Below are 57,671 nucleotides of genomic sequence, written 5' to 3'. Positions count from 1 at the left end.
CCCGTCGGGCTCATCTACCAGAGCACCTCCGTCATCCTGCGGGAGATTGCCACCCAGGGACTGGCGGACGTCCGGACGCGGCTGCAATTGGGCCTCTGCGCCGACCTGAGCGACGAACAGGAGCGCAAGATCAAGCGGCGCGCGAAAGAGTGGCTCGACAATCTCTTCTCCTCCAGGGAGGGCATCACCACCGTGGTGCTGATCAACGGACGCATGGAGGGCTACAACCCCCAGCACAACCTGGACGCCGACCGGCTCAAGGACATCGCAACGGCGGTCTCGCAGGTTCCCGGCGCCTACTTCCTGGTGATGGGGAACCGGTTCAAGCTGCAGTCCGGCGACGCGCCGAAGTGGCTCACGGAGGCGCACCCCCGGAAGCTGGAGGCGCCAAGCAACACCCAATCGCCCGTGGAGGACCTCTTCGACGTCGCGGGCATCGGAAGTCAGCTCGACCGGTGGCGGGGCACGGCCGCGTTCTGGCGCGAGGTCGCCAACTCCGCCTACGGCCGCGAGAAGCGGGTGAAGTTCGTGGGCGGCCGGAGCGGCTCCACGGACATCGCCGCGTTCATGGGCGTGGACGTGCTCTCGTGGGACCACTTCCTTCCGGACGACATCGAGTACCTCCGGATGCGCGTCACCGCTCCGGACCTGATGCGTGTCTGCCACCTGCCGGATGGCAAGAAGCCGAAGACAGCGGAGTTCTTCGTCTCGCAGGACGTGGCCCTGCTGGGGCCCGCGGTCTGCGAGATGCTGAAGGCCGCGCCCAACGCCCCCTACGTCACGCCGCCGATCCTGGTCATGGGCAGCAAGAACCAGAAGAAGCTGCAGCAGAAGGCCCAGGTGAAGAAGAAGCTGGAGAGCAAGGATGAGGCGCCCAGCGACTCCGCCCCCGGGGTCGTCGTCGACGTCTTCAATGTCTGGCGCTCGCTCTTCCTCGTTCCGGAATGGATTCCCCGGGGCGGCCAGCTCGAGGTGGCGCAGACCTACGCCGTGGATGGCCGCTCCTTCCCCACGATTTAGGCAGCGCGAGGGAGGGCTCCTGACGCATCCTCCCGCGCGCATGGTTTCCCTGCCCCTTCCCTCCTCCGCGCCTCCATCCCCGCATCCCGCCCGCGGCCAGGTGCGGGAATGAAGCGCGGCCCGGCGGAAGTCCTCGCGCTGCTGGGATGGGCGCTGTCGCTGGCGCTCGCCCTCGTCCTGCTGCGGCCGGGGATGGAGAGCGGCCCGTCGTACAGCTCCGACACCGCCATCCCGCTGCTGATGGCGCGCGCGGCCCGGGTGGACCTGTTCCACGCGTACTACCTGGGACAGGACCGCTTCGGAGCGTGGCCCTTCCTGCTCGCGCGGCTCGTGGGGGGCCGGAACTGGTCCCCCGGCGGGCTCCAGACGGCGCTGATCATCGTGAGCTGGAGCGCGGCGTTCCCGCTGGCCCGGCTGGTTCGCGCTTCGGGCGCGGCGGCGGGGATGCTCGTGGCGGTGCCCCTGGCGCTGGCGGGACCGGCGGAGGTGCGCACGCACGTGCTGGACGGCGCCCAACCCTATGGCTGGCAGTTCGCGATGCTCGCGTGGACCTGGCTGGGGTTGCGGCGGCTATTGGAAGCACGCTCGCGCCCGTCCCGGTGGGGCTGGGGCGTGGCGGCGGCGGTGACCGCGGCGCTGGCCTGCTGGGTGTCCACGTCGAGCCTGCCCGTGCTGGCGGTGATCTGGGGCGTGGAGCTGCCGCGTGCCTGGCTCCGGGGCCTGGAGGGCTGGCGTCCGTGGGTGATGGCGGCGGTGCCCATCACGGTGGGCGGCGTCTTCGAGCGGCAGCTGCGGCGGCTGTACCACCGCTTCGCGAACCGGACCTACGGCCAGGAGTACCGCACGTCGGTGGGGCTGGACCGGGGCCATCTCTGGGACAACGCGGGCCGGGTGCTGGGCTCGCTGTGGTCGGGGCCGCTGCCGCTGGGCGGGCTGCTGCTCGTGGGATTCTTGCTCGCGGGGCGGTGGCTCGTGCGCCATGCGCGGCGGGGACGGGCCGCGTGGGCGGAGCTGCCGGATCCGGCCTGGATGGCGATCGCGTGCGGAATCTCGGCCCTGGGGCAGCTGGCGCTGCTGGTCACCGTGGCCCACGTGCGCAACAACGACTTCGCGGCGCGCTACTTCGCGCTGGCCCACCTGCTGCTCCTCGTGGGCCTGGGCGCGCTGCTGCTGCACCAGCTGGCGGCGTGGCTGCCGCCCCGGGTGTCGCGAATCGCGGGTGCGCTGGGAGTGGCGGCGGCCGGGGTGGCCCTGGTGTGGGCGTGGACGCATCCGTCGCGCCCGAGGGAGGACCACGCGCGGGCGCTCGAAGCCGCGCGGACGCTGGCCCGGGTGGCCCCGGGCACCCTGCTGATGGGCGGCTATTGGGATGTCTTCCATCTGGCGGCGCTCCAGCCGCTGGAGACCCAGGCGATGCCCCTGCCCGACCCGCGCCACTACCAGCGCTCGCCCTTCAACCTGGTGGAGGTGGGGCGCGCGCGAGCACTCGTCTGGGTGCGCTCGGACGGCGACCGGGAGCCGGAGGAGCCCCAGCAGCGCGAGCTGCACGCCGTCCGGTTCCTCCGTGAGACCGAGCCGCTTGCACGCGTCCCGGGCTACACGTTCTGGCGCTACGTCCGGGCGCCCGCGGCGCGGTAGCATCGTGGGGCGTGGGTGGAGCACCTGCGCAAGCGCATGAAGACCGCGCGCAAGGCCGCCGTGAAGAAGGCCGCCGCGAAGAAGCCCGCCAGGGGCAAGCAGGCGTCCCGCGCACGAACATGACGGCTGGTACGGACCCGTGACATTCAGGCCGGGGAATCGCTTCGGGTGTGCGGCACCGGACGCCGCATCCCGTATGCTCCGCGCCCCATGTCCCCGAACCTGAACGCCCGATGCGCGCTCGCCGCGGCCTCGCTCCTGCTGGGCTCTCCGGCCCTGGCGCAGGCACCGCAGGACGGCGCGCCGCCCGCGGAAGCGGCCCCGTCCGCCCAGGCCCAGCCCGTCATCACGAAGCCTCCGGAGCTGCTCCAGCAGGTGGAGGCCGCCTACCCTCCGGAAGCACTCGCGGAGGGCGTCACCGCCTCCGTGCGCCTCATCATCACCATTGGCGCGGACGGCGCCGTGACGGACGTGCTGCCCACCGAGCCCGCGGGCCATGGCTTCGACGAGGCGGCCATCGCGGCGGTGCGCCAGTTCCGCTTCTCTCCCGCGGAGGTGGACGGCGTGCCCGCGCCCGTCCAGGTGGAGTACGTCTACCACTTCACCCTCAACGCCCCGCAGCCGGAGGCCCCCGGGCCGGAGCAGCAGGCTCCGGCCGCTCGCAAGGCCACGCTCAAGGGACAGCTCATCTCCCGTGGCAGCCGCTCCCGCGTGGCCGGCGCCACCGTGCGCTGCGGTGACGACCCGGAGGCCCCCGAGGCCCTCTCCGACGAGGAGGGCCGCTTCAGCCTGGAGGTGTCCCCGGGCGAGTGCGCGGTGCGCGTGGTCGCGTCCGGCTACCAGCTCTACCAGACGAAGGAGCTGCTGCAGGAGGACGAGACGACGGAGGTGAACTTCTACCTGGCCCCCAAGGGCGGCGCGCTGGAGACCGTCGTGCGCTCCGAGCGGCCGAAGAAGGAGGTCGTGCGCCGCACCATCACGCGCCAGGAGGCGCAGCGGACGCCGGGCACCTTCGGCGACCCCATCCGCGTCATCCAGACCCTGCCGGGCGTGGCGCGCGCGCCGTTCATCTCCGGCCAGCTGATCGTCCGCGGCTCCAACCCCGGCCAGACGGCGACGATGATGGACGGGGTCGGCATCCCCCTCCTCTTCCACCTGCTCGGCGGCCCCTCGGTGGTCAACGCCGAGTTCATCGACCAGCTGGACTTCTTCCCCGGCGGCTACGCCAGCCAGTACGGCCGCGCGGTGGGCGGCATCGTGGAGGTGGGCACGCGCAAGGGCGCCGCCGACACGCTGCATGGCTCCGTGAAGGTGGACCTGCTGGACGCGGGCTTCTTCCTGGAGGCGCCGGTGACGGACGGCGTCAGCGTGGCCGCCGCCGCGCGGCGCTCGTACATCGACACGCTGCTGCCCGCGGTGCTCCCCAAGAACGAGGGCAGCACGCTGTCCGTGGTGCCCAAGTACTGGGACTACCAGCTGCGCGTGGACTTCGGCGCGAAGCGGGGCGCGAACACGGAGGAGGAGGCCCGGGCCCGGGCGGGCGGCGCGCGCAGCACCGGCTACGTGATGGCCTTCGGCAGTGATGATCAGCTGCGCCTGGTGTCCTCCGGCCCGGAGACGGAGCGGGACCTGACGGTGGACACGCACACCCTCTTCCACCGCATCAAGGGTGACTGGACGTACAGCAAGGGCAACTTCACCTCCGTCTTCACGCCGTACGTGGGCTACGACGGCACCAGCTTCAAGTTCGGCAGCGCGAAGCAGGACGGCTCCAGCTACACGGTGGGCGCGCGCGAGGTTCTGGGCCTGGAGCTGTCCCCCACCTTCAGCGTGCGCACGGGCCTGGACCTCGTCTTCGAGCACCAGACCTTCGACGTGGAGTTCCCCGCCCCGGAGAACTTCGAGTACGTGGCCTTCCCCGGCGCGGAGTCCGTGGGCGAGCTGCTGGTGGAGCACATCGGCCTGGGGTCCTTCGACGGCGCGCTCTTCGTGGAGGCGGAGCTGAAGGCGGGCAAGTTCGTCTTCACCCCCGGCCTGCGCGCCAACTACCAGCGCGCGGGCGACGCGCGGAACGTGGCGTTGGATCCCCGGCTGTGGGTGGCCTTCAACGCCACCGAGCGCACCCAGCTCAAGGGCTCGCTCGGCCTCTACAGCCAGCCGGGTGAGACGTTCCGCTTCATCCCCCTGCCGTACGGCAACCCGGAGCTCTCCTACCAGCGCGCGTTCCAGAGCAGCCTCGGCGTGGAGCACCGGCTGACGGACGTGTTCAACGTCGACGTGACGGGCTTCTTCAACCGCCGCTTCAGCAACATCGTGGCGCCCGGACAGCTCTTGTCCCTGCCGGGCGGAGGCGTGTTCCAGGTGCCGTACTCCAACGACGGCATCGGCCGCGCCCTGGGCCTGGAGGTGATGGTGAAGAAGCAGCGCGCGTCCGCGACGGACAAGTGGTCCGGCTGGCTGTCGTACACCTTCAGCCAGTCCCTGGACGGCCGCGCGGGTCCCCTCCCCGAAGGCAGGGGAGGCTTCGGGGGCTTCGGTCCCACCGGCGATGACACGGCGTATGGCCTGAGCCCCTTCGACCAGACGCACATCCTCACGCTGGTGAGCAGCTACGTGCTGGGCAACGGCTGGGAGCTGGGCGGGCGCTTCCGCTACACCACCGGCCGCCCCACGACGCCGCTCAACCACACGTATGACCTGTACCAGGTGGACCGCAACCGCTTCAGCGGCGTGTACGGGCCCTATGCGTCCGCGCGCATGAGCGGCTTCCACCAGCTGGATGTGCGGGTGGACAAGAGCTGGCAGTTCCAGAGCTGGACGCTGGGGCTCTACCTGGACGTGCAGAACATCTACAACGCGGAGAACACCGAGTTCACGTTCAACGACTACCGGCAGCGCCGCGAGTACGAGGTGCCCGGCATTCCCATCCTCCCCGTGGTGGGCGTGAAAGGAAGCTTCTGACATGAAAGCCCTGCTCAACACCGGCATCCTGCTCATGTGGGGGCTGGCGGCCATCGCCTGCGTCGACCCCGAGGACAAGCCGTCGAACGTGCACGACCTGCGGGTGCTCGGCGTCTCCACGGAGCAGCCGGAGCTCATCGCCTCCACCTGCGAGCAGACCCCGGAGGCCTTCGACGAGCTCGCGGAGGAGGTCACGTACCGCGCGCTCCTGGTGGACCCCGCGGGCGAGGGACGCCCCATCCAGTACACGCTGTGGGCGTGCGCGGATCAGGCAGACAGCACGTGCGCGACCGAGGCGGACCGCGTGCTGCTCGCGGAGGGCACCACGACCGCGGGCGAGCTGACGTTCCCCATCCGCCCCGGCGCGGCGCGGGTCGCGGGGGACAAGCTCCTGCTGGAGCGCGTGCTGGAGGAGGACGCCTACAAGGGGCTGGGAGGCATCCGCATGCCGCTGGTGCTGCGCGTGACGGCGGGCGACGAGGAGGTCTACGCGCAGAAGCTGATGGTCTTCTGGTGCCCGGTGGTGGAGGGCATGACAGCCAACGTGCAGCCGGTGATTCCGGGCCTGCGGGTGGATGACGTGCCCTGGCCGGAGGAGGTGCCCCTGGAGCTGAGCGGCCCCGGCCCCTTCGTGGTGACGTCCGAGGACGTGTCGGACCGCGAGGAGAGCTACGTGGTGCCCGGCCTGCGGCTGGACGCCGTGCACCTCAAGGAGGCGTGGGAGATCGCCTGGTACACCACGCTGGGGAAGTTCAACCTGTCGGAGACGGGCGGCGCGGACTTCGGTGGCCAGCAGGGACGCCACCGCGTGGAGTGGGAGCCGGCGGAGGGCGCGGCGGCCCAGGACGTGACGTTCTATGCCGTGGTGCGGGACGGACGCGGCGGCAGCTCCTGGGTGATGCGCCAGGCGCGCTGGAGCCCCTGAATGTGACGCCGTGGACCGGCACCGCGCAGTCGTGTCGGTCCACGGGTCAGTGTGCGCACCCTGCCCCCGCTTCCACCTTGGCCCCGGGTTTCCGAAAACCACACAAGGGGGCGGCGGATGAAACGGTTGAAAGGGGTGTTGGGGATCCTCTCGCTGGTCGCGGGGCTTGGCTGCTCCAGCACCTACGACCCGTACTATTACGACTACGTCTATTACGACCCGTACTACGGGGCCTATGACGCGGCCTGGAGCTATGCCTGGGTCGACCCTGTCTACGGCTATTGGTATTACAGCCTCCCGGTGCGGGCGAAGGGGCTCCCCGCGGACCCGAACGCGGCGGCCGCGCAGCTCGCGGCGAGCGCCGGCACCACCTTCACCCCCGCGGGTTGCGCCACCGCGACCGCGACGGGCGCGACGGTGAACTACACCTTCGACAACTGCTCGGCGCCGGTGTCGCTCCAGGACATCTCCGGCAACGTGCAGGTGGTGCTGTCAGACAACCAGGGGCAGCTGGCCGCGTCCGCCACCTCCAACGGCCTCACCATCAACGGCGAGCCCTACAACCTGTCGCTCCAGGTCGCTGGCACCCCGCCCAATGGCAACCAGCGCGTGGTGACCATCACCTCCAACAGCTACTCGCCCAACCGGCTCGACTCGCGCACGACCCAGAGCACGGTCAAATGGGAGGCGGGCACCGGGTGCATCACCGTGGACGGCCAGTCGACGTCCACGCGGGGCAACCTCAGCGCGACGTCGACGGTGTCCGGCTACCAGCGCTGTGATCAGCAGTGCCCCACGGCGGGCACGGTGACCGTGCAGACCAGCGAGGGGACGTTCACGTCGACGTTCAACGGCAGCAACAACCTTCAGGTCAACGCGCCGAACGGCGACACCCAGTCGTATTCCATCGACTGCTGAGGGCCGGGCATGGCGCCAGGCCGGGCTCACTTCGTGCCTGGCGCCTGTGCCTGGTCCCGCTCGTACGCATCGATCTGGGACACCAGGCCCTTCGCGGCCTTGCAGGCGGGGTCTGCATCGCCGAGCGCGCAGGCGCGGCCCAGCACCTCACGCGCCTTCTTCAGGTCGCGCGGCACGCTCTTGCCCTGGACGAGTTCGAGGCCGTGCATGGCGCAGCCCCAGGGATCTCCCCGCGCGCACGTCCGCTCGTAGGTGAGCGCGACACACTTCAGACGCCAGGCGGCGCCTTCCTTCTCGACCTGGAGGCCCGCGGCCCGGTTCGTACAGCCCGACATGTCGCCCAGCGCGCAGGAGCGATAGAAGAGCGGCTCCGCCCAGTCGCGGGTCTGCTTGTCGTCCTGGAGGACGAGGGCAAGGCTGTAGCAGGCGGTGACGTCCGAGCCGAAGCACGCTTCCGCGCACCAGGAGAGGCGCTTGTCACAGTAGGTGGTGAAGTCCTTCTTCTCCGCCGGGCGATCCGGGACGACGTCCGCCGGGCACCCCTCCCGCTCCACGACGCTCACGCGCGAGCGCACGATGTCGAGCGCCTGCGCGCGATCCTCTTCCGGCGTCAACGGACGGCGGCAGGCCACGCCCCCCAGCAGCAGCAATGCGAACGGCACGACTCGGAACATGGCGCTCCCGTGTGAATCCCCAGGGAGGATAGCGCGGACTGGCCCGGGCCTTGCTCAAGGGGCCTGCCCGAGGGCTCCATCGACGGCGCTCCGGGTCCATGCCCTTCCCGGAAGCCGCGGCTTCCGTGGCCATTCCGCCACGGTGCGCGGCTGGCCCGCCACACGCCACCATGTCCCGACCGCCTCCTGCCTCCGTCCCCAGCCGCCATGGCCTGCTGCCCGCCATCCTGTGCAGCTTCCTCGCGGTGGACCTGCTGGCCCTCCGGCTCGACTGGAGCGAGCGCGCCAGCTTCGCCTTCCTGGCGTGGAACCTGTTCCTGGCGTGGGCGCCCTACACGCTGGCCCTGCTCGCGCGGGCGCTGATGGTGCGGGGCCTGGACCGGCCGTGGCTCCTGGCGCCGCTGGCATTGGGGTGGCTGGCGCTGTTCCCCAACGCGCCCTACCTCCTCACCGACTTCATCCACCTGCGTCAGCGGCCCGTGGTCCCGCTCTGGTTCGACGCGGTCCTGCTGGCCCTCTTCGCCGCCACCGGGTGGATGCTGGGCCTGCTGTCGCTGGCGGTCTGGAAGCGGTGGCTGGAGGAGCGCTGGGGCGCCAGGGCCGCGTGGGCCTTCGTCGGCATCACCTCCGTCCTGTGTGGCTATGGCATCTACCTGGGCCGCGTGGAGCGCTGGAACAGCTGGGACGTGCTCGCGGAGCCGCAGCGCCTCTTCGCCGCCATGGCCTCGCACGTGCGCAATCCCTTCGCGCACCCCGCCCTCCCAGCCGTCACCCTCCTCTTCGCCCTGCTGCTGCCGCTGTCCTACGCCGGCTTCGAGGCGCTCCTGACCCGCCTGTGCCGGCGCCGCGCGCGCCTGGGGTGAATCAGCGCTTCAGCAGCATGGGGATCCACGCGAGGAAGAGCTTCGTCATGAACCGGACCGACAGGAAGCTCGGATGGTTCGGGACATCGTTGGGGAGCTCCACGCCCGCGGGTTTGTAGCGGGTGCAGGTGCGCAGCTCCAACGGTGGCACCTCGCCGGTGAACCGGTTGCCGTAGACCGAGTACCAGTGCGGCCCCGAGCCCATGTCCATGTACATCCCCGAGTTGCAGCACGTCGCGACGAGCCGCTTCGTCGGGGAAGCGTCCTTGAGCGTGAAGCCCGACAGGAGCGACTCTCCCCGGGAGACGCGGAGGCGATCCTTCCGGTAGAGGATGAAGTCCGTGCCGCCCAGCGGGCCGCGAGGCGACGGCGCGTTCGGAAGGGCTTCGATCCGGCGGCCCCCCTCCTGGCAGTCGTCGCAGAAGCACTCGACGTGGATGATGGGCGGTCCCCGCCCTTCGAGTTCCACCTGTCCACACGCACAGGTGGCGGTCCGGATGACGTCGTTCTTCTCGGGCATCCGCCTCGTCTATTACGGCGGCGGCGCGACCACGAGCGCTTTCACCGGCTACCGGAACCACTGGAGCCCGGCGACGGCGTCACCGCCGTGCTCGTAGTACTCGACGACGACGGAGTGCTCACCGGAGCGCATCCAGCGTGCCTGCACGTAGCTGGTGGAGGATTGGTCCCTCCAGCCATTGATGACGCGGCTGCCATCCACGAAGACGCGGATGCCGTCGTCCGCCTGGGCCATGAAGAAGTACAGGCCCGTCGCGAAGGAGAAGCGCCCCGTCCAGCGCACGGAGAAGTCATCCGGCCCCACGCCCTCCACGGGGCTGCCTGCCCACCAGTAATTCATGAGCGGAGCCCCCTCGCAGCGCACCCGCACCGGGGAGCCCGCCAGCTCCCGGTTGGTGAAGTACTCCGCCCGGTACTGGCCCGGCGGGCACTCCGTGGGCGCGACAGGCTCGAAGAAGGCCGTGAGGCCCACGTCCTCCGTGCCCACCTGGAAGGTGTGCTCCGCGGGCCCGCCGTCGGACCAGCCGACGAAGCCGTACGCGCCTTGAGGGGATGGCGCGATGACCGTGTGCGTGGAGCCCGCGATCACGGAGCGCACCCGAGGCGCTGGGCCGGCCGTGCCGTCGAACACCACCTCCATCCCGGGCGGTGACGTCTGCACCGTCACCTGCACCTTCCGGGGAAGCAGCGTCACCGTCCGGCTGCCCGTCAGCCCCGCCGAGTCCGTCGCGGTCAGCGTCAATTCGAAGCGCACGTCATCGCCGTGGTCAGGGATGGTGAGCGTGCCGCCAGGTCCCTGGCTTTCGCCGTACGGATGCGAATGGCACGCGCCCGGGGTGCAGTGCACCAGCGTGACGGTCCACGCCAGGCGGTTGTCCGGGATGGCTCCGTCCTCCGCGTCGCTCGCCGAGCCCGCGTACGTCACCACGTCCCCCACCTTGAAGCGAAAGGACTCCGGCGGCGCGAGCAGGGTCACCACGGGCGACAGGTTCCCCACGGAGATGCGCACGGAGGCCGTGTGGCTGCCGCCATGTCCGTCGCTGACGGTCAGCCGGGCCACGTAGAGGCCGGCCATCTCGTAGGTGTGCTCCGGGTTCGCCACGCCCGACATGGAGACGCCGTCCCCGAAGTCCCACAGGTACTGGAGCGCGTCGCCGTCCGCGTCGCGGGAGCCGGCGCTGGAGAAGAACACCTGCAAGGGAGGTACACCCTCGCGCGGCGTGGCCGAGGCCACCGCGACCGGCGGCGTGTTGTTGGCCGGGTAGCGGATGCGGCGCAGCTCTCCGGCGAGGATGTCCACGACGTGGAGCTGCGAGTCCGGCCCGCTGCTCAGGTCCACGACGCCGCCCGCCTCCGTGGCGAAGGCCGCCACGCTGCCCGGAACGAGCTGGTCGTGCTCATCCACCCGCAGGGCCCGGATCCACTGCTGGGCGTAGTCCGCGAAGAAATACGCGCCCCGCCACTGCTCCGGGAACGCCGGGTCCAGGATGAAGGCGCCGCCCGTGGACGTCTGTCCTTCGGCGTGCGTCCAGGAATACAGCGGCGGCCGCACCGCGCCCGGCCCCCGCGCGTACAGCGCCTGGCACACGGCCTTGGGCTCATAGCCGCGCTGGCGGCCCGGGCCCTCGTAGCAGGGCCAGCCGAAGTTCGAGCCCGGCGTCGCGACGTTGATCTCCTCGTGCTCGTTCCAGCCGACGTCCCCCACGTAGGGCGTGGCGGTGCCGGGCCGCAGGTTGAAGCGGTAGGGATTGCGCAAGCCCAGCGCCCACACCTTCGAGCGGTTGGCCTGGCCATCCCCATTCCAGAACGGGTTCGACGGCACGCCCGCGCCGGTGCGCGTCACGCGCAGCAGCTTGCCCGCCAGCGAGTCCAGGTCCTGCGCCCGCAGCGCGTCGTCATCCACGCCGTCGAAGCGGGCCCCGTCTCCCAGCGACACGAAGAGCGTGCCGTCCGGCGCGAAGCGGACGTTGCCCACGGAGTGGGAGGCGCTGTCCGAGGGGATGCAGTCCGAGCCGGGAGGCAGGTCCTTGCAGGAGCTGGCCACCGCGGTGCCCACCAGCACGAGTTCGCTGGACGGCGACGCCGTGTCCCCCACCGCCGTGTACCGCGCCAGGCGCGACGTCTTGGGGCCGTCGCCGTCCGTGGCATCGGTGTCGTAGGTGTAGAGCAGGTAGACGTAGCCGTTCCGCGCGAAGTCCGGGTCCACCGCGAGCCCCAGCAGGCCCCGGTCGTGGTGGTTGTTCACCCGCGCGCTGACGTCGAGGAAGGGCGCGGACTGCAGCACGCCGTCCTTCACCAGCCGCACCACGCCCGACTTCTCCGCGACGAGGATGCGCCCATCCGGCAGGTGCGCGAACGTGGTGGGGTAATGCAGGCCGCCCACCACCAGCTCCGAGGAGAAGCCTCCCGGCAGGGCCCGCGCGACGGGCTCCGGGGCCCGGGCCGCCGCCGCCAGCAGCCCCCAGCTCAACCCGAGGCAAAGACAGACAGCGAACGGAACCGGCCAGCGGCGCGGCAAGGACATGAAGCCCCCAGAGGGTGCGAAGCGAGTGGCGCAAGCTGGTGCCTCCACCCGCTCCGGCTACCCGTCCCGGGGCTCCGGGCCGCTGTCACCTCCGCGTCATCGACGCGACGTGTGCCCCCACCGCAGCGTCAGTCCGGCGTAGCCGGCCGGCTGACGGCGGCCGTCCCTGACGTCGAACGGGAGCTCCAGGCCGCCCTCCGCCCGAAGCTCCAGGGAGGGAGAGAGCCGGTACGCGACGCCCAGCGAACCGCCCGGCGCGAACATCAGGTGCGCGCCGTTGAACCTGCCCTGGAAGACGGTGAGCGGGCCCGCGAAGGTCCCCATCAGGGACGCGCCCCCGGTCAGCGTCCACCGTGGGTTGAGCCGGTAGTCCACCAGCGTCTGGGCGCCCAGCCGGAAGTTGAAGGGCTCCGTGGTGTTGTTGGTGATGGGCACGTACCCGACGCCCGCGCTGGGAGCGACCGACACGGTCCAGGGCGAGCGCTCCACCAGCCGGTGCCGCGTCCCCAGCTCCAGGCCCAGCAGGGTGAGGCGTCCACCCCAGTCCCAGTTGTCGCCCGCGCCCTTGCGGAAGGTGAGCTCCGGGTTGGGCAGGTAGGCCCGCTCCCGGCCGCGCTCGAAGGCAATCGTGTTCACGGAGACGCCGACCTCGGTCGTCCCCACGGGCGTCGTCGCCGCGCCCAGGTTCCGCGCTCCGCTCAGACAGCCGGGGCCCACCAGGAGCAGCGCGCCCACCGCCAGGGTCCTGCCCATCCACCGGGCCGTCACCGCGGCCACCCGAAGCGCACCCAGACCGGCTGGTGATCACTCCCGGAGGGGCGCCGGTCCACGCCGCGCTCCACGGGGGTGAGGCCCCGGACGAAGACGGAGTCCAGCGGCAGGCCGCCGATGACGGAGTCCACGGTGTCGCCCACGCCTTCGGACGCCCACTGGAAGCCCCACTTCGAGAACAGCTTCACCGTCTGCGTGAGGCTGCCCGGGTCGGAGGTGTTGAAGTCCCCGGCGATGACCTGCGACGGCACCTCGCCCTCCACCGAGTGGATGACGGTCTCCGCCTGGTCCAACCGGGCGCCCAGCCCCACGATGGGGGTCGCGCCGTGCACGGAGACCACCTGGAAGGGCGTCCCCCGGATGTCCACCGTCGCGGCCACCCCGATGCGGTGCTGCTGGTGATACGGGTCGTCGTGCGGGAGGTTGATCTTCCTGTCCGCGGTGATGGGCCACCGGCTCAATACCGCATTGCCGAAGTCGTCCCCGTCCTTCGCCACGGAGGCCGGGTAGTAGACGTAGGACAGCCCCAGCTCCCGGGCGATGCGCTCCACGGAGGGCGCGTCCATCTCCTGCATCGCGATGACGTCCGCGTTCGCGAGCGGCGGGGTCGACAGGGAGGCGATGGCGTCCGTGACCTGCTCGGCGAAGGCCAGGTTGTACGTCACCACGGTCACCGAGGAGGGAGGCTCCACCGCGGTGGGGACGACCGGCCGGTAGTCTCCGCCATAGCGGGGGCCGGCCTCATCCGGGTAGCTGGGCATGAGCGGGCAGCCGGTCAGGAGCCCGAGCAGCAGCAGCCCCCCCAGCGGCGCGGCAAGCCGCCCCTTCTTCGGTTCGAACGACCTTCTCCGCCGGACGACCGGGCGTGCTTCGGGACACCGTGAGGGCTGGCTCATCCCGGACACGAACCGCAAGTGCGGGAAGAATTTTCCCTTCCGTTCCGGAGCCTGCATGTTCGGGAGGCCGCACAGTTCACCAGTGGCTCCCGTGCCCGCCTGCCCCTCCCGCGAGCAGGGTCCGAAGCGTCCGGGCCAACGCTCACGCGAGACCCGGGCCCCGTATTCGGGCCGGACCTCAATCTCTATCAATGCGCCTCGCCGTTCTACCCGCAGTACCCACGAGGCAGTTGAATGAACCAGGAACAGTTCTCCATGCAGGGGCAGCAGATGTTCGCCGAGGCCCTCAAGGCCCGCATCGTCGATGCCGTGCACGAGCGCGTCGTGTCCGGCCTGGAGGATCGGATCGGCACGGAGATCCGCGAGCGCGTGAGCGACGCGCTCCGCGGTGCGCTGCGTGAGCGCATGGTGAACATGCCGCAGGGCGAGGGGATGGGGATGGGCACGCCGTTCGACACGGAGCCGATCGCCGAGGCCATCCACCACCGCCTCACCGACGTCATCCACGAGCGCGTGGTGTCCGGCGTGCACGAGCGCGCCCGCGAGGTGCTGCGGGAGCGGATGGGCGAGGCGCTGCGCACCGCCCTGGCCGAGAACTGGATGAGCATGCAGCAGGGGCACGGGCACTTCGACCCGCAGCGCATCGCCGAGCGCGTGCGCATCAAGCTGGAGGACTCCCTGCGCGAGCGCCTGGTCACCGTCGCGCGTGAGCGCGTTCGCGACGTCCTGCGCGAGCGTCTGGGCGAGGCCATCCGCACCGCGATGATGGAGCGGAGGATGGGCGGCATGGAGGGCATGGGGATGATGGACCCGGAGCGCATCGCCGACGCCATGCGCACCCGCATCGCCGACGCCGTGTCCGAGCGGATCCACACCGTCATGCGCGAGCGCATCCGCGAGGCGATGAAGGAGCGGCTGCCGGACATGCTGCGCTCCGCGCTGTCCGAGCGCCGGATGCAGGGCATGGGGCAGATCGACCCGGAGCGCCTGGCGGACACCCTCCGCGAGCGCCTGGCGGACACCCTCCGCGAGCGCATCCAGACCGGCCTGCGTGAGCGCGTGCGGGACGCGCTGCGCGAGCGCCTGGGCGACGAACTGCGCGCCCGGATCAGCGAGCGCGCCCAGGGCGTCATGGGCTTCCAGCCGCAGGGCGTGGGGATGGGGATGGTGGACCCGGAGCGCATCGCCGAGGCGCTGCGCGGGCGCCTGGTGGACGCGCTCCACGAGCGGCTGTCCAGCAACCTGCGCGAGCACCTGCACGAGGCGCTGCGCGACCGGCTGGGCGACGCCATCCGCGAGTCGATGGGCGCCATGGGCCACACGATGCGCGTCGGGTACGGGGAGCAGCACGTGGGCGGCTTCCAGCCCCAGGCGCAGGGCCCCGGCCCGGTGGACACGGAGACCCTCGTGTCCGCCATCCGCGAGCGCGTGGGCGAGGACCTCCGTGAGCGCATGGCGAACATGGTCCGCGACCGCGTCAGCGAGGCCGTGCGCCGGGAGCTGAAGAACGGCTCCCCCAGCAACCAGCCCCTGGCCTGACGGAAGTCTGAAGTCTCCCTCCCCTCCTCCGCCCGCGTCAGGAGGAGGCGGAGGGAGCGCTCACGCCCGCGTCTTGCGCCGTTCGAGCTGGGCGCCGTAGAGCCGGCGCTCCTCCCGGAGCGCCTTCGCCACGCTGGGCCGCTCCTGCAGGCGCGCGAAGTACGCGGCGATCGCGGGCCACTTCCCCAGGTCGATGGGCGTCACCGCGCTCCAGTTGAGCACCGTCACGAGGTACGCGTCCGCGACGCTGAAGCGCTCCAGCAGGAACTCGCGCCCGTTGAGGTGCTTGTCGAGGTAGGCGAGCCGGCCGTTCCCCCGCTCCAGGGCATACGTCTTCGCGCCCTCGTTCGCCGAGGTGTCGAGGAGCGGCATGAACGTCGCCTTGTGCAGCTCCGTCCCAACGAAGGACAGCCACTGCTGCAGCCGCGTGCGCCCCTTTCCGTCCTCCGGAGCGAGGCTCGCGTGGGGCAGCGCCCCGGCCAGGTACTGCAGGATGGCGGCGTTCTCCGTGAGCACGTCGCCGTCGTCGGTGCGCAGCGCGGGCACCAGCCCCAGCGGATTCACCTCCAGGTAGTCGCGCCCGTCCTGCGTGCGCTTCGCCTTCGAGTCGACCTCGATGAACGTCGCTTCCGTGCCCGCCTCGTAGAAGCAGATGCGGGTCGCGGCGGAGCAGGACAGGGGTGAGAAGTAGAGCTGCATGGGATGTCCTCCGGAACTTCGAGCGTGGGTCTGCGCCAGATGCAGGCGCTACTCTCCTCATCCGGATGGGATGCGTCCAACGCATCGTTGGCATAGACTCAATGCATGGATGACATCGCCCCGCCCTCCTCCCCCCGGCTCGACGTGCGCGACCTGCGCGTGGTGCTGGCCCTGGCCTCCGCTGGAACCACGGCCCGGGCCGCGGCCGCGCTGCACCTGACGCAGCCGGCGGTGAGCCGCGCGCTGCTCGCGGCGGAGGACCGGCTGGGGACGCGCCTCTTCGACCGGACCCCGCGCGGGCTCGTGCCCACCCCCGCGGGACAGGAGCTCGTCTCGGGCGCCACGCGGCTGCTGCTGGAGCTGGGCGACCTGGAGCACCGCGTGCGCGCGCCGGTGGCGCCGTCCATCCGGATGAGGCTCGTGTGCGAGTGCTACACCGCCTACCACTGGCTGCCGTCCGCGCTGGTGACGCTGCGCAAGAGCCTGCCGGGCATCCACCTGTCGCTGGCGGTGGAGCACACGCAGGAGCCCGTCCCCGCCCTGGTGGCGGGAGAGCTGGACGTGGCGCTGCTCACGACGTCCTCCGTGCCGCGCGCTGGCATCGAGTGCCGGCCGCTCTTCTCCGATGAGATCATCTTCGTGATGGCCGCGTCGCACCCGCTGGCGTCCCGCAAGGCGCTCACCCGCGATGACTTGCGCGAGCACACGCTGCTGACCGGACAGACGCCCGCGGCGGAGTCGCACTGGTTCATGGCGCAGGTCTTCGGCCGCGAGCGGCCCCGGCTGCGCATCGAGCGGCTGCCGCTGACGGAGGCCATCCTCGACGTGGCCCGCGCGGGCCTGGGCATCGCCGTGCTCTCCGAGTGGATCACCACGCCGCACCTGGGCAAGGGCGACCTCGTGGTGAAGCGGCTCGCGTCAGGGCCCCTGCGCAGGCCCTGGCGGATGGCCTGGAGGAACGAGGTCCAGGACGCCGCGCTCCGCCTCCACGCCGCGCTCGAGTCCTCGGTGCCCCGGGGACTCGCGGTGGGTTGAAAGCCGCTCCGTCTCAGCTGGGAGGCGCGGGCGGGGGTTCGGGAGCCTCGAAGGCCTCCCGCGCGCGCTGCCGCTCTTCGCGGTGTTTGGAGATCAGCGCTCGCGCCTTCTCCTTCTGCGCGTCGTCCAGGAGCGCCTCGACGTCCCGGTAGGCCGCCGCCTCGTTGTCCTCCATGGCCTGGAGCAGGGCCTGCTGCCGCTTCAGGTCCTCTTCGGTCAGCGGCGTGAGCGGCCTGGGGGGAGCCCTGTACGCGGGCCGCCCTCCCAGGCCCACGGGGGTGTTCGGGTTCCCCGCCCTGGGGCTGCGTGGGGGGCCGCCCTCCCCCGGGGGCGGTTCGGGGTGCCGGACCTGCCGGAGCTGCTCGCGCAGGGGCCGGTTGGCCGCCTCGAGCGCCTCCTCCTTCTGGCCCACCTGGATCAACTGGTCCGTGGTGAGCGCCAGCGCCTCATGGTTCTCCAGCAGCAGCGCGAGCGGCGACTGGAAGAGGATCCGCGGCGGAGGCGGACGCTCCGGACGTTCCGGGGACGAAGCGCAGGCGGCGACAAGGCCCATCAGCAACCACGGCACGAGATGGCGAGGCGACATCGGTCCTCCATGGGGCGTGTTCCTCCGTTCTCTATGCCGAAGTCACGCCCCGCAGAAGAGCCTGGCCGTCGGTGCGGCTCAGCAGGCGATGAAGCTCACGAACCGGCCCGCATGGAGTTCCCCTCTCAAAGACGAGATTGTCTTCGAAGCGATGCCTGCCGATAATGACTTGCATCGTTGAACCAGAAGCGCAGGGGCTGGTGAAAAGAATGAGCAACGAGAACCGGACGGACCCGGGAGGGAATCCGACGCTGGCCCCCGAGCCTGCGATTGCACCCGAACTCCAGGACCAGGCCCGGGCAATCATGGAGAGCCTCGAACAGGAGGCGAAGGAGGTCACAGCCGCGGGGCGCACATTCACCCAGGATGACGCCTGGAGGGTCTTCGCCAGGTTCAACGTCGGCGTGCCAGGCGACATTCAGGCGCGCCATGCGGCCCTTGAATCGGAGTCCGACCGTGGCTGCGCGCTGATTGGAGCCGCGTTCCTGGATGAAAAGCTCGAAGCCCTTCTTCGCAACTTCTTCATCGATGACAAGAAGGTTGCTGACGCGTTGCTGAAGCCCAATTCGCCCCTGGGGGCGTTCTCAGCACGCATCAGGATGTGCAGGGCGCTTGGACTGCTCTCCAGGGAAGCGTGTCGGATGCTTGGTTTCGTGCGGGGGATCAGGAATGAGTTCGCGCATGTCTCCGAGGACCTGACGTTCGAGACGCAGAAGATCCGGGACCCCTGCGTTTCGATGTGGGGTGAGGCGCTTCCCCCAGGAGGAGCGCGTCAGGTTTTTGTCAGGGTCGTCATCGCCATGGCAGGGCGGATTGACCGGGCCTGTGTTGAAGCGCTCGCGACTCGACGAGTCACCCCTCCAGATGAAGTCCGGCCATCCGCCGAGGCAGCCGTGTTCCTGGAAGTGCAACGCCTGCTTCAATTGGATGGGCCACAAGCCTCGGATGAAGACGACGAGGTCGAGTGAGATGCACTCCTGGGGGCATGGCGGGTGCAGTCGGGGAGTGAGGGCCGGATGAGGGAGATGGCCTGCACCTGCCCAACACGGGCGTGAGGAGGAAACGGACAGGACCCTTCGCCTACGCGGCCACGGCCTCGGTGATGCTGAGCGCGGCCGGCGTGGGGATGACGCGCGACAGGCGCAGGCCGGCCCGGGCGAAGAGCTTGCGGAGGTCCTCTTCCGTGCGCTCCCGCCCCCCGGGCAGCGAGGCCAGCATCATCACGTCCAGCACCTTGCCCCCATGCGGCGCGCTCCCGGGAGGGATGACGGTGTCCACCACCAGCACCCGGCCGCCCTCGGCCATCGCGCGGCGGCAGTGGCGCAGGATGTCCACGCACACGTCGTCGCTCCAGTCGTGGAGGATGCGCTTGAGGACGTACGCGTCCGCGCCCGGGGGCACCGACTGGAAGAAGTCCCCCTCCACCAGCTCGCAGCGTTCGGAGAATCCCGCGGCCGCGATGCGCGCCTCGTCGAGGACGTGCCGGTGGTCGAAGAGCACGCCCCGGACCGGCGGCGCGGACTGGAGCACTTCGATGAGGAAGCCGCCGTGACCTCCGCCCACGTCCACCACCTGCCGGCAGGCGCTGAAGTCGTAGCTGCGCGCGATGGGGCCGTTCTCCAGGTCCGACAGGCTGGACATGCCCCGGTGGAAGGTGGCGCCCGCCGACGCGTTGCTCGCGAGGTGGTCGAAGAAGGGCTTGCCGAAGATGCTCTCGAACGCGTTCTTCCCCGTCCGCACCGTCTGCGTGAGCGCGCCGGTGGGGGCCCAGAAGATGTCCTGCGTGAGCATCAACACCGCGCTGCGCAGGGAGCCGGGAGCCCGGGTGCGCAGCAGGTCGGACGCGGGGGTGAGCGCGAAGTTCCCGGCGTCGTCCTCGGAGAACACACCCGCGCTCGCCAGCAGCCGCAGCACCCGGTACAGCGCCGCCGCGTCCGCGCCCACCGCTTCCGCGAGCAGGGCCGCGCTCTTCGGGCCCTGCTCCAGGTGGTCCGCGACGCCCAGTTCCGCCGCTGTCGCCAGCGCGCCGGAGAGGATGAAGCCAAAGCCAAGGTCGACGATGAGCTGCGCCGGATGGACGGAGGGAGCGGCCATCCCGGGGTCGTACTCCCGGTCAAATCCAGACGTCAACCCGTTGTCCACACCCCAAGGAGAGACCATGAAGAAGGCGTTGCGAATGAATGGAAGCGGAGTGGTGATCGCGGCCGTGCTCGCGCTCGGCTGTGGCGGAGTCCCCGAGGAGCAGCCGGCCCCGGAGTCCCACCAGGAGGCGGCGCTCACCGTCACCGGCGACTTCGACGGTGATGGGAACAGCGACACGCTCACCACCAGCCTGACGGGCATTTCCATCAACCACCCGGCGAAGGGCACGACGAAGTTCTACGGCTTCAGCGGCAGCTTCGCCGTGAACAACGCCACGCAGGACCTGGATGGAACGGTGGGCCTGGAGGTGGTGGTCGTCACCAGCGGCGGCATCAGCGTCATCACCGACAAGAAGGGGACGTCGCAGTTCTATTCCTTCTCCGGCAGCTTCTCGATCGTGAACGTGAGCGACACGGATGGAGTCGCGGGCGCGGAGGTCGTCACGGCGGCGCTGGGCGGCGTCAGCGTCATCCGGCACCGGAGCGCCAGCAGCTACTTCTATCCGTTCTCCGGGACGTATCAGGTCAACACGGTGGTGGACACGAACGGCGTCGCGGGCGCGGACATCGTCGTGGTGGCGAAGAACAGCACCAGCCAGGGCATCTCCATCATCCACGACTCGAACAAGACCTCGCAGTACTACGCCTTCAACACCAACTTCACCATCACGGCGGCGTGTAACTCGGACGGGGTCGCGGGCGCGGAGCTGTTCATCTCCACGTCCACGAACAAGTACATCCTCAAGGACCGGACCGGTCAGACGACGACCACGACGCAGACGGGCTGCTGAAAGCAGGGTGGAGCCGCCGCGCGGCATCTGCTCAAGTGCCTCCCAGGTCACTTCGCTGGGAGGCACTGAATGGACGGCACCACGTACAAGTCACTGCGCATCGAGAAGGCTGACGGCATCGCCGAGCTGGTGCTCACCGGCCCGGGCAAGGGCAACGCCATGGGCCCGGACTTCTGGCGGGAGATGCCCGAGGCGCTTCGCGCGCTGGACGCCGACGACTCCGTGCGCGTGATGCTGGTGCGCGGCGAGGGCCAGAACTTCACCTACGGCCTGGACCTGATGGGGATGATGGAGTCCCTGGGGCCGCTGCTCACCGGGGAGAACAACCTGGCGCTGGAGCGCAGCCAGCTGCTCAAGCTCATTGGGGACATGCAGCAGGCCACGGAAGGCGTGGCCCGGTGCAAGAAGCCCGTCATCGCCGCGGTGCACGGCTGGTGCATTGGCGGAGGCATGGACCTCATCGCCGCGTGCGACTTCCGGTACTGCTCGCAGGACGCGAAGTTCTCCCTGCGCGAGGTGAAGGTCGGCATCGTCGCGGACCTGGGCGCGCTCCAGCGCCTGCCGCGCATCATTGGCGAGGGACACACGCGCGAGCTGGCCTACACCGGCGGCGACGTGGACGCGGCGCGCGCGCTGCGCATGGGCCTGGTCAACGAGGTCTTCCCCTCCCCCGAGGCCCTGCTCACGGAGGCGCGGGCGACGGCGCGGCGCATCGCGGACAATCCGCCGCTCGTCATCCAGGGCGCCAAGCAGGTGATGGAATACTGCGCGGACAAGTCCATCGCGGACGGGCTGCGCTACGTGGCCGTGTGGAACTCGGCCTTCCTCCAGTCGCTGGACCTGACGGAGGCCTTCAGCGCCTTCGCCGAGCGCCGTCCGCCGAAGTTCCAGGGGCGCTGAGGGCGGCACGGACGCCTCTTCGCGGCCAGGGACTTCGATTAGACTCCAGACATGAAGACCCTTCCCGGCGACAACCCGACCCCCGCGCAGCAGCTCCACGCGGCAATCACCGGCTACTGGCGCACGCAGGTCATTGGCACCGTGGCGCGCCTGGGAATCGCGGACCGGCTCGCGTCAGGTGCCCGCGGCAGTGACTCGCTGGCGGCCGAGCTGAACGTGCACCCGGAAGCGCTGTTCCGGCTGATGCGCGCGGGGCTCGCCGCGGGCCTCTTCGTGGCCTTCCCCGACCGGGTCTTCGCGCTGACGCCCATGGGCGAGGGCCTGTGCGCGAACGTCCCCGGCTCGCTGCGGGAGCTGGCCATCATCCAGAGCAGCCCGTCGCACTGGCTGCCCTGGGGGCACCTCACCGAGGCGATCCGCACCGGCAGCTCCCCCATGAAGGCCGCGCTCGGCTGCGACATCTGGGAGCACTTCGCGCGCAACCCCGAGGAGGCGGAGCACTTCGCCCAGTCCATGGGCAACTGGTCCGAGCTGGTGGCCAGTGAAGTGGCCCGCACCGTCGACTTCTCCCGCTTCGCGCGCGTGGCGGACATCGGCGGCAGCCACGGCGATCTGCTGGCGCAGGTGCTGCGCGCCCATCCTGCCTGCCGGGGCATCCTCTTCGAGTTGCCCCAGGTCGCCGAGAGCGCGAAGCCCGTCCTGGCGGCCCGGGGCCTCACCGGCAGGGTGGACGTGGTGGCCGGGAACTTCTTCGAGCCCGGCATCCCGCCCGCGGAGGCCTACCTGCTCAAGCACATCCTCCATGACTGGGAGGATGACGCCTCCACCACCCTGCTGCGCCGGCTCCACGCGGCGGCGCCCGCCCGGGCCCGGCTCTTCGTGGTGGAGCTGGTGATTCCAGACAACCGGAATCCGGACCCCACCCACCTGATGGACCTCAACATGCTGGTGGTCGCCAACGGGCGCGAGCGCACCCGCGAGGAGTTCCATTCGCTGCTCACCGCGACCTCCTGGAAGGTGGAGCGCATCCACACCACCGCGAGCGGAACGAGCATCATCGAAGCGCTGAAGGCCTGAGCCGGGATTGGCGCGCGGCTGAAGACCGCGCGCCAATCTCACGGGCTACTGGACGCTGAAGACGAGGTCATCCTTGTCGTCGTAGCTGCCGTTGGGGCACGCACTCCGCGAGCCTCCGTAACGGAAGACGGCACGCACCGCCTGGATTCCCCCGGCCGCGCTGGAGGGCAGCGGGAACGTCACGGACAGCTTCTGGACGCCCGAGCTCTGGGGCGTCGCGGTCCCCATGAAGGTCCAGACCGGCGAAGCGGCATTCGGCGCCGAGTAGAGGTCGAGGACGTCCGTCGTGCTGAAGGCCCAGACCGTGGCGGTCGCCTTCACGAGCGCCCCGGGACGAAGGGTCCCGCCATCCACGGTGGAGACCACCAGCTGATCCACGGACTCATCCGAGTGGAACACGCCGTAGGGCCCATCCGCGCAGGTGCCGAACACGGTGTTGGGGGCGTGAGGCTCCGGCCCCAGACCTCCCCGGCCCGTGAGCAGCGCGACCGAGTCACACGCCGAGCCCGGGGTGCCGAGACAGGCCGGGGTCTTCCAGTTGGCGTCGTAGACGGCGCTCCTCGGCCCGGGAGGTGGCCCGGACGAAATGGTGACTGTGAGCAAACTGGAGATGCCGAGGTTGCCGAGCCCGTCCTGCGCGATCGCGTGCAGCTGGTGGGTGCCCAGGGTGCTGGTCGCCGTGTTCCAGAACACGGTGTAGGGCGGGGTCTGGACGGTGCCCAGGGGGGCGCCATCCAAGTAGAAGGACACTCCCTGGATGCCAAAGGCGTCCTGGGCGGTCGCAGTCAGGGTCACGGTGCCGCTCACGGTCGCGCCGTTCGCGGGCGACGTGATGGCGACGCTCGGCGGCGTGTTGTCGATGGCGTAGGTCCGGGAGACCTCGGTCCGGTTGCCGGCGAAGTCGTAGCCGCGCGCGACCACCTTGAAGGACGAGGCCGTCGTGGAGAGGGGGTCCCAGCTCGCGGTGTACGGGGGCACCGTGTCGACGGCGAGCAGCGTGAGGGCACCATCGGGCGGATGGGTCTGGAGATGGAACTCGACGCGCTGGACCGCCAGGTTGTCCGTCGCGGACGCCTGGAGCTGCACCACGCGCTGCTTCGCGACGGTGTCCGTCACCGGAGAGGTGATGGCCAGCACGGGGGCCGTCGTGTCGTCGGCGCTGTCGACCTGGAAGACGAGGTCGTCATGGTCCGCGTACGGCGAGCTGGAGCACTCCACGATGGGCGTGCCCGGGCCGTCATCGCGGACGATGCCGCGCAGCACCTGGCGGCTGCCTACCGGCAGCACATAGGTGGCCGACAGGACCTGGGCGCCCGTCGCGGCGCCGGGTGTCAGCGACGCCTGGAGGACCCAGTTCGGGCTGTTGGCGGACGCAGCGGAGAAGAGGTCCACGCGGGTCGCGGCGGAGGCGTTCCAGAGCGTCACGTTCACCTGGACCGTCCTGCCCGCCTGGAGCGGGCTTCCGTCCAGGGTCTTCACCTCCAGCCGGTCCAGGGACGCATCGACGTGGAACGTCCCCGCCGTCCCGTCCGCGCACGGGCTGGCCGCCACCGTGTTGGGGGCGTGGAGCTCCGGGCCCAGGGGGCCCCGGCCCACCAGGAGCGCATCCGAGTCACAGCCCGAGGCCACGCTGGGGCAGACAGGAGCCCCCTGCATGACGTCGTACAGCGCGTGCCCTTCCGGCGCGGCCACGCAGGCGCCCGGGCCTGGAGCGCACACCTCGCCCGCGCCGCAGGAGCCACAGGCGAGCGTGCCGCCACACCCGTCGGACACCGGACCGCAGGTCCGTCCCTGCGCCGCGCAGGTGGTGGGAGCGCAGACACAGACGTTGGCGGCGGAGCAGCTCTGGCCCTCGCCGCAGGTGCCGCACTCCAGCGTGCCGCCGCACCCGTCGGACACGGTGCCACAGGTCTTGCCCTGCGCCGCGCAGGACTGGGGCATGCAGGAGCCGAAGAGCCGCTCCGCGGCCTGGGCTCCGTTGATGGACATGTCGGAGTACGCCCCGATCCGGTACGCGCCTCCCACCACCAGCGCGTCCCCGGAGCCAAGCTGCACCATCGCGGCACGGTGCCGCTTCTGCAGCAGGTCCGGCTCCTGGGTCCAGGTGCCCGTGTCGGGGTGGTAGCGCTCGATCGATCCGAAGGTCGTGGCCACGCCATCATGTCCGCCGGCGACGAGCACGGTGCCATCCGCCATGACCGCCGCGGCCGCGAAGTGCCGGTTGGGGACGAGCATGGCGCCGGTGGGCGTGAACTGGAGCAGGACCGGGTCGAAGAGCTCCGACGTGTTCCGGCTCCCGCCAGTCAACAGGACACGTCCATCCGGCAGCCGCGCCGCGACGTGGTCATAGCGGCCATTCGCGGACGTGCCCACCTTCGCGAAGGTGTTCGTGGCGGGATCGAAGAGCTCCACGCCCATGTTGTTGACCAGCATCACGCGGCCATCCGCGAGCAGTGTGATGGTGTCGTCCGCGTAGTGCGGGAAGTTCGCGTCGGTGGGCACGGGCGTCCAGGTCCCCGTGGCGGGCTGGAACAGCTCCGCGCTCCGCGTCTGCATGTTGGACGCGTTGAAGCCTCCCACCACCAGGACCCGCCCGTCCGCGAGCCGCGTCGCCAGCGCCTGCTTCCGGGGCTGGTTCAGGGCGGTCGTGACGGCCCAGGTATTCGTCTGTGGCTCATAGATGTCGACATTGGCATAGGGGGTGGAGGGAGCGCCCAGCGCGCCGCCCACGGCCAATGCCCTGCCATCCGCCAGGGCCACCAGCGTGCTGGAGAAGCGCGGGAGACTCCGCGCCGGGGTGGCGGCCCACGTGTTGGCCGTGGGGTTGTAGACCTCCGAGACGTAATCGACCATCAGCGCGCGTCCATTCCCCAGCAGCGCGAGCGTGGGCGTGGAGTGCGAGTTCGTCATGGGACCGGTGAATCCGGTCAATGCCTGCTCCGTGGATGCCAGAGCCTGTTCCTGCTGGGGCTCGGGCGCGACCTGACCACAGGCAGCGCCCAGAAGACCCGCCAGCACGGCGAGTGTGAAACGATTGAACATGGTGTGGACTCCCCCTCGACCGTGAAGTGAAACCCTCACGGCGCGGCGGCACCATACCGTCCAACCCTGACACCGCGACAGCCTGAATTGCCATTCATTGTCAGCAGCCGGAGCGGGTCTGATGACACCCGCACCCGGCAAAGCCAATCATGACCCAGGCACGTGTTTACGTGGAGGTGTGTATCATCCGGGTGTTCCATCCACCGGGGAGTCCCAACTTGCGTCCGCGTTCTCTTCACGTCCTGGGCCTGATGGCCTGGGGTGCCTTGCTGTCCACGGCCCTCCCTGGGCCGGCCGGCGCCGCCACGCCGCAGTACGGTTGTTACAACCTCAACCTGGAAGAGGATTGGGTGCCGCCCTTCTCGGAGGGGTCCTTCCAGTTCCTGCGTCAGGCGGAGCTCACGCCGGAGCAGACGCTGCGCGCCACCCCGCCGCAGGCGCTCACCTCCGCGGAACACCTCGTGTTGCCGGTGTCCCAGCGGTTGAGCGCAACGTACGTGCAGGACGCCTCCGGCACGCGCCCGTCCCTGGGATACCTCTACGTGGATGAGCTCATGACGCGGGGCTACCTCGACGTGAATGGCAACCTGCTGGATACCAACGGCAATGGCATCACGGACCTGCACGAGGACCTCTACAACCTGGCCCCCGCGACCGGTTCCCAGGCCCGTCCCTACGTGGGCACGACCCGGCGCTGCAGCCGGACCTTCACCTCGGGAGGCCTCACCTACAGCCAGCCCGACCTGGCGCTCAATGAGTCCTGCACCAGCGCCTTCACGGCGAGCGTGCTCCTGCCGGACGCCCGCCCGGGCAGCCACTCCACCGTGAGAATCGACGTGGTGGGGAGCAACACGGCCGCGGTCCCCCGGACGGGCTTCTCGGACAATGGCCTCTTCGCGCGCATCCCCAACCTTCTGGAGCCCGCCCACGCCCTGAACAACGCCCGGGGACTGGGCCACCCCGTCTTCTTCCCCGCGGGTGGCGAGGCGGTGGACCTGGGAACCATCGAGGCGGGCCGGGAGCTGGTCTTCTTCCTGGTCGTCGCGAACGACTCCCTCCACGACCCCTACGAGAACCGCGTGTACCCGTGTCTGCGCAAGGCGGCCAACGGGCAGTGCACCCTGCACCTGAAGACCTCCACGTCGGTGTTCTTCTCCAGGTCGAAGTGGAACCTGGACCAGGACCCCGTGGGCCAGACACCCGTCGTGGCCCGTAACATCGGCTGCGAGGCCTCGGAGTCCTGCCTCCCCGAGGATCCCCGTCCCATCGAGGGCGCGTGCGCCGTCGCCGCCACGGGCCAGAACCTGTGCGGGTGGCTGGACGCGGAGGCCCTGTCCCAGACCTCGCTTCCCATGGAGGCCGCGTCCGTTGCTGTCTCGGGCAACGGCAACATGCCCCACGCCCTGCTGGGGGCGCCCGGCGGCACCCCGGCGACGTGGCTCCTGGCCTTCGAGGACCTCGGCGGTGGCGGTGACCGGGACTTCAACGACGCCGTCTTCCAGTTCCAGGGCGACACGAGCAGCGAGGCGAGGTCGTCCGTGCTGTACCCCAGCACCGTCATCACGGAGCCGTGGTGCGCCATCTCCCAGGTCCGCTTCCGCAAGGAGGACGCGCCAGGCTCCGCTTGTGGCGCCAGCGCCGCCATCTCCTACGCGGTGGCCACGGACTGCCGCGTGTGCAATTCGTACTCCTGCACCCTCAACCTCACGCCGTCCTGGAAGCCGGTGACGTTCCCCACGGGAGCCCAGGAGGTCGTCCTCGATGTCTCCAGCACTCCGGGCAACCAGCTCTGCTGGAAGGCCCGCATGTCCGGGACGAGCCCCACCTGCCTGCCCACCGTCTCCAACGTGGACGTGGGCTTCGTCTACGCCCCCGTCTCTCCCTGATTCCTTCCGGAATGGCAGGGCGGCGCCAGCGACGCCGCCCTGTCGTCCGTGAGAGGGATTACAGCCGGACCTGGAGCTCGTAGCGGCGGTTCTGCGCCTTCTTCGCCTCGGTGTTGTCCGGCTTCACCAGCATGCGCTCGGAGCCGTAGCCCACGGCGGTGATTTCGCTGCGGGGGATGCCGCGCGCGACCAGCTCCTTCACGATGGTCTCCGCGCGCTGCTCGCTGAGCGTCTTGTTCTTCGCGGCATCACCCGTCGAGTCCGTGTGGCCGGAGACCTCGAACTTGTAGCTCTTGACGCCAGCGGCGACGAGCTGCTTCTTCGCGTCCACGAGGGCGTTGGTGAGCTTCTTGAGCTTCGCGTCGCAGCCGGGGGCCAGCTCCGCGGTGCCCGTCTTGAAGCTGCACTGGTTCTTCTTGCCCTCGTCCGTGAGCTTCGTGTTGACGCGCTTCTCGACGGTGGACTTGCTGGCGTCGCCCGCGGCCTTCTTGATGGAATCGAAAGGGCTTTGCGCGGCGGCCACGCCCGGAACGGCCAGCAGCGATACGGCGATGCAGAGCGCCTTGAGCTTCATTCGTGGGACTCCTTGGGCTCCAGGGGGAAGGGAGCCGGAGCCGGAGGCTGCCCAGCGCGGCCCGCCGCGTCCAGCGACACGGCGTGGGCAGTGGAGCCGCCAGCCCCCTACTCGCCCCGCTTCTTCTTGCCCCGCGCAACTTCTGTAGCCAGGGCGTCCAGCTTCGGCGTCCAGAACGCCCGGAAGCGGTCCAGCCAGGCGTCCACCGCAGGACTCCAGGGCTTCAGTCGCGCTCCAGCAGGACGAACTCGAGGACGTACGCGCGCAGCCGCTGGCGCACGTCATCGCTCAGCGTCAACGTCGCCTGCGGGTGGACGCGCGAGGCGAGCTCGAAGAGCACGAGCATGTCGGCCATCCCGGCCTCGACGATGCGCTCCATCCGCTCCAGGCCCTCGTCTGGAACCGCCGCGTCCGCGTCCTTCTGCTCCTTCGCGACCTCGTAGCCCGTGAGCACGGCGTTCAGGCACTCGAGTTCCTCGGTGGAGGTGAACTGGGTGTCACTGTCGCTGCCCGTCATCTCCTTGCGGTGCGACGGCTCTCCAAGCCACAGCGCCTTGCACGCCGCGAACGCGAGCCACGCGGTGCCGTAGTGCCCGTCGTACACCGCCGAGACGCCGGTCTCTGTTCGCTCGGCCATGCCGTGCGGCACCATCACGTCGGGCGTGATGACGAGCCCGAAGCCGGGATACATCTTCAGCAGCTTGCGCAGCGTGGGCAGGCGCGGGTTGAGCACCAGCGCGGTGGCGAAGGCCTCGCGGGCCTCGGCACGCCGCCCCAACCGGGACAACGCGTGGCCCTGGAAGAAGTGCCCGCGGTAGTCGTCGGGGTTGTGCTCCGCGGCCTTGCGGTAATGGCCGAGCGCCTCCTCCGCCTTGCCGGCGAAGAGCGCCGCGTCGCCTCGGAAGATCCAGGCGTTCGCGCACTTCGGGCAGACCTCGGTGGCGCGCGCGTACAACTTCGCCGCCTCATCGAAGCGGTTGGCCTGGAAGTGCGGCTCGGCCTCCGCGAGCAGGCGCTCTGACTCGGGGTCGCTGTAGGGCGGCGCGAGTGTGGCGTTGCCCCCCTCCCTCACGACTCGCGCATAGGGCAGCGGCTCAATGCGCTGGGGCCAGAGCGTGTCGGCCCAGCCGTCCGGCGGGGAGTCCTTCTCCCCCAATGAATACTTCACAGGCGAAGCCTCCATGCGCTGGAGGATCTCCGGCAGGGTCAGCAGGGTCTGCTTCTCCGCGGAGGCCACCTGCCTGGGCGCGGCGCCGCGAGAGGGGGCTGGCGTCGTGGCACAGCCGAAGGTGAGCGGCAGCAGCAGGAGGAGGAAGGTGCGAGGCATGGGGACCATCGTACGCCCGCGCCCTCGTTTCGCCTCACCCGCCCCGCATGCCTTCATCACGCTTCGCGCATGAATGGACGGGCATCAGTCCTTCGCGTCGTCCACGAGGTGCACGGGGACACCGGGCTCGCAGGGTGATGTCGCAGGCGGGGCACATGCCGGAGACGCCGGCGGGAACGTCCTTCCTTGGGCTTCAGGGCCTCACTCCTCGCCCGCGAAGGCGGAGACCACCCGCTCGATGACGTCGCGGCCGGCCTCGTCCGTCGCGTCGGCGGTGGCCCATATCAGCCAGTCGCCGTTGACCGTTCCCCTCCCCTGCTTCCCTTCGGGCACCTGCTTCATCAGCCGGACCTGCGCCGTGCTGGCTTCGGCGTAGCTGTCGAACAGGTAGACGGACGCCCGGGCCGAGCACGACGTCCAGGCCTGGCCGGCCCCCGCCAGGGCTCCGAGCTCCTGGATGGCGGGAGCTGGCTCGGCGGACCGGACCGCGTCGCCGCCGGTGCCATGGCGCAGCAGCGCCTCACCGCGCGCAAGAGAAGGGGCATCCGGATTCATGGGGCTCCTTCCGCTCGCGCACGCGCAGAGCAGCCATGGGATGAGCAGCGCGAGGCGTGGTCGCATGGACGCCTGCGATAGCACCTTCCCGCGCCGCACGGCCAGCCGTCCTCCGCGTCACTCGTTCAGCCAGCGCGCGGAGGACACCTTGTCGTTGAAGCCCCAGGTCTTGCTGTTCAGGTTGGCTTCGTGGAACGCGCCATCGCCCACGAGGTCCCTGGAGCCGCCCTTGTGGTTCGAGTCGTCATGGAGCCGCACCCGGTAGCCCGGCGGAATGCACCAGCGAACCGAGGAGGCCTTGTCGTTGAACCTGTCGACGTCGTCGAAGCGCGCCCAGTTCTTCAGGCCCTGGTCGGGGTAATCGAAGATGAAGCCTCGGTCGCTGAAGTTGGAGTCATCGTAGAAGTCGGCATAGGCGTGCCCGATGTCCGTGCGACAGCGGGTGTCCGCCCAGATGCCGCGGAACTCCACCAGCTTCACCGTCGAACCGGGACCGTCATCCGCGTGCTCGGTGCCGTAGAGGATGAGGCTCCGGTCGGGCCCCACGAAGAGGCCCGCGCCAGCGTCCAGGTTGCACTGCCGTGAGCCATCGTTGCTGCAGTACAGGTGCTTGGAGGCGACGTGCTCCAGGCGCAGGTGGCCATCCAGGTGCACCCGGTACAGGTGCGCGGAGTCGTCACTCACCGCGCCCCAGCGCAGGCCTCCCAGCCGCGTGCCCACCAGGTAGAGCTGTGAGTCATTGCAGTCCGTCACGAAGTTGAGGTTCTGGAAGGCGCCCCACTGCCCGTCCGGAAGCTCCGACTTCCGCCACCTGTCGACGCGCACCCACTGGTTGGTCGCGGAAGCGAGGTCGGTCTCCGAGGAGCGGAAGACCTCCAGCGTGTTCGCGTCCACCTGCCCGAGCAGGAGCAGGGAGTGCCCGTCCGACAGCTTCGTGAACGAGGCCGTGCCCGCGGTCGCTGTTTCACCCTCGACGAAGGCGAACGGGGCCGGCGTCAGGGACGGATTGTAATCATAGAGCGCGATGCGCCCCGGGCCGGGCCCCTCCTCCATGGGCAGCGCCAGGAGGTTGCCCACCGCCTGCATGCCGCCACCGTGGCGGTAGCCGTCCTGTACCGGCAGCGCCGCCACCACGGCATCCGCGACCGGCGGCGGGGTGTCCTCGGGTTCCTTGATGGAGGGGCTCAGCCGGTTGGAGCGGAAGCGCGCGCCTTCCCCGTTGCGCGTGGCCATGTGCACCAGGTGCCCCACGTTGCCTCCGGGGGCGTCATCCCGCTTGGACAGAACGAGGAGGCGTCCGGAGAGGGCCGGAAGGCGCTGGATGCCCTGCCAGTGATTGCTCCCCGGGTAGGCCACGTTGAGGTTGAACGGTCCGGGATGGAAGCCCAGCACCTCGCCATGGTCCCTCAGCTCCTGGAAGCGCAGCGGCACGTCCGGACTGCACAGGTTGCAGTCCGGGCTTCCCCAGACGCAGGAGGTGTCGCCTCCGAGCCCGAGGGCCAGCGGAGCCGCGGTGGTAGCGAGGGCTTCACGAGGAACCGGCTCACAACCGGCGAGCGTCAGCAGGCCCGCCAGGGAAAGGGCCGCCACGGCCCCGTAACGACCCATCAGCAGACGTGCTTTCACGGAAGGCTCCTGTTTGAAGGAACTCCCGGTGATAGCACGTCTGCCGGATGGGCTCGAAGGATGAGGGCCTCAGTCCCAGCGGCTGGTCAGCTTCAGCTTCCACTCGCGCAGCTTGCCGTTGCCCACGCCCGACGGGTTGACGATGTGCAGCTTCCACAGGCCGTTGACGGAGCCGTCGCGCGGGATGCCGCGCGTCACCGGGATGCGCTTGGGCGGCGTGCCCTCGTTGGGGCCGTCCCACAGGAGCGCCGTCTCACCGCCCGGATCCTCCAGCGTCAGCACCAGCTTGGACGGGTTGTTGTGCGCCAGGTCCAGCTCCACCGTGATGTCCTCCGGCACCGTCGCCAGGCCCACCACCGGCTGCGTCACCGTCAGCGGCGTCGTGTTCCCCTGCAGCGTCAGGTCCGAGTGCGCGGTGAACTCACCGGACATCCACGCCGGGCGGCACCAGCCCTCCGTCGCGCCCGAGTCCAGCCCGTGGCACGCCAGCCCCTCCTGACACGGCACGAAGCGCGAGCACGACGTGTCGTTCCCCGGGATGGGCAGCGTCGTCACACAGCGGCCGTAGGGGCTGGAGCCGTCATACGGCTTGCCCTCGCAGTGCAGGTCCGGCCCGCACGTCCCGGCGCCCGTGCAGGGGTCGCCCTCTTCACCCTGCTGCGTGGCCGCCTTGAGGTTCTGCAGCGCCGTCGTGTCCACGGACGGCAGCCGGCCCAGCTTCAGGATGTCGTAGAAGGGCCGCGCCGCCACCATCGCGTTCGCCGCCACCGCGGGCACGTTGTACGTCGTCTGGAGCGCCGCCAGCGACTGCGTGTTCACCACCGCCAGCGCGCGGCGGGCCTCCGCCACGTTGAAGGACACGCCGTGGTAGGTGCCCACCCAGCCGTCCACCGGCAGCTCCACGCGGCCCGTGCCCCGCGCGTACGCCTCCAGCGCGCTCAGCGCCGCCGGGCCCACCTGGGGCAGCGCGTCCACCTGTTCGATGGAGACGAAGCGCTTGTCATCCGCCGTGTGCGCGATGCCGTCCGGCCCGTGGCGGTAGTTGATGATGCTCTGCGCGGCCAGCGAGTTGAGCGGCACCTCCGTGTCCAGCGTGTTGAAGGTCAGGCCGTACTCGTTGAGGAACAGCACCACGCCGACGCCCGCGGGCGTGCCCGTGGCCAGTTCCTGCGTCTGCACCGCCAGCGCTTCGGCCGGCGTGTCGGACACCGCGGCCGCGCCGCAGCTCAGGAGGAGGGGAACCGAGGAAAACGAAAGAAGACGACGGAGTCTGGAGTTCATGGGCTCCATGTACTCCAAGCCGGGCCGCGTGTCGGCGACCGTTCAGGTCCTTTCTTGAGACAGCGCGATGAGACCCTGTGTTCACCGTTCCCAGAGCCGGATTTCCGTGCCCGCGCGGCGCACGAGCAGCGGGCTGGAGGTGCCGTCCACGGGTTCGATGCGGCCCGGGAGCGTCGCGGACCGGGCGCATCTCCAACCGCGCGCGGTGAGCGCGGCGTGCACCCTGGCGCCGAAGCCGCCTCCGTAGGACGTGAGCAGGTGGGACGCGCGCAGCCGGTCCAGGAGGCCGTGCCCGGCGTCCTCGGACAGGTAGTAGAGCACCTCCGCGAGCAGCACCAGGTCCGCCTCCAGCGCCACGTCCTCCGCGCAGGCCTCCACGATGCGCACGCGCGCCTGGCGCCCCAGCCGCTCGCGCAGCCGCGCGACGAAGCGGGGCTCGGACTCCACGGCCTGGACGTTCGCGTCCGGGAAGAGCGTCAGCAGGTGCTCGGTCATCATCCCCTCGCACGCGCCCACGTCCACCACGCGCCGGGGCGGGACACCCTGGCGCAGCGTCCCGAGCACCTTCGCGGTGAGGGCGAAGCGCTCGCCCTCGTAGGTGGACCGGGCGAAGCCCCACGGGTCCGCGAGCTCGGAGAAGATCTCCGGCTTGGTGAGGGACAGCGCGCGCACCACGTCCCCCGCGCGCACCTCCGTGAAGGCCTCGATGCCGGGCCCGTCGCGCACGGGGTCCGTGCACGCGCCGGAGCGGGCTCCGTCCGGGCGCTCGCGGTAGAGCGCGTTGAGCAGGCCCAGCTTGCGCTGGAAGGCCGCGTCGTCCAGCACCGTCCAGTCCGTGGGCCGGGCGCCCGTGGCGGGCACCCACAGCCGGTCGAAGACGCGGCTGACGAGCAGCGCCACCTCGCGGTGCAGCGGCGCATCCTCCTGCGGGCTGTGCGTGAAGACGCGGACGTCCCCCAAGGCGCGCTGTTCGCGGCACCACGGCCCCACCTCCGAGGGCGACAGCAACAGGTGCGTGCTCCGGACGCCCAGGGCCCGGCCCACCGCCTCCAGCTCCCGGCCCGCGCCCCCGTCCTCCGTCACCACCGCGACGGCCGCGCCCGGCGCCACCGTGCTGAACAGGCGCACCACGTCCTCCGGGTGGGCCGCGACGATGAGCGCCGGGGCCTTCTCAATCTCAGCCATGGAATGCACTCCACTTTGAAAGGGATTGCGACCGGTGTTTCAGCCGTGTGCCGCGCTCCAGCCGGACACGTCCTGCGCCTCTTGCTTCGGGAAGCGCAGCAGCGGCAGCAGCTGCTCGCGGATGAGCGGCTCCCAGCCCAGCCGCTCCGACAGCGCCCAGCCCGTCGCCAGCAGCAGGCGGCCCTCGTGCGCGTCGCGAGGCAGCCGCCGCACCACCTCCTCCGCCACGCGCTCCGCGGTGCGCAGCTCCGCTTCGCGCAGCACGCTCGCGGGCAGCGCCTTCCAGCCCTCCACCGAGTGCGCCAGGCCCTCGGCCCGCGCGTCCGCCACCGGGTCCGACACCACGAGGTTCGGATGCGCGGCCTCCGACAGCCCCTGCCGCTCGCACACCGCCTTCAGGGCCCGCCGGGCGCCGCTGACGCCGGAGATGACGCAGATGGCGCCGCAGCCCAGGGCCTCCAGCTGCGCCAGGCCATAGGACTCATACAGCGACTGCCCCAGGGACACGTCCGTGGCGCGGTGCAGGTCGTCCCGCGTGAAGTCCAGGCCCGCGGGCCACGTGGGCTGGTTCACCAGCGCGATGTGCAGGCCCGTGTCCTTCGCGTTGAACGCGTCCACGCGCGTCTTCAAGGCGCGCAGGTTGCCGGACGGCTCCGCCTCGTTCCACTCCGTCACCATCACCAGCAGCGCGGGCTTGCGCTCCGGGGGCAGCAGCGTGGCCAGGTGCTCGCAGACGTCCACGTCGCGCCAGAGCCCCTTGCAGACCTCGTCCCGCGCGATGTGCGTGAGCAGCAGGCGGAAGTCCTTCCCCCACGCCTTGCGCGCATGGGCCAGCACCTTCGCCCGCGCGGCCTCCTTCGCATCCCAGCCCGTCTCGATGGGCCGGTGCCCGTGGGGAACCACCGTCACCGGCTGGAGCGCATAGCGCGCGTCCAGGAAGCGCAGCTCGTCCGCCACGGACGCGCTCACCGCGCCCACGCGGTCGCACAGGTGGCCGTTGCGCAGGATTTGAAAGTTGGGCCAGGCGCTCACGGGGTAGACCTCATCCAGCGTCCGGCCCTGCTCCAGCCCCAGGCGCTGGATGTTGTAGAAGCGCGCGTCGGACGCGCCCTGCCCTGCCTCGCCGTACTCCACGAGCACCCGGGGCGTGCGCACCTCGCCCGCGTAGTACACGGTGCGGCACCAGCCACGACCGTCGAGCAGCGCCTTGTACGCGAGCGGCAGCGACAGGTGCTCCTGCGCCAGGATGACCGTCCCCGCCCCCTCGTCCTTCGGGCGCAGCCGCTCCAGCGCGTCGAAGACGGGCTCCGCGAGCACGATGGCCAGCATCGCGTCGTGGTCCAGCGCGGGCGCGTCCAGCAGGCCGTGCCGCACGGCCTTGCGGAACAGGCGGTTGACCCACGGCGCCGCGCCCAGCCGCGTGCCGAAGCGCTGGCGCCACACCTTCGACAGCCCCCGCCACGCCGCCGGACGCGGGCCCCGGCAGTCGAACGGGAGGTCCACGCCCAACAGCGTGTGCAGCCGCGCGAGGAAGCTCGGCAGCGTGCCCAGGCGCACCCGGTAGCCCCGGAGCACGTCCGTGAGGTCCACGAGCAGCACCTCCACCGGACCGCCCGGCGCGTCGCGCCGCCCGTAGACGAACGACACGTCGTGCTCCTGCTCCACCGGCTGGAAGACGCGCGTCCACCGCTCCGGGTTGTCCCGGCGCAGGCCGCTGTAGAACACCTCTCCGTTCGCCTCCAGGTCGCGCGCCAGCGACTCCTCCGGCGCGTAGCTCCCCAGGCCGCAGGGCCGCACCGTGGGGCTCACCAGCAGCGTGCGCGGGAACGCCTGCCGGTATTCGGGCGCGGACAGCAGGTGCTCCAGCACCACGCCCATGCCGCCCAGCGTGCGCGTGGCCTCGTAGGACAGGTGCACCAGCATGCCGCCTTCGGCCCAGGGTTCCCGCGCGCTCATGACGCCACCGTCCAGACGCGCTCGCAGAGGCCCCGGCCCGCGCCCAGCCGCCGCGCGTGCGCCTCCACCGCGGGCAGCGTCTGGGGCTCCAGCTGGCTCTGGTAGAAGGACAGGCCGCGCAGCTTCGCGGACCACAGCGACGTCATGTCCAGACACCGGGGCGACAGCCCGAGCGCCCACGCGTAGTCGACGATCTCGTCCTCCGGGTGGTGCGCGGAGTACGGCAGGTCCTCGTAGTAGACGACGTTGTGCCCGCCGCGCAGGGCCCGCACCGCGTCGCGCACCAGCAGGTGGTCCACGTGGCTGGAGATGCCCAGCGGCACGTAGCAGATGGCGTCCGGGGACACGCTCGCCAGCACCTCGCCCAGGGCCAGCCGCACGCGCGAGGCCAGGGCCGCGTGGGCCTCCTCGGCCTCGGCGGGGCCTCCGGGCGGCGAGCGCAGGCTGGTGTCGCGGAAGCCCAGGTGCACCAGGTCCGCGCCGTGCGCCCGCGCGAACCTCCGGTCCTCCCCCATCCTGCGCGACGTCACCGCCATGGCCCGCGACGGGTCCACCGGCAGCACGAACTCCCAGCAGCTCTGGGAGAAGACCGTGACGAGCGTGGGCACGATGCCCCGGGGCACGCCCAGCAGGCTCGCGTACGCCCCCAGCGCCACGTCGTCCGGATGCGGGGAGAAGAAGACGTGCTCCGGACCGTCGTCCCCCACGTCGCGCGCGCGCTCAGCCACGGGCGCCTCCCGCGAGCGGCGGCGCGGGCCACGCGTCCAGCGGCAGGTCGTGCAGGTCGCCCTCGGGCGTCACGAAGCCCAGGATGACCACGCGCTCGCCGTCGTTGTGCACCGTGTGCCGGAACGCCCGCACCGGCGCGTCCAGCTCCCGCGTCAGCCCTTCGGAGAACCGGCCGGAGGTGATGAGCCAGTGCCCGGCGTCGTTGGGCATCAGGCGCGGCGTGTTCCCGTCCAGCCACACCAGCCCCGGCCGGGACTCCCCCAGGTTGAAGGTGAAGAAGCTCTTGTCCGAGTGCGGCTCCGACGCGTGCGCCACCACCTCCCGCCTGCGCCGCGCCGTGCTGGGCGCGTGGTACTTCACGAACCGCACCGCCCCTTCCGTGCGGCGGCGGAACAGCCGCGTGAGCCCGCCGGGGCGCAGGCCGTAGCCCAGCTCCATCGCCTCCAAGAGCGCGATGCCCACGGCGTGGCAGGCGTCGTACGCGTCCTCCGAGGCCTCCAACAGCTCCCGCACCGGCTCCGGCACCACGCGGCGGCGGAAGCCCGTCCACGTCGCCGGCTTCGCCATGAAAGCCTCGATGGGTTGGCGCACCACCGGTGACTCCGGGAACCAGGTGGCGTTGTAGCCCGTCTCGAACACCGTGGCGGCGGGCAGCAGCGAGCGCAGGTACGGATGCGCCAGGAGCGCGTGCTGGAAGGTCGCCTCGTAGCGCTCGAACAGCCCCGCCAGGGCGTGGCGCTCCAGGAAGGCCGTGGGACGCTCCAGGTAGACGAAGCCGCGCTCGGACAGGTGGGTGATGAGCCGCCGCGCGAAGGACTCCCGCTGACGCGGCGAGCCGGACACGAAGTCCTCCAACCTCAGGGGCCGGATGTCCGCGAAGCGCTGGGGCGGTCTGCGCACGAGTCCATCACGCGCGGAGGCGAAGGGTCTGGGAGGCAGGGACGGGGCCGGTGTCCGTGTCGCGGTGGCGGGCATGGGATGTCGGGTCGTCATGGGTTGGGACTCAGGCTGGAACGTGAAGCAGGTTACGGGTGGCGTCTGACATGCGTGGATCCCCTCGGACCCGGCCCCGGGGGCAATGCCTCTCAAACCCATCCACCTCCCAGGTCACCCCGCACGCACGCGCGGTGGGTCCGGAAGGCACCGCCCGGAGCGCTGCTTCCGCCGATCTGTACGCGTGGCAACAACGCTTGCGACAGAAGGGCCGGTGCCTTGACGGAGGCCCCCGCGCAGGCGCTCCAATCCCTGTCATGCCCTCGAATGCCAGACGTCTGATTATTGCGCTCCTCATGGCTGGCGCCTGCGCATGTGCGGGCGCGCCCGTCCCGGCCTCGCGGGATGCCGACGCTTTGGAGGACCCCTGGGGAGAGGACTCCCGGCCTGCGCCGGCCGCGGCGCGGGTGGAGCGCGCGGTGCTGACGGGGCTGTGCCTGGCCGTGATGCCGGACCAGGCCCACGTCTACGTGGATGGCCGTGCGATGGGGATCGCGCGGCAGCTGGGGGCGCTGCTGCCGCTGGCGCCCGGGGTGCATCAGGTGAGCGTCCAGCTGGAGGGCCACGACACGTGGCGGGCCGAGGTGCGGGTGGGCGACCGGCCGGAGCCCATCGAGGTGACGTTGACCGCTTCGCCGTGACGCGAAGCGCACCGCCAGACCCAAAGGGGGAGGACCGGCGTGACGCAGCCAGAGAGGAAGGGCCAGCTGTTCCGGTTGCCGTTCGCGGATGCGCCGGAGTCGCGCGCGCGGCTGTGGAAGAGCATGACGGAGCACGGCCTGTTCGTCCCCGAGGACCTGCCACGGCCCATCGGGACGGAGTTCGCGCTCCAGGTGGCCTTCCAGGGAGATGGGCCCGTTGTCTCCGGCCGTGCGCGGGTGATGGCGCACGGCGTGTCTGGCTGGGCGCGCGGCTACTTCGTGAAGTTCGTCGAGCTGGACGCGGACAGCCTTCCCCTGCCCCTGAGCCCTCGCGAACCTCCCGCGCCCGAGCCGGTGGAAGTGGCCGTCGCGAGCGCGCCCGGTGGGAGCGAGGACGCGTGGCGCGAGGAGCCGACGCCGGTGGGCATCCAGCCGCGCTCCATGGTGGAGGAGGCCTCCGCGCCGGGTGACGCTTCGCACCTGGAGGCGTGGCAGGGCGGGCTGCGGCCGTTCGACGCGTTCGGGCCGTATCAGCTGCTCCAGCGGCTGGGCGCGGGTGGCATGGCGGAGGTGCTGCTCGCGCGGCACACGATGGCGGAGGGCGTGGACAAGCTGGTGGCGCTCAAGCTGGTGTTCCAGGAGTACGCGCGGCACCCGCGCCTGTCGGAGCTGTTCCTCACCGAGGCGCGGCTGAGCGCCACGCTGCAGCACCCCAACGTCATCCAGGTGTTCGACGTGGGCAGCGCGGTGGGGCGCCCCTTCATGGCCATGGAGTACGTGCACGGCCGCAACGCCTCGGACCTGGTGCAGGCGCTGCGGCGGAGCGGCCGGCCGCCGCCGGTGGCGCTCGCGGTGACCATCGCCATCGAGCTGGGCAAGGCGCTGGAGTACCTGCACGAACAGCGCGACCTGGATGGGCGTCCGCTGCACCTGGTGCACCGCGACGTGAGCCCGGGCAACGTGATCATCGGGCTGCACGGCGAGGTGAAGCTGGTGGACATGGGGGTCGCGTCCGCGAGCATCGCCAGCGGGAATGATGGGCTGGTCGTGGGCAAGCGCGCGTACATGGCGCCGGAGCAGGCCGCCGGAGGGCACCCGGAGCCCGCGTGGGACATCCACGGCCTGGGGCGGGTGCTCTATGAGTTGCTGACGCTGCGCCGGGCCTCGGAGGCCACCGGGCCCTTGAAGCCGTCCCACTTCCATCCCCAGGTGACGCCGGAGCTGGAGCGGCTGGTGCGGTGGGCCACCGCGCCGGAGCCATCCGCCCGGGCGCCCAGCGCGAAGGTGCTGCGGCAGGCGCTGGAGCGCGTGCGGAGCACCCTGCCCCCGTTCGACCTGGTGCAGACGATGCACGCGCTGTTCGGCGAAGCGCTGGAGCGGACCCGGCACGAGACGGAAGCGCTGATGGGGATGGCGCGGGGCAAGGACCGGCCCCATGCGTTCCCGCGCTATCGCCGGTGGCGCACCGCCGTGGCGCAGCGCATTCCGGTGCGTGCGCAGCTCCTGGCCTCGCGGCACGGACGGACGCTGCGGTGGAGCGCGCTGGCGATCACCTTCCTCTGGGTTACGGGTGCGTCGTGGATGTGTCCGCTGCACGCGAGGGAGGCGGCGTTGGCCGGGCATCTGTCGCGCGCGGACCGGTTGATCTCGATGGCGAAGCTGTCGGGCGCGGGCGAGGACACGGCGCTGGCGCAATTGCAGGCCGCGCGGGTGCTGAGGCCCGAGGATCCGCGCGTGCGCTCGCGGCTGGCGGCGTTGGCCGATGCGTTCGAGCGGCTGGCGGAGGAGGCGACGCAGCGAGGGGACATGACGGAAGCGATGGCGCACCTGCGCGCCGCGCTGGAGGCGGCACCGGAGCGACGCGCGGTCCGCGTCCGGCTGAGGTTCCTGGAGGAGGAGCTGCGCCAGGCGTCTTCGGGCTGGAGGGTGCGATGAGGACGACGGGCGTGGGGGGCTCAACGTCGGCGCGAGCGCTCCGCACGTGGGCCACCACCGCACGCTCGCGGCCGGCAATTCGCTGGATGTCGCGCGGGGCCTGGAGGCCACCGGGTGGAGGGCGCGGAGTTCATGTTCCCGCCACCCGAGCCCGGAATGTTCGTCTGGCGCGTGTCCGCGCTGGATGCGGACGGAAGGCCCGGTGAGTCAGGCTTCGCTCGCCGCGTCTTCGTGGTTCGCCAGCTCCGACGCGCCGACCGAGACGATTGACGCGTCATCCCCCTGCGCTGACATGTCACGGGCGACGAAGACGGCGTGCCGTCACACGTCCGCCCGGGCGCGTGAGCGCGGCATGTCGATTGCTATATTGCTCCGCACTTGAGTCAGGAAAGTGCATGCGCTTCATGAGCGGAGTCGTCGTCGCGGTCGGGCTTCTCGGGTGCGGTGGTTCAACGGCCGGGCAGGAGCCGTTCGAGCCCGTGGGTCACACGGGCCAGGAGATCGTGGGAGGCACCGAGGCCCGGCCGAATTCCATGCCCTGGATCGTCAGCCTGCAAAGTGGCGGCAGCCATTACTGCGGGGGCAGCCTGGTGCGCGTGGGCCCCAAGGAGGAGACGGACATCGTCATCACCGCGGCCCACTGCGTCTATGACGGTTACCTCGGCGCCACGGTGACTGCTGGAGCGCATGACCTGAATCGTCCCACGTCCGGGCAACAGACCGTCCGGGTGGCGAGGGCCGTCTACCATCCCCAGTACAATCCGGACACGACGATGAATGACATCGCCGTCGTCCAGCTCGAAGTGCCCATCAAGTTCGGCTCCGGCACCGGGCTCGTCGCGTTTGGCAGCGGAAAGTGCGGCCAGATGGGCCTCATTCGCGGCCCGGTCTGCCTCCCCGACTCCGGGGAGCGCGTCGCTGAAAACACGATGGCGACGGTCGCGGGCTGGGGCCTGACCCGGGAGGGTGGCTACGACACGTCCAGCATCCTGATGCAGGTCGGAGTCCCCATCCTCAAGCATCAGGACGTCGCCGACAGCTACAGGGCCGAAGGCATCACCATCGACGAAGACGCCATGTTCGGCGCGGGGTACGCGCAGGGGGGCAAGGACGCGTGCCAGGGCGACAGCGGCGGGCCGCTCGTCGTCAAGGGCGCTCAGGGCTACGTGCTCCAGGGCATCGTGAGCTTCGGCGTGGGCTGCGCGCGGCCAGGACTGCCCGGCATCTACACGCGGGTCTCCCACTACATCCCGTGGATTGAGACGCAGATCCAGAGTCTCAGCCGCGTCTATTAGGGCGCGGAGCATCCGCTCAGGGGAGGTACAGCTCCGCCGTCGGTGCCGATCCTCCCACGACGAGGACCGTGCCGTTGAGCAGCAGCGTCGCCGTGTGGCCATAGCGAGGCTGGGCCAGGGAGCCGGTAGGGCTCCAGGTGCCCGAGACCGCGTCGTACAGCTGTGCCGTCGCGAGTGCGAAGACTGTCGGGTCGAGTATCTCGCTCAGGCCCCCGGCGACGAGCACCTTGCCGGTGAGCAGCAGCGTCGCCGTATAGGAGACGCGATTCCCCATGGGGGCAGTCAAAGTCCAGGTGTCCGAGGCCGGGTCGTACAGCTCCGCGGTCGGCAAGGTCAGATCGACTTCGACATCGTATCCTCCAGCGGCGAGTACCTTGCCGCCGGGCAGGAGCGTCACCGGGGGGCCGCCGGGAAATGCGAGCGGCGAGCTGGCGGGGATCCAGGTGTCCGAGACCGGGTCATACCGTTGCGACGCGTTTCTCCGCGCGAAGAAGACCTGGCCGTTGAGCAGCAGCGTGTGTGAGTCAAAGACAGCGTAGAGAGGAGTACCGGCGGGGCTCCAGGTGTCCGAAGCCGGGTCGTACAGCTGTGCCGTCAGTCCTCCCGCGGCGAGCACCCTGCCGTCGAGCAGCAGCGTCGCCGAGTTGGCGCCAGGCGCGAGCGGCGTGCCGGCGAGGCTCCAGGTGCCCGAGGCCGGGTCGTACAGTTCGGCCGTCGCGACCAGACCGTTGTTGGCGTCACGTCCCCCCACGACGAGCACCTTGCCGTTGGGAAGGAGCGTCGCCGTGTGGCCCCAGCGAGGTTGGGCCAGGGAGCCGGTAGGGCTCCAGGTGCCCGAGACCGGGTCATACACCTCTGCCGTCGCGACGATCTCATCCATGCTGGAGCCCCCCGCGATGAGGACTGTTCCGTTGGGCAGCAGCGTCGCCGTGTGGGCAAAGCGAGACTGGGCCGGGGAGCCGGTAGGGACCCAGATGCCCGAGGCGGTGCAGGTGGGCAGCCCCGTCACTTCGAAAATCCGGGTGTCCGTCAGGTTGAAGGCGTTGGTGACGGTGGCGGTGATGGTTGGAGGCGTGCCGGGACTGACACAGGCAGGGGCCGTCCAGGTGATGCGGCTGCGGGAGGCATCGCTTGCCGGGGTGCCCAGCACGCCGGTCGTCGCCTGCCAGGAGAACGTGAGCGCGGAGCCCTGCGGGTCGCTGGCCACCACCTCGTAGGTGAGCACCTGGCCTGGCGTCGCCGTGTCCGAGGAGCGATAGGAGCGGATGATGACGGGCGGGAAGTGATGGTCGGGGGGCGTGTCGCGGACGCACAGGGCGACGGTGCCCGTCGTCAGTCCACCGCGCCCATCTGAAACAGCGACCGTCAGGCGGCAGTTGTTGCAGGAGCCGGCTGGCAGGAGCGTCGGAGTGAACCGGGTGGAGGGGGAAGAGGCATTGCTCCAGACGCCAGCGCAGGTGGCGCTCCAGGAATAGGAGAGGCTGTCGCCATCCGGGTCGGAAGCACAGACGGAGACAGCGGTCGGCTGCCCCACCTCCAGTTGCGTGGGATTCGCAATGACAGAGGCCACCCGGGGTGAGCTGTTGAAGGAGATGGACAGTCGCGCCTCCCCTTCGTTTCCGTCCTGGCTGACATTGACGTCCAGGACGATGCTGGAGGACAGACCCCGGGAGTCCGTCACGGTGAAGGTCAGGGTTTGAATGCCGGTGGACTGCGGCGCGGTCCACGAGGTGGAGGCAGCCGAGGGCGAGGAGAAGGCGCCCGCGGTGGCACTCCAGGCATACGAGAGCGTGTCACCCGGGTTGGGATCATGCGCGGTGGCCACCAGGGTGAGGGAGCCACCAGTGGGCACGGTGGTGGAGGAGGCCACCAGCGAGTCGATGATCGGGGCCTCGTTGTCGAAGGGCGGTGGCGGGTGGGTTTCCTGGAGGGTGATGGCGACCAGGGTCGTCTGGTCCGCGGAGATGGTGATGCCGGTGGCGGAGCCTTCGAAGCGCAGCGCGCCCGAGGCATCGAAGGCCCGAGCCAGGAAGGAGCGATTCGGGCCGGCGGGGATGTTGCCGATGACGCCGCCCCACACCCCGTGGGTGGGCGCGAGAACGATGGTGACCGAAGGGATGCCCGGGCCGCTGGAGGTGACGGTGACGCGGGAGATGGTGGAGGCGACGGCCTGACGTGCGGAGACAGCGAACCGGGCCGAGCCCGCGTCGGAGGAAGAGTCAGCGCAGCCCGCCAGCAATGCCAAGGCGAGCGCCAGTCCAAGGGAACGGGATATTTCAATCATGATTTATTGCGGAAATGATCAATGAAGACAGACGGCTCTGACCATCGCCCCGCCAGTCAGTGAATGCGTCGGGTGCCTGAAGCGCGTCGGGACCCGTCGCCCAAGTTTTGAAACCCTTGGCGTTGCGCGCCTGCCATCATCGCGACGTGGCGCCGGAGCCACCGCGAGGTCACGGGACGTGGGACGTCTGGGACCTACATTATGATGGGGGCCCTTCCCCTTGGGTGAACGCATGTTCGTGGCTCTTGGAGTCCTCGCTGGCGCCGCCGCACTCGTGCCCGCCGCGCGCTGGTGGTTGATGCACCGGGAGGGCTTGCCCCGCGCGAGCGAGCCCTTCGACGGACACGTCTACCGGGTGGGCAAGGCCGTCATCGCGGAGCGGCGCTGTGAGCAGCAGCCCCGCGCCACGGTCATCGTCATGCACGGCTTCGTGGCCGACATGCGCTACTTCACGCACCACTACCGCGAGCCCGACCTCCAGCTCATCCTGCTGACGAGCTGCGACTACCACCTGCCCATCACGGATCCGCGCGAGCAGTCCGCCCCCTGGGCGAAGGTGCCGGCCGACCCGGAGGGCACCATCGCCCATGACGCCGCGGTGCTGGTGCAGGCGCTGGAGCACCTGCCCCGGACGGATGTGATTCGCGTCCATGGACACTCACGGGGAGGCGCTGTCGTGCTGGAGGCCGCGAAGCTGCGGCCGGACCTGTTCGAGCGCGTGGAGGTGGTGCTGGAAGCGCCCGTGCTCCCGCAGGGCCGCGCCTACCGGAGCCTCACGCCGTCTCAGCTCTGGCTGCTGCCGTTCCTGATTCCCCTGTGGCGGCTCGCGCCCATCGCCCGGCACAACCGGGGGGCCTGGGGGCCGCTGGAGAATGCCCGCAAGCGCGAGCTCATCATGGCCTTCCCGTTCAACCCGAAGCGGGTGGCGACGATGATGGCGAACCTGCGGGACATCGATGCCTGGAGCCAGACGCGCGATGCGTCCCTGTTCGGCAACGTGCGGCGTGGCACGGTGCTCGTGCCCGGGAAGGACCGGGTGCTGGAGTCGGCCTCCATGCGGGAGAGCGCCGGGCGCGCGAAGCCGGGGCTCAACGTGGTGGAGCTGGATGGGTGCAGCCACTTCGTCCTGTGGGACCGTCCGGATGCGATGCCCGTGCTGGTTCGCACGCCGGAGCGGTCCACCGGCAACGACTGACGCTCAAGCGCTCTTGCGACGCCGCATCATCGCTTCGTACGAGCGGCCCACGCCCTGGGAGAGGATGAGCAGTTCGCCGACATCGGGCGGGGTGAACTGCTCCGCGCCGTTGTCCACGTAGAGCAGGTGCACCACCTTGCCGCGCACGAGCAGCGGCAGGATGACCGCCGTCGCCGGGAAGCCGCCGCCGAGCAGCTGGTAGAACATGCCCATCGCGGCGTCGCGCTTCACCGGGCCGACGTAGTGGGAGCGCAGGTCGCGCACGAGGCGGAAGGTGCTCTGGTCGCGCAGCGGCACGCCGATGCGGCGGACGCCTTCGTTGCTCACGCCCTGCCCCATGCCGTGCCAGCCGGTGACGAGGTTGCCCTGCACGGACAGCAGCAGGCAGCGGCGCCACTTGCCCATCGCGAAGCGGAGCACCGTGCGGGCCACGTCCTCGCGGTCCGAGCTGCGCGCCAGCTCCGCCTGGGCCTCCGGGAACGTGAGCGGCGTCGGGGGAGGCGCCGGGGGAGGAGCCACCGGCTTCGCGGCCGCGCCCGGAGGCATCGCGCCCGTCGCTCCGGCCTGGGCCGCGACGTGCGCGGGCACACCTGCTCCCGCCTGGGCCGCCCCCTGCGCGGGCACGCCAGCGACTCCCGGCCCACCCCGCGCCTGCACGGGGACACCCTGCGCTCCCGGCTGAGCCGTGAGGTGCGCGGGCACGCCCTGCGCTCCGGGCTGACCCGCGACGTGCGCGGGCACGCCTTGCGCTCCTGTTCCACGGGCCGCCTGCGCGGGCACTCCTTGCGCCGGGACCGCCGGCGGGATGTGCGCGGGGATGTCCAGGCGTGGGGCCGCGGGCGCCGCGGGACGCGCTTGCGCCGGCACCGCGGGCCGTCCCTGGGGCGGCGTCACCATGGGCGCGTCCAGCACCTCCTCGCCGGTGATGACCTCCCCCTCCAGCACGTCCGCTTCCGCCTCCGAACCGCCGCGCAGCGCCTGCGCGTAGACGGACTGGAACTCCTCCTCGCTCATCAGGTCCGGCGGCCGCTCCGCCGCCTTCGCCAGCTCCGCGGCCGCGCCCTTCGCGGGCCTGGGCCGGACCGCGTTCATGTCGATGGCGCGCAGCTGCCGGAACGCCTTCGCGTGCCGCCTCAGCAGCTGGTTCATCCGGAACTCGGGGATGACCACCGGCACCACGCGCTTGCCCGTCTTGAACGCGATGGCGTCCAACGTCGGGAAGTCATGCGGGTTCACCACCGCGACGCTCAAGCGCGTCGCGTCCGCCCGCATCGGCAGGAACTCCTTGTCGTCCGCCTCGTTGGGGTTCACCAGCGCCACGGCCTTCGGGTCGGGCACCATCTCCCCGGACGCATAGGCGCAGTTGTGCAGCCGCCCCAGCGCCTTCGCCAGGTCCTGCTCCGACAACAGCCCCAGCTCCACCAGGTTCGTCCCCAGCCGGCCGCCGTGGACCACCTGCGACTCCAGCGCCTCCTCCACCCCGGCCGCCGTCACCAGGCCGTCCTTCACCAGCAGTTCACCCAGGCGCATGGGGCCGCTTGTAGCCATGCCCCATCCCCCTCCGCAAGCACCCGGCCGGGCACCCGCCCCTAGTCGTCTGGATGGTGGCTCAGCCCCACCCGGTTGCCCTCCGGGTCCCGCACGTACAGCGTCCAGCGCGTCTCGTGCTCCAGCGCCACCCCCGCGCGGGACAAGGTCTCCACCACCCCACCCCGCGCCTCGCGCGGAATCCGGAACACCAGCATCAAGAGCCCCGGCGCCGGGTGGCGGAACGGCACCACCTCCGGCGTCCCGTCCACCGCCTCGATGGCCAGGAAGGCGCCCCCTGGGACGCCTACCCAGACGCTCCGCAGGGTGCCGTCCTCACGCAGGTGGCGCTTGAGTTCCGGAAAGCCCAGCAGGTCGCGATAGAACGCCGTCACGCGCTCCACGTCCTTCGCCTGGATCGCCACGTGGTGGAAGCCCTGAACGTCCTTCATGGGGTTGATGGTAGGGTCTGCCGGCCCATGGCGCGACTGCTCATCGTGGAGGACAACCAGGAACTCGCCTCCCTCATCGCCACGGTCGCGCAGACCCGGGGCCATGAGGCGCTCACCGTCTTCACCGGCGAGTCCGCGCTGGAGGCCCTGGGTCCCCACTCGCGCTTCGACGCCGCGCTGGTGGACCTGCTCCTGCCGGACATCCGCGGCAGCGAGGTGCTGGGAGCCCTGCGCGCGCACGGCATCCCCGCCATCGCCGTCAGCGGCGTCTACAAGGGCGACCGCTTCGCCCAGGAGGCCACGCAGGTCCACGGCGCGCGCGCCTTCTTCGAGAAGCCCTTCGAGCTGGACACCGTGATGGACGCGCTGGAGGAGGCCGCCGGCGTGCCGCCCGTGACACACGGCGAGCTGCTCGACGAGGTGGACCTGCTCGTCCTGGAGGAGCTGGTCCAGGAGGAGACGCCCGCGCAGGAGGAGTCCGCGCTCGAGCCCGTCTCCGAGCCCGCCTCCGAGCCCACCTCGGAGCCCACCTCGGAGCCCACCTCCGAGCCTGCTTTCGAGCAGCCCGAAGCCGTGCCCCCGGAAGAGGCCGCCGGTGTGTCGGAGGCCCTGCCCCTGCCCTTCGCCCAGCGCGATGCCGTGTGGACGGAGGCCGCGCCCGCGCCGGTGCGTCAGCGGCGCCAGCTGCCGGAGTGGTCGCTGGCCGGAGACCTGTCGCACACGTCCGTGCCGCGCCTGCTCAACGCCTATTACGAAGCGCGCCACCACGGCGAGCTGAAGCTGCGCCAGGGAACGGTGCTCAAGGTCGTCTACTTCGAGGCGGGCCGCGTCGTGTACGCCGCCTCCAACCTGGCCCCGGAGCGCTTCGGCCGCTTCTGCCTGCGCAAGGGCGCGCTCACGGAGGCCCAGCTCGCGGAGGCCGCGGGCTACGCGCGCGAGCACTCGCTGCGCACCGGCGATGCGCTGCTCAAGCGGGGCCTGCTGAGCCCCAAGCAGCGCCGCCACCTGCTGGAGGAGCAGGTGAAGGACATCCTCTGGTCCACCTTCGCGTGGACGGAGGGCCAGTACGGCTTCAGCCCCATGCGTCCGCAGCGCGCGGACCTGGTGCCGCTGTCGCTCTTCCCGGGCGACCTCATCCTGGAGGGCGTCGCGCGCACGGAGACGCTGGTGGCGTTGCGCCAGCGCATGGCGCCCGGACGCCGCCTGTTCCCCACGGCGGATCCGCCCTACGGCCTGCACGAGCTGAAGCTGACCGGACCGCAGGCGATGCTGCTCGCGTTCGCGGACGGCACGAAGACGGTGGAGGACCTGCTCGCCCTCACGGACCTGTCCGAGCGCGAGGCCCTGGCCACCCTGCGCGGCCTGGAGCTGTCCGGCGTGCTGGAGGAGCGTCAGCAGACGCCCAACCGCCGCCAGCGCATCAGCTTCGGGCTCTGACGCCGCGCCTGCGCCGCGCGGCCCACGCCAGCGCGCCCAGCCCGAACGCCGTCACCCCCGAGCCTCCACCAGAGCATCCGCAGCCCGACGTGGAGGGAGGCGGCGGCTCCGCCTTCGACACGGCCACCTCGCGCAGCGTCGCCGTGCCCGAGTACCGCGGCGGGGCCAGGAGCGCCGTGCGCACCACGTACGTGAGCGTCGCGGTGGAGCCCGCGGGCAGCGGCACCGGCGCCACCGCGAAGTGCCCCTCGGATGATTCCACCGGCGTCACCGGCTGGCCATTCAGCGTCATGCTCTGGGGCACCACCTGCGCGCCGGTGACGGTCTCGTCGTAGCGGATGGAGCTCACGTCGCAGGCGGTGTCGTTGCGCAGCGTCACCGTGACGCCCACCTGGCTGGAGTTCATGCCCGAGCCCGTCTCCGTGCGGCGGTCCACCGTCACGAAGGGCCGCGCGCCGATGCGCACCGAGTGCTCGCGCGTCGCCTCGCTGGCCCCATCGCCCGCGGCCGTCACGTCCAGGGTGACGTGCTCGCCCACCAGGGACTCCAGCTGCGTGTCCACCGTGGCCACCGTCACCGAGTCGCCCTGGATGACCAGCGGCTCCAGCGCCGGTCCGACGCCAGGCTTCCACGTGAGGTCCACCGACGAGCAGGCGCCTTCCGGAATCGTCTGGCGCAGCGTGCCCCGGGCCCCTTCGCCGCAGGTGGCGATGAGCTCGCCGGACAGCTCGCCCAGAAGCACGTTGCGCGCGTCCCGGGTGAAGGGCGTGAGCACCTCGGGCGCCGCGACGGTCCTGTTCACCTGGTTCTCCACCGTGCGCACGCGCAGGGCGTAGTCGCCGCTGCCGCAGGTGGGGGGCAGCTCCAGCTCGAACGTGCCGGCGGCCCACGGGTAGGTCTTCGTGTCGAACACGCGCTTCGGGTCGGCCGGGTCCTCCAGCGTCACCACCGTGGTGAGGTCGCGCGTGCTCGCGCAGTTGACCAGGGGCAGCGTCGTCACGCGGCCGCGCACCTTGCGCTCCTCCACCGCCTCCAACGTCACCGTGGGCGTCACCGAATCCAGCGGCACCCAGCGCGGCTGCACGGTGACCTCCACGTCGGACGTGGGGCTGTCCAGCGAGAAGCCGTCCACGGTGATGCGGTTGAAGGCGTGCAGCTTCACCTTCATCGCCTCCACGCACGTCGCCGAGGCGAGCAGCACCGAGCTGCCCTCGACGAACTCCGTGCCCACCCGCCGCCGCGCGTTGCCCGAGAGGGCCAGCACCTCCAGGCCCGGCGGCTCGTCCTGCAGTGACCAGAACGTCGACACCGGAGGCAGTCCAGGGGGCGCCGGAGGCTCCGCGCACAGGTGGAACTGCTGGGGGGCCAGCGCCGCTCCGGAGAAGACCTCCCGCGAGGTGGCGGTGAACGGCGCCTTGGGCGCACCCCACGGGTGGATCCGCACGGGGACGGTCGCGGGCGCGGACTTCACCACGCCGTCATCCGCGCGCACCTCGTACGAGTAGACGGTCGTGCCCGGCTTGCAGCGCTGGTCCAGGGTGGATGGAGGCGTGAGCGTGGCCACGCCTCCGTTCACGTCGAGCCTCGGTGCCCCCGCGAGCGGAGTCCAGGTGTACGTGACGGGCTCGCAGCCGGTGGTGCCCTTCGTGGGGGTGATGGTGCCGGTGGGCCCGCCCATGAAGAAGGCGCCGCCCTCCACGGATTCGACAGCGCCCTGGGGTGCGCCAGGAGGGAGCGTGTGCTGATGCACCAACGCAATGGCCTTCGGCGTGTCGTGCGCGCGCAGTCCGTCCGAGGCCATCACGTCCAGGTACGACGTCTGGGAAGCGCAGATGCCCGTGGGCGCGGTGAGCGTCAGCTTGAGCCCGCTGTCCTCGCCCGCGCCGAGCGGCGCCTGTTCGACGGCGATGGGGCTGCCCGGCGCGCGCACCGTGGCGGACAGCCGCACGGCGTCCCCGTCCGGGTCGCGCAGCCGGAGCTCCACGACCTTCGTCTCGCCCTCGTTCACGCTGATGGTGTCCGTCAGCTTCTCCACGCTGGGAGGGCTGTCGTTCCGGTAGATGAGGATGTTGTTCGTGGGTGCGTTGAAGATGGCGACGCAATAGGACGCGTCCGCGCAGGCCATCTGCAGCGCGGCCTGGGGCAGGCCCGCCGGCAGGTCCTTGCTCCGGCGCCACACCGAGCCCGGGAGCGCGGGCGGAACCACCGGCTCCGCGCTGTACGCCGCCACCCGGCCGTCCGAGGCCTGCTTGAGCAGCAGCAGGCCGAAGCCCGTCCCCTCGCTGGAGCCGCTCGCCACGTCGAACGCGAGCGCGTCCACCGCGCCGGGCGCCAGCGTGATGGGGGCGAACGGGTAGCCGGTGCCCCCCAGGATGGCCCGGAACAGGCCCACGTCGTTGCCGAAGAACGCGAGCGGCCTGTCCGGCGTCTCGCCCGGCAGCAGCGCCACGCTGTGCGCCGAGTTCGGCGGGGTGATGCCCGAGGCCACGTAGGACAGCGCGGACGTGCCCCGGTACCAGAGGAAGTTGGCCTTGGTCGAAGATACGGAGAACAGCGCCTGCGGCTGGCCATCCGACTGCGGCGGCAGCACCGCGAGCTGCGGCTGCGCGTTCAGGTCCGCCACCGGGGGCGTCAGCTTGCCCCACACGGCCCCACCGTTGGGTGGCACGAGCGAGGAGCGGAACTCCGGGCTCGCCAGGGGCGGCTGGACGGCGACGGCGTAGCCCACGCCCCCATCCGCCGTGACGCGCACGGCCTTCACCGCATAGTCGAGGCTGTCCTCGGGGAACAGACGCTTGCCGTCATCCGGCGTGAAGCAGGCGCCCACACTCTGGAGCATCCCGTCCGTGCGGATGCCCACCACGCAGTCGGGCCCGCGCAGGAAGCTGCCCGCCATGCCGTTGTTGACGGGCGTCACGCTGCCATCGCGAGACACGTACAGCTGCGTGTCGGTGGCCACGGCGAAGAAGCCGGGCCGGAAGACCGTGACGCTCTGGGGGACGCCCGTCTGGGTCTGGGTGACGGTCCATTCCGCGCGAGCCACGCCCGCGCACAACCCCAGCCCCAGGATGATCCACCCGACTCGCACGTTCGACGTCCCTCTGCCCGGCGACTACCAGGCCACTTCCGCCCGGAGATAGAGGCGATCCGGAGCATCCCCCGGTTCGGTCTCCAGACCCAAGCCGCTGAAGCCCAGGACGGTGTACCCCAGGGCCACCCGCATCCGCTCGTCCAGCCGCCAGGCCACTTCCGGCCGCAGGGCCGTCAGCCCCTGGTCGTCCGCCGCGGACGTGCGCCGGGCGGCCTCCACCGCGACCTCCAGTCCGCCCAGCACCCGCACCGAGGGCCGCAGCGTGCCCGTCCACACCCAGCGCGAGGACTCGCCCAGGCTGGAGCGGCCGACGTGCAGGCCGGACGCCACGGAGAGCCGCTCGCCCAGCCGCACCGCCGGCATCAGCGACACCGTCTGGAGCACCCGGTCGCCAAAGGCGAAGCGGGCGCCGGGGGACAGCTCGCGCGTGAGGCCGTAGCGGGCCACCACCAGCCACGGCCCGGGCCGCCAGACGAGCGCAGCGAACCCCTGCGCGAACCGGGCCTCCAGCCCCTCACGGCCCGCGGTGTGCGCGAAGTCCAGCCGCCCGGAGGCCGTGACGTCCTTCATCAGCTGGCCCTCCGCGGCCAGCGACAGCACCACCTGGGTGCGGTCCACCGGGCCGGAGCCGCCGCGCGCGGGAGTGCCCTCTTCATGGCGCAGCTCCGCGCGCACGTCCGCGCGGAAGCGCTCGCGCAGCCACTGCGCGGACACGCTGGCCACGTCGCGCGTGAGGTCGCTGGCGATGTCCAGCGGGTTGCGCACGCCGCGCTCATAGCGGGCGCCCGCGCTGAAGCCGCTGTCGCCCGCCGCCCACTGGAAGCCCACGGCGCGGGCCTGCCGCACGGAGATGGCGTCGTGCGCGCTCACGTCCTCCACGAACACGGTGGTGCCGTCGCCCACCTCCGTGCGAGCCCCCGTCACCGCGCGGCCCAGGCCGAAGTCCGGCCCGTCCACGTCCACGGAGTAGCCGCCGTAGTACGTCTCCCTGCCGCGCCGCGCGCGCGCATCCAGCCACACCTGCGGGCCCAGCTCCGGGCCCCAGCCGCCCTTCACGCCCACGGATGTGTCGTCGTCCAGGTCCACGGCCACGCCCGCGGAGGTGAACGTGTCGTTCATGCTGCCCGGGCCGGCGCCGCGCTCGTGCAGCCGCTGGCGGTGGCCCGCGGACACGGTGAGGTGGGAGGTCAGCATGCGGGACACGGACACGCCCAGCGACGTCCGGCCGCCCTCGCGCGCGTCGCCCTCGCCGGGCACGTCCGTGGCGCGCAGCCAGCTGTCGCGCAGCTCCAGCCGCACGGTGCCTTCGTCGTGCTCGTAGGCCACGCCAGCGCCCAACGTGCGGGCGCCGAAGGGCGTGTCCTCGAAGGGCAGGCGCGGATCCGCCGTCCGGCGCTCGTCGCCCATGAGCGTGAGGGCCAGCGGGCCCACGGGCTGCGTGACGCGCAGGGACAGCTGCCGGAAGCGGGCGGCGTCCACATGCGCGCCGTCGGAGAAACCCCGGGAGCGTTCACGCCACGCGGCCTCCACGGAGCCGCCCTTCGAGGGGCCCAGCACGCCGGGGCCACTCAGGCGCAGGGTCACCGCGCCGCCATGGTCGTCCTGCGTGCCCACCGGGCGGAGGAAGGACAGGCCGCCGTCGTCCGACACGCCGAACACGCTGGACTCCACCGCCAGCCCCCGGCTGCTCGCGGCCTCGGCGAGCAGCGAGTAGCCCCACAGCTTCGTCTGGCCCCGGCCTGACAGGAGTTGGAAGGGAGCGCCCAGCCGGCGCTCGCGCACCGCGGACAGGGCGACGGTGGAGCCCCGCCAGCGCGCCCAGGCCTCGCCGCCCACGGAGTCGCGCGGGTCGCCCGAGTGCAGCACGGCGTAGTCCACGACGAGCACCGGCTCCGGCGCCTCGGTGAGCGCGTCCGTGCTCAGGAGCGACGCGCCGGTGAGGAACGACAGCGGCCGCGCGAGGAGGATGCGGCCCGCGAGGTAGTCGATGTCGTAGTCGCTGCCCCGGATGAGGTGCTGTTCGCCCAGCGGCAGGCCGGTGATGCCATCGCGCACCTCCACGCGGATCAGCTCGGAGCCCTCCGCCACGGTGCCGCCGCCCAGGTAGTAGAGGCTGCCGCCGGTGGCCCGCAGCTCCTCGTGCGCGGGCGTCGCGGCCAGGCCGCGCGTGGGGTCCACCAGCCCGCCTGCGAACGCGTCCAGGCCCACGCTCACGGGGCCCAGCTGTTCACGCAGCTCCGCGTAGGGACCGAAGAGGGGGCGGTGGTAGCGGCCGACCTCGCGGTCCTGCAGGAGCGCGCGGTAGGTGCCGAAGCCCGCGCGGCCGTACTGCTCGTGCCGCGCCTCCAGGCGCAGGCGCCCTTCCGTGGGGTTGGGCGTGAGGGACACGGAGGTGTCGCCCCACTCCGCCGGGGCGAGGTCGGGGTCGGGCCAGCGGTCGAAGCGCTCGGGCAGCCGGGGACGCAGCCAGTCCGCGAGCGGCGCGTCGTCCAGCTGGCGCAGGTCGGTGTCGGTCAGGTCCAGCTCGCCCACCAGTTGCACGGGCCCCACCTGGGCCTCGCCGTGGAGGGCGCCACGCCCCCGCAGCCGGAAGCCGCCGCCGGCCGGCGCGATGCTGGCCTCCACGTCGAGCAGGCCCACGACGAAGGGTTGGGCGCGCGCTTCGACGGTCACGGTCACGGTTCCCCCGGGCGTCTGGGGAGGGACCAGCGACATGCGGACGGCGTTGCGTCCCGGCACCAGCCGCACGGGCAGGCGGACCTCGCCGTCGGGGCCCGCGGTGACCTCCGCTTCGGGAGTCGTCACCCGGGTGCCGGGGGCGACCTCCAGGCGCAGGAAGGTGTCTCCCGTGGGCAGGGGCGCGTCCGGGGACAGCCCGCGCACGGAGCCCAGGCGCGCCTTCGCGCGAGGGATGACGATCCAGCCGTGCTCGCCGCGCCGGACCGCGTCGAAGGACTGCTGGGAGAACTCCACCGCGCCGCCGGGCGACGTGGTGGTGATGGCGATGACGTTCTCGCCCGGATGCATCAGCACGGTCGCGAGCCAGGCGCCGGAGTCCTCCACGGTGGCGTCCACGTCGCCCGCGCGGACCTGGTCGCCGGGAGAGGCCTGGCCGCTGATGAGGAAGCGCAGGTTCCCGTGCTCGGCCGTGCGCGCTTCGGGAGGACGGCTGGCGGCGGAGGTGGGGGCCGCGCGCGGGCGCGTGGGTGGAGGCCTCACGGCGAAGTCCTGGAGGACGGCGGCACCCCAGGGCACCTCCACGGTCGCGACGCGGGGGACCACCTGGCTGGAAGCCGGCAGGCTGCGTGGATCCACCTTCAGCGCATGGCGGCCGGGACGCAGGTGCGGACCGCCAGTGAGATCCGGCACGCGCGAGTCCACGCCGGTGAGGTGGTAGCGGCCGAAGGCATCGGTGCGAACCTCGCGGCCGGTGGCCAGCACCAGTCGCACACCCGCGAGCCCGGGCTCGTCGGGGTCACAGAGGCCATCACCGTTCAAGTCCACGCAGACGCGCCCGGCGATGGTCGAAGCCTGGGCCGGCAGGTCCGCCGACAGCGACTGCGCGGAGGCCACGGAGGACAGCAGGAGCAGCGCGAGCAGGAGGCACGCAGTGGCGCCCGAGCGCGCGGCCCAACGCCACGCCACGGCACCCGCCTGGACCCTTCCGCTCGCACGTGCGCCGTCACGCATCGCCGCGCATGCAGGCGCATGCGCCGGGTCCATCCCGGTCGCGTGCGCGGCTCCATGCGCCGGGCGCGAGGGCCTCAAGGACGCACCTCTTCCACCGCCGTCACGCCGGAGCGCACGTCCGCCACGGACACGCTCACGGGACCCTTCGCGCCGCGCACGGTGAAGCGCGTGAGCCCGTCCTCCACGGACAGGTCTCCCCGCTCGCCCTCGGACAGCGCGACGTGCACCGGGCGGTCCTTCAGCACCTTCCCGTCCGGGTCCTCCACCCAGCACGTCACCCGGGCGCCCTCCACGCGCACGCGCACGTTGACCGGCAGCGGTGGCGCCAGCTTCACCCGCTCATGGATGCGCGCGGGCACCAGCGGCTCCGACAGCGGGAACACCGGCCCCTGGGGGCCCAGCACGTGCACCGTGACGTCGAGTCCCGGCCACACGGCGTGCGACACGCGCACCTTGCCGGGCACCATCCCGGACACGACCACCGTCCCGTCCTCCCCTGTCGTCCACTCCTTGCCATTCACCCGCAGCGGCTGACGCGGCACCGGCCAGCCCGCCAGGTCCACCACCCCCGCGACGAGCCCCGAGTCGTTGCGCCACACCGCGAGCCGCGCGGGCTCCGTCCCGAGCGGACCGTACGCGCGCGCCGTCACGAGCGCGTCCACCCCGGAGCCGTTCGCCGTCCACGGGACCGTGAACGTGCCCGGCGGAGACTCCACCGCCGGCCCCACGGCCCCGTCGTTCGACAGCACCTCCACCTTCGCCTCCGGGCGGGGTTGCCCGGCCGCGTCCCGCGCCACCACCACCACCCGCGCCACCGAACCCGCGTGCACCATCGGGTCGGACAGCGACACCGTCACGTCGCGCACCGCACCCTGCACCAGCTGCATCGGCAGCGACTCGCGCGACCCCGGGCCCCGCTGCGGCCACGCCGCCTCGATGCGCTCATCCGCCGCCAGCGTGCGCGGCGCCGTGTAGCGCCACTCCAGCATCCCGTTCGGGTCGCGCACGGGCCCGTCCAGCCGGCCGTACTTCGCCTTCGCCGTGACGCGCGCATCCACCACGGGGAGCCCCTTCGGATCACTCGTCGCGCACAGGAGCCGGGCCTGGGACACGCCGTCCGCGGGCAGCCGCTGCGGGTTGAGCACGCACGCCAGGCCATCCGTGGGCGGCAGCTGGAGGTCGAAGGCGATGCTCGACACGCGGCCCGATTCGTCCTTCACCTCGCCCCGGGCCAGCGGGTAGCCCGGAGGCACCACCAGCGGCAGCACGAAGCGCCCGTTCGCGTCCACCGGCACGGGCCCGAAGCGCGTCCCAGCCACCTCCAGCGACACCTGGCCTCCGGGCTCGCTCTTGCCGGGCAGGTTCACCGACGTGGCCAGCGGCACCAGGAGCCGCCCGTACGCCCCATGCACCGACTGCGGATGCGGCCACGCGGACAGCGCGACGAGGATGGCGGCCTCCGGCAGGCGCGTGGGGGGCAGCACGTAGCGAGCCGTGTACGTCCCCGGTCCGGCGTGCCGGAGCGCCTCCACCTGCCCGGTGCTCGCGCGCAGCACCGGAGGCGCGCCGCTGTCATCCGGCGACCCGTCCGGCCGCAGCCGTTTCACGGTGAGCGTCGCCTCCGTGTCGCGTCCTTTCACCGGCAGCGCGGGTTCCAGGGACAACTCCATGCGGCTCGCGGGCGGCCCGACCTCGTAGCGGGCCTGGGCCTCCTCGCCGTCGCCCTTCACGCGCACCACCACCTCGCGCGCCTGGGCCTTGGGCACCACGACATACGTGCGCAGCGGCGGAGCGTCCGGTCCGGTCTTGAGCTCCGCGCCCTCCGCCGTCACCGACGCCGGGGTGAACGCCACCGGTTGTCCGCTGGCGTCCCGGCGCACCACCGCGACCGTGAAGCCCTCGGGGGCCACGGGCACGTCCGGGCCGAGCAGCTCCAGCGAAGCCGCCCAGACCGGGGCACAAACCAAGACCAGCGCGGAGAGCAGGAGACGTTCCAGGGCTTCCCGACTCTACAAGGCCCTCCGCAGGGACTGCACGACTTTGCTGTCCCTGGCGCCCTACTTGAAGAGGCCCTCGGTCTCCGGCTTGAAGATCACCGGCTTGGGGGGCTTCGGCGGCGGAGGTGTTTCGAAGGTCAGCACCTGCTGTTCGGTCTGGTGCGCGCCACCGACCCCCATGGCGCTCACCTGGATCGGGTTGGGGCCCTGGTTGAGCGGCAGGGTGAGCTTGAAGCGCCCCTCCTCGTCCGTGGGCACGCTGGCGCCGGCCACCATCACCCGGCTGCCCGGGTCGGTACGGCCGGCGATGACGACCTCGCCCTTGGTCTGCTTCGCCGCGGGCCACTCCATCTTCAGGAACACGGTGCTGGGGATGGGAGCCGGCTTGGAGGGACCTTGGCCGGGACGGACGATGGACTGCTGGCCGGCGCGGACGATGACGTACCTGCCCTCCTTGTCGGACAGCTTCACGTCGCCATCGCGCGTGCCCACGCTC

The 57,671-nt window shown here is 71.2% G+C and carries 43 protein-coding genes (2 of these 43 cut by a window edge); 18 read left to right on the top strand and 25 right to left on the bottom strand.

Features of this window, described 5'->3' with window-relative positions:
* The 5 genes from D7X96_RS05155 to D7X96_RS05135 form a co-directional block, all read left to right on the top strand.
* Window positions 1-1,020, top strand: partial view of a hypothetical protein gene (locus D7X96_RS05155; protein WP_121722713.1) — the 3' portion only. 318 nt of this gene lie to the left of the window's left edge; 1,020 of the gene's 1,338 nt are visible here — the last part of the coding sequence; its start codon lies beyond the left edge, outside the window; it ends in the stop codon at window positions 1,018-1,020.
* 108 nt (window positions 1,021-1,128) lie between these two features.
* A complete protein-coding gene (locus D7X96_RS05150; RefSeq protein ID WP_121769133.1) occupies window positions 1,129-2,658 on the top strand; it encodes a hypothetical protein in 1,530 nt (509 codons plus the stop codon).
* A 210-nt stretch (window positions 2,659-2,868) separates the two neighbouring features.
* Window positions 2,869-5,619: a TonB-dependent receptor gene (locus D7X96_RS05145; protein ID WP_120546578.1), complete on the top strand. Its 2,751-nt coding sequence runs from the start codon at window positions 2,869-2,871 to the stop codon at window positions 5,617-5,619.
* A 1-nt stretch (window position 5,620) separates the two neighbouring features.
* Window positions 5,621-6,544, top strand: a complete 924-nt coding sequence (locus D7X96_RS05140) for a hypothetical protein (protein WP_121769132.1) — start codon at window positions 5,621-5,623, stop codon at window positions 6,542-6,544.
* Between the two features lie 117 nt (window positions 6,545-6,661).
* Window positions 6,662-7,462, top strand: a complete 801-nt coding sequence (locus tag D7X96_RS05135) for a hypothetical protein (protein WP_147468237.1) — start codon at window positions 6,662-6,664, stop codon at window positions 7,460-7,462.
* 26 nt (window positions 7,463-7,488) lie between these two features.
* On the opposite strand, the gene D7X96_RS05130 is transcribed toward D7X96_RS05135, so the two are convergent.
* Complete coding sequence (locus tag D7X96_RS05130) at window positions 7,489-8,136, bottom strand: tetratricopeptide repeat protein (protein ID WP_121769130.1); 648 nt, start codon at window positions 8,134-8,136, stop codon at window positions 7,489-7,491.
* Between the two features lie 170 nt (window positions 8,137-8,306).
* Here D7X96_RS05130 and D7X96_RS05125 point away from each other — a divergent pair, with 170 nt between their 5' ends.
* A complete protein-coding gene (locus D7X96_RS05125; protein WP_120546642.1) occupies window positions 8,307-8,999 on the top strand; it encodes a DUF1361 domain-containing protein in 693 nt (230 codons plus the stop codon).
* A 1-nt stretch (window position 9,000) separates the two neighbouring features.
* Here D7X96_RS05125 and D7X96_RS05120 read toward each other — a convergent pair whose 3' ends face one another.
* From D7X96_RS05120 to D7X96_RS05105, 4 genes are all read right to left on the bottom strand, one after another.
* Entirely contained in the window at window positions 9,001-9,519 is a 519-nt protein-coding gene (locus D7X96_RS05120; protein ID WP_121769129.1) for a GFA family protein, read from the bottom strand.
* Between the two features lie 48 nt (window positions 9,520-9,567).
* Window positions 9,568-12,042 (bottom strand): PQQ-dependent sugar dehydrogenase, encoded by a 2,475-nt coding sequence (locus D7X96_RS05115; RefSeq protein WP_121769128.1) that lies wholly within the window; start codon window positions 12,040-12,042, stop codon window positions 9,568-9,570.
* Window positions 12,043-12,138: 96 nt separating this feature from the next.
* Window positions 12,139-12,795 (bottom strand): hypothetical protein, encoded by a 657-nt coding sequence (locus tag D7X96_RS05110; protein WP_244219451.1) that lies wholly within the window; start codon window positions 12,793-12,795, stop codon window positions 12,139-12,141.
* An 11-nt stretch (window positions 12,796-12,806) separates the two neighbouring features.
* Window positions 12,807-13,709 (bottom strand): endonuclease/exonuclease/phosphatase family protein, encoded by a 903-nt coding sequence (locus tag D7X96_RS05105; protein WP_244219450.1) that lies wholly within the window; start codon window positions 13,707-13,709, stop codon window positions 12,807-12,809.
* A gap of 234 nt (window positions 13,710-13,943) precedes the next feature.
* On the opposite strand from D7X96_RS05105, the gene D7X96_RS05100 reads away from it, so the two are divergent.
* Window positions 13,944-15,248, top strand: a complete 1,305-nt coding sequence (locus D7X96_RS05100; RefSeq protein ID WP_120546585.1) for a DUF445 domain-containing protein — start codon at window positions 13,944-13,946, stop codon at window positions 15,246-15,248.
* Between the two features lie 60 nt (window positions 15,249-15,308).
* On the opposite strand, the gene D7X96_RS05095 is transcribed toward D7X96_RS05100, so the two are convergent.
* Window positions 15,309-15,947, bottom strand: a complete 639-nt coding sequence (locus D7X96_RS05095) for a glutathione binding-like protein (RefSeq protein WP_121769126.1) — start codon at window positions 15,945-15,947, stop codon at window positions 15,309-15,311.
* 105 nt (window positions 15,948-16,052) lie between these two features.
* Here D7X96_RS05095 and D7X96_RS05090 point away from each other — a divergent pair, with 105 nt between their 5' ends.
* The gene (locus tag D7X96_RS05090; RefSeq protein ID WP_121769125.1) at window positions 16,053-16,982 is read left to right on the top strand and encodes a LysR family transcriptional regulator; all 930 of its coding nucleotides are present in this window, start codon (window positions 16,053-16,055) and stop codon (window positions 16,980-16,982) included.
* A 13-nt stretch (window positions 16,983-16,995) separates the two neighbouring features.
* Here D7X96_RS05090 and D7X96_RS05085 read toward each other — a convergent pair whose 3' ends face one another.
* Window positions 16,996-17,568 carry a hypothetical protein gene (locus D7X96_RS05085; RefSeq protein ID WP_147442627.1) on the bottom strand — a complete coding sequence of 191 codons (573 nt, stop codon included), beginning with the start codon at window positions 17,566-17,568 and terminating at the stop codon, window positions 16,996-16,998.
* Window positions 17,569-17,777: 209 nt separating this feature from the next.
* On the opposite strand from D7X96_RS05085, the gene D7X96_RS05080 reads away from it, so the two are divergent.
* Window positions 17,778-18,536, top strand: a complete 759-nt coding sequence (locus tag D7X96_RS05080) for an MltR family transcriptional regulator (RefSeq protein WP_158626556.1) — start codon at window positions 17,778-17,780, stop codon at window positions 18,534-18,536.
* A 112-nt stretch (window positions 18,537-18,648) separates the two neighbouring features.
* Here D7X96_RS05080 and D7X96_RS05075 read toward each other — a convergent pair whose 3' ends face one another.
* The gene (locus tag D7X96_RS05075) at window positions 18,649-19,662 is read right to left on the bottom strand and encodes a methyltransferase (protein WP_121769123.1); all 1,014 of its coding nucleotides are present in this window, start codon (window positions 19,660-19,662) and stop codon (window positions 18,649-18,651) included.
* Between the two features lie 82 nt (window positions 19,663-19,744).
* Here D7X96_RS05075 and D7X96_RS05070 point away from each other — a divergent pair, with 82 nt between their 5' ends.
* From D7X96_RS05070 to D7X96_RS05060, 3 genes are all read left to right on the top strand, one after another.
* Window positions 19,745-20,500: a PA5033 family protein gene (locus D7X96_RS05070; protein WP_121724289.1), complete on the top strand. Its 756-nt coding sequence runs from the start codon at window positions 19,745-19,747 to the stop codon at window positions 20,498-20,500.
* Between the two features lie 69 nt (window positions 20,501-20,569).
* Window positions 20,570-21,400, top strand: a complete 831-nt coding sequence (locus D7X96_RS05065) for a crotonase/enoyl-CoA hydratase family protein (protein WP_120546592.1) — start codon at window positions 20,570-20,572, stop codon at window positions 21,398-21,400.
* A 51-nt stretch (window positions 21,401-21,451) separates the two neighbouring features.
* A complete protein-coding gene (locus D7X96_RS05060; RefSeq protein WP_121724288.1) occupies window positions 21,452-22,477 on the top strand; it encodes a methyltransferase in 1,026 nt (341 codons plus the stop codon).
* A gap of 45 nt (window positions 22,478-22,522) precedes the next feature.
* Here D7X96_RS05060 and D7X96_RS05055 read toward each other — a convergent pair whose 3' ends face one another.
* Window positions 22,523-25,387: an Ig-like domain-containing protein gene (locus tag D7X96_RS05055; RefSeq protein ID WP_158626555.1), complete on the bottom strand. Its 2,865-nt coding sequence runs from the start codon at window positions 25,385-25,387 to the stop codon at window positions 22,523-22,525.
* A gap of 350 nt (window positions 25,388-25,737) precedes the next feature.
* Between D7X96_RS05055 and D7X96_RS05050 the strand changes: the two genes are divergently transcribed.
* A complete protein-coding gene (locus D7X96_RS05050; protein ID WP_158626554.1) occupies window positions 25,738-27,405 on the top strand; it encodes a DUF4114 domain-containing protein in 1,668 nt (555 codons plus the stop codon).
* Between the two features lie 58 nt (window positions 27,406-27,463).
* On the opposite strand, the gene D7X96_RS05045 is transcribed toward D7X96_RS05050, so the two are convergent.
* The 9 genes from D7X96_RS05045 to D7X96_RS05000 form a co-directional block, all read right to left on the bottom strand.
* Window positions 27,464-27,979, bottom strand: coding sequence for an OmpA family protein (locus D7X96_RS05045; RefSeq protein WP_121724287.1), 516 nt, complete (start codon window positions 27,977-27,979; stop codon window positions 27,464-27,466).
* A gap of 223 nt (window positions 27,980-28,202) precedes the next feature.
* Window positions 28,203-29,306 carry a tetratricopeptide repeat protein gene (locus tag D7X96_RS05035; RefSeq protein WP_121769120.1) on the bottom strand — a complete coding sequence of 368 codons (1,104 nt, stop codon included), beginning with the start codon at window positions 29,304-29,306 and terminating at the stop codon, window positions 28,203-28,205.
* 201 nt (window positions 29,307-29,507) lie between these two features.
* Window positions 29,508-29,861, bottom strand: coding sequence for a hypothetical protein (locus D7X96_RS05030; protein WP_121769119.1), 354 nt, complete (start codon window positions 29,859-29,861; stop codon window positions 29,508-29,510).
* 117 nt (window positions 29,862-29,978) lie between these two features.
* A complete protein-coding gene (locus D7X96_RS05025; protein WP_147468236.1) occupies window positions 29,979-31,487 on the bottom strand; it encodes a hypothetical protein in 1,509 nt (502 codons plus the stop codon).
* Window positions 31,488-31,556: 69 nt separating this feature from the next.
* Window positions 31,557-32,768, bottom strand: coding sequence for a proprotein convertase P-domain-containing protein (locus tag D7X96_RS05020; protein ID WP_121769146.1), 1,212 nt, complete (start codon window positions 32,766-32,768; stop codon window positions 31,557-31,559).
* Window positions 32,769-32,849: 81 nt separating this feature from the next.
* Complete coding sequence (locus D7X96_RS05015) at window positions 32,850-33,953, bottom strand: class I SAM-dependent methyltransferase (RefSeq protein ID WP_147468235.1); 1,104 nt, start codon at window positions 33,951-33,953, stop codon at window positions 32,850-32,852.
* Window positions 33,954-33,992: 39 nt separating this feature from the next.
* Window positions 33,993-35,909, bottom strand: coding sequence for a glycosyltransferase (locus D7X96_RS05010; protein ID WP_121769116.1), 1,917 nt, complete (start codon window positions 35,907-35,909; stop codon window positions 33,993-33,995).
* Window positions 35,906-36,637, bottom strand: a complete 732-nt coding sequence (locus D7X96_RS05005) for a PIG-L deacetylase family protein (RefSeq protein WP_121769115.1) — start codon at window positions 36,635-36,637, stop codon at window positions 35,906-35,908. Before D7X96_RS05005 ends, D7X96_RS05010 begins: the two co-directional genes overlap by 4 nt.
* Complete coding sequence (locus D7X96_RS05000) at window positions 36,630-37,631, bottom strand: isopenicillin N synthase family oxygenase (RefSeq protein ID WP_147468234.1); 1,002 nt, start codon at window positions 37,629-37,631, stop codon at window positions 36,630-36,632. Before D7X96_RS05000 ends, D7X96_RS05005 begins: the two co-directional genes overlap by 8 nt.
* Window positions 37,632-37,987: 356 nt before the next feature.
* Here D7X96_RS05000 and D7X96_RS39890 point away from each other — a divergent pair, with 356 nt between their 5' ends.
* From D7X96_RS39890 to D7X96_RS04985, 3 genes are all read left to right on the top strand, one after another.
* Window positions 37,988-38,272, top strand: a complete 285-nt coding sequence (locus tag D7X96_RS39890; RefSeq protein ID WP_158616134.1) for a PEGA domain-containing protein — start codon at window positions 37,988-37,990, stop codon at window positions 38,270-38,272.
* 39 nt (window positions 38,273-38,311) lie between these two features.
* Window positions 38,312-40,207: a serine/threonine-protein kinase gene (locus tag D7X96_RS04990; protein WP_147468232.1), complete on the top strand. Its 1,896-nt coding sequence runs from the start codon at window positions 38,312-38,314 to the stop codon at window positions 40,205-40,207.
* A gap of 395 nt (window positions 40,208-40,602) precedes the next feature.
* Complete coding sequence (locus D7X96_RS04985) at window positions 40,603-41,502, top strand: serine protease (RefSeq protein ID WP_121769111.1); 900 nt, start codon at window positions 40,603-40,605, stop codon at window positions 41,500-41,502.
* 16 nt (window positions 41,503-41,518) lie between these two features.
* Here D7X96_RS04985 and D7X96_RS04980 read toward each other — a convergent pair whose 3' ends face one another.
* Window positions 41,519-43,786 (bottom strand): Kelch repeat-containing protein, encoded by a 2,268-nt coding sequence (locus tag D7X96_RS04980; protein ID WP_121769110.1) that lies wholly within the window; start codon window positions 43,784-43,786, stop codon window positions 41,519-41,521.
* A gap of 232 nt (window positions 43,787-44,018) precedes the next feature.
* On the opposite strand from D7X96_RS04980, the gene D7X96_RS04975 reads away from it, so the two are divergent.
* Window positions 44,019-44,981: an alpha/beta fold hydrolase gene (locus D7X96_RS04975; protein ID WP_120546605.1), complete on the top strand. Its 963-nt coding sequence runs from the start codon at window positions 44,019-44,021 to the stop codon at window positions 44,979-44,981.
* A gap of 3 nt (window positions 44,982-44,984) precedes the next feature.
* On the opposite strand, the gene D7X96_RS04970 is transcribed toward D7X96_RS04975, so the two are convergent.
* Together D7X96_RS04970 and D7X96_RS04965 are read right to left on the bottom strand one after the other, a co-directional pair.
* Entirely contained in the window at window positions 44,985-46,511 is a 1,527-nt protein-coding gene (locus tag D7X96_RS04970) for a GspE/PulE/PilB domain-containing protein (protein WP_121724372.1), read from the bottom strand.
* Window positions 46,512-46,570: 59 nt separating this feature from the next.
* Window positions 46,571-46,960 (bottom strand): VOC family protein, encoded by a 390-nt coding sequence (locus D7X96_RS04965; RefSeq protein ID WP_120546607.1) that lies wholly within the window; start codon window positions 46,958-46,960, stop codon window positions 46,571-46,573.
* 27 nt (window positions 46,961-46,987) lie between these two features.
* On the opposite strand from D7X96_RS04965, the gene D7X96_RS04960 reads away from it, so the two are divergent.
* Window positions 46,988-48,397 carry a DUF4388 domain-containing protein gene (locus D7X96_RS04960; protein WP_121769109.1) on the top strand — a complete coding sequence of 470 codons (1,410 nt, stop codon included), beginning with the start codon at window positions 46,988-46,990 and terminating at the stop codon, window positions 48,395-48,397.
* On the opposite strand, the gene D7X96_RS04955 is transcribed toward D7X96_RS04960, so the two are convergent.
* From D7X96_RS04955 to D7X96_RS04940, 4 genes are all read right to left on the bottom strand, one after another.
* On the bottom strand, window positions 48,381-51,485 hold the full coding sequence (locus D7X96_RS04955; protein ID WP_147468231.1) for a hypothetical protein: 3,105 nt from the start codon (window positions 51,483-51,485) through the stop codon (window positions 48,381-48,383). The two genes, D7X96_RS04960 and D7X96_RS04955, sit on opposite strands and share 17 nt — an antisense overlap.
* Before the next feature lie 24 nt (window positions 51,486-51,509).
* Window positions 51,510-55,133, bottom strand: a complete 3,624-nt coding sequence (locus D7X96_RS04950) for a flagellar motor protein (protein ID WP_306449580.1) — start codon at window positions 55,131-55,133, stop codon at window positions 51,510-51,512.
* A 119-nt stretch (window positions 55,134-55,252) separates the two neighbouring features.
* The gene (locus D7X96_RS04945) at window positions 55,253-57,151 is read right to left on the bottom strand and encodes a hypothetical protein (protein ID WP_121769107.1); all 1,899 of its coding nucleotides are present in this window, start codon (window positions 57,149-57,151) and stop codon (window positions 55,253-55,255) included.
* An 84-nt stretch (window positions 57,152-57,235) separates the two neighbouring features.
* Window positions 57,236-57,671 carry the 3' end of a FecR family protein gene (locus tag D7X96_RS04940; RefSeq protein WP_120546611.1) on the bottom strand. Its footprint extends 539 nt past the window's final position, so 436 of the gene's 975 nt are visible here — the last part of the coding sequence; its start codon lies beyond the right edge, outside the window; its stop codon occupies window positions 57,236-57,238.

This window comes from Corallococcus interemptor (genome assembly GCF_003668875.1).
Classification (GTDB): Bacteria; Myxococcota; Myxococcia; order Myxococcales; family Myxococcaceae; genus Corallococcus; species Corallococcus interemptor.
The sequence above is the reverse complement of the archived record's forward strand: the minus strand, read 5'-3'. Positions and strand labels throughout refer to the sequence as shown.

Excerpts from the sequence above, each read along its gene's own strand:
- D7X96_RS05150 (WP_121769133.1), top strand. The coding sequence starts at position 1,129 with ATGAAGCGCGGCCCGGCGGAAGTCCTCGCGCTGCTGGGATGGGCGCTG.
- D7X96_RS05145 (WP_120546578.1), top strand. The coding sequence starts at position 2,869 with ATGTCCCCGAACCTGAACGCCCGATGCGCGCTCGCCGCGGCCTCGCTC.
- D7X96_RS05140 (WP_121769132.1), top strand. The coding sequence starts at position 5,621 with ATGAAAGCCCTGCTCAACACCGGCATCCTGCTCATGTGGGGGCTGGCG.
- D7X96_RS05135 (WP_147468237.1), top strand. The coding sequence starts at position 6,662 with ATGAAACGGTTGAAAGGGGTGTTGGGGATCCTCTCGCTGGTCGCGGGG.
- D7X96_RS05130 (WP_121769130.1), bottom strand. The coding sequence starts at position 8,136 with ATGTTCCGAGTCGTGCCGTTCGCATTGCTGCTGCTGGGGGGCGTGGCC.
- D7X96_RS05125 (WP_120546642.1), top strand. The coding sequence starts at position 8,307 with ATGTCCCGACCGCCTCCTGCCTCCGTCCCCAGCCGCCATGGCCTGCTG.
- D7X96_RS05120 (WP_121769129.1), bottom strand. The coding sequence starts at position 9,519 with ATGCCCGAGAAGAACGACGTCATCCGGACCGCCACCTGTGCGTGTGGA.
- D7X96_RS05115 (WP_121769128.1), bottom strand. The coding sequence starts at position 12,042 with ATGTCCTTGCCGCGCCGCTGGCCGGTTCCGTTCGCTGTCTGTCTTTGC.
- D7X96_RS05110 (WP_244219451.1), bottom strand. The coding sequence starts at position 12,795 with ATGGGCAGGACCCTGGCGGTGGGCGCGCTGCTCCTGGTGGGCCCCGGC.
- D7X96_RS05105 (WP_244219450.1), bottom strand. The coding sequence starts at position 13,709 with ATGAGCCAGCCCTCACGGTGTCCCGAAGCACGCCCGGTCGTCCGGCGG.
- D7X96_RS05100 (WP_120546585.1), top strand. The coding sequence starts at position 13,944 with ATGAACCAGGAACAGTTCTCCATGCAGGGGCAGCAGATGTTCGCCGAG.
- D7X96_RS05095 (WP_121769126.1), bottom strand. The coding sequence starts at position 15,947 with ATGCAGCTCTACTTCTCACCCCTGTCCTGCTCCGCCGCGACCCGCATC.
- D7X96_RS05090 (WP_121769125.1), top strand. The coding sequence starts at position 16,053 with ATGGATGACATCGCCCCGCCCTCCTCCCCCCGGCTCGACGTGCGCGAC.
- D7X96_RS05085 (WP_147442627.1), bottom strand. The coding sequence starts at position 17,568 with ATGTCGCCTCGCCATCTCGTGCCGTGGTTGCTGATGGGCCTTGTCGCC.
- D7X96_RS05080 (WP_158626556.1), top strand. The coding sequence starts at position 17,778 with ATGAGCAACGAGAACCGGACGGACCCGGGAGGGAATCCGACGCTGGCC.
- D7X96_RS05075 (WP_121769123.1), bottom strand. The coding sequence starts at position 19,662 with ATGGCCGCTCCCTCCGTCCATCCGGCGCAGCTCATCGTCGACCTTGGC.
- D7X96_RS05070 (WP_121724289.1), top strand. The coding sequence starts at position 19,745 with ATGAATGGAAGCGGAGTGGTGATCGCGGCCGTGCTCGCGCTCGGCTGT.
- D7X96_RS05065 (WP_120546592.1), top strand. The coding sequence starts at position 20,570 with ATGGACGGCACCACGTACAAGTCACTGCGCATCGAGAAGGCTGACGGC.
- D7X96_RS05060 (WP_121724288.1), top strand. The coding sequence starts at position 21,452 with ATGAAGACCCTTCCCGGCGACAACCCGACCCCCGCGCAGCAGCTCCAC.
- D7X96_RS05055 (WP_158626555.1), bottom strand. The coding sequence starts at position 25,387 with ATGACGAACTCGCACTCCACGCCCACGCTCGCGCTGCTGGGGAATGGA.
- D7X96_RS05045 (WP_121724287.1), bottom strand. The coding sequence starts at position 27,979 with ATGAAGCTCAAGGCGCTCTGCATCGCCGTATCGCTGCTGGCCGTTCCG.
- D7X96_RS05035 (WP_121769120.1), bottom strand. The coding sequence starts at position 29,306 with ATGCCTCGCACCTTCCTCCTCCTGCTGCTGCCGCTCACCTTCGGCTGT.
- D7X96_RS05030 (WP_121769119.1), bottom strand. The coding sequence starts at position 29,861 with ATGAATCCGGATGCCCCTTCTCTTGCGCGCGGTGAGGCGCTGCTGCGC.
- D7X96_RS05020 (WP_121769146.1), bottom strand. The coding sequence starts at position 32,768 with ATGAACTCCAGACTCCGTCGTCTTCTTTCGTTTTCCTCGGTTCCCCTC.
- D7X96_RS05015 (WP_147468235.1), bottom strand. The coding sequence starts at position 33,953 with ATGGCTGAGATTGAGAAGGCCCCGGCGCTCATCGTCGCGGCCCACCCG.
- D7X96_RS05010 (WP_121769116.1), bottom strand. The coding sequence starts at position 35,909 with ATGAGCGCGCGGGAACCCTGGGCCGAAGGCGGCATGCTGGTGCACCTG.
- D7X96_RS05000 (WP_147468234.1), bottom strand. The coding sequence starts at position 37,631 with ATGACGACCCGACATCCCATGCCCGCCACCGCGACACGGACACCGGCC.
- D7X96_RS04985 (WP_121769111.1), top strand. The coding sequence starts at position 40,603 with ATGCGCTTCATGAGCGGAGTCGTCGTCGCGGTCGGGCTTCTCGGGTGC.
- D7X96_RS04980 (WP_121769110.1), bottom strand. The coding sequence starts at position 43,786 with ATGATTGAAATATCCCGTTCCCTTGGACTGGCGCTCGCCTTGGCATTG.
- D7X96_RS04975 (WP_120546605.1), top strand. The coding sequence starts at position 44,019 with ATGTTCGTGGCTCTTGGAGTCCTCGCTGGCGCCGCCGCACTCGTGCCC.
- D7X96_RS04970 (WP_121724372.1), bottom strand. The coding sequence starts at position 46,511 with ATGCGCCTGGGTGAACTGCTGGTGAAGGACGGCCTGGTGACGGCGGCC.
- D7X96_RS04965 (WP_120546607.1), bottom strand. The coding sequence starts at position 46,960 with ATGAAGGACGTTCAGGGCTTCCACCACGTGGCGATCCAGGCGAAGGAC.
- D7X96_RS04960 (WP_121769109.1), top strand. The coding sequence starts at position 46,988 with ATGGCGCGACTGCTCATCGTGGAGGACAACCAGGAACTCGCCTCCCTC.